Origin of the sequence: Sphingobium agri (assembly GCF_023051225.1) — a bacterium.
Lineage (GTDB): Bacteria > Pseudomonadota > Alphaproteobacteria > Sphingomonadales > Sphingomonadaceae > Sphingobium > Sphingobium agri.
Genome location: NZ_JALKHS010000006.1, coordinates 113341 through 169988, shown reverse-complemented (window position 1 = coordinate 169988; position 56648 = coordinate 113341). Strand labels below are relative to the sequence as shown.

Genomic DNA, 56648 nt, shown 5'->3' with positions numbered 1-56648 from the left:
GGTCTACTCCCCCCGCGTCGAGGGCATTCACCTGCGCGCGGGGCCGATCGCCCGTGGCGGCCTGCGCTGGTCTGACCGACGCGACGATTTCCGTACGGAAATTCTTGGTCTCATGAAGGCGCAGCGGGTGAAGAATGCCGTCATCGTGCCCACCGGCGCAAAGGGCGGCTTCTATCCCAAGCAGCTTCCCAATCCGCAAGTCGATCGCGACGCCTGGATGGCGGAAGGCACCGAAAGCTACCGCATCTTCATCCGCGCGCTGCTGTCCGTCACCGACAATATTGTGAAGGGCAAGGTCCGCCATCCTGCCCGGGTCGTCATCCATGACGGCGACGATCCCTATTTCGTCGTCGCGGCGGACAAGGGCACGGCGACCTTCAGCGACGTCGCCAACGCCATCGCGCTCGACCATGATTTCTGGCTGGGCGATGCTTTCGCCAGCGGCGGATCGCACGGCTATGATCACAAGGCCATGGGCATCACCGCGCGCGGCGCCTGGATCAGCGTCCGGCGGCACTTTGCCGAAATGGGCATCGATGTGCAAAGCGAGCCCGTCACCGTCGTCGGCTGTGGCGACATGTCGGGTGACGTGTTCGGCAACGGCATGCTGCTGTCGAAGTCGATCCGGCTGCTCGCCGCTTTCGACCATCGCCACATCTTCCTCGATCCTGATCCCGACCCGGCGAAAAGCTGGGAGGAACGCAACCGCCTGTTCCAGCTGCCCCGGTCGAGTTGGGACGATTATGACAAGTCGCTGATCTCAAAGGGCGGCGGCGTCTTCCCGCGCACCCTGAAAAGCATCACTCTGACGCCTCAGGTTCAGGCGATCCTCGGCGTCACGGATATGGAGATGGAGCCAACCGCCCTCATTGGCGCGATCCTCAAAAGCCCTGCGGACCTTCTATGGTTTGGCGGCATCGGCACCTATGTGAAGGCGGCGGCGCAGAGCCATGGCGAAGTCGGCGATCCTGCCAATGATCGCCTGCGCGTCAATGCAGAGGAATTGCGCGTCAAGGTCGTCGGTGAAGGGGCCAATCTCGGCGTCACCCAGGCGGCCCGCATCGCCTTCTCGCTGCGTGCCGGGCGCATCAACACAGACTTCATCGACAATTCGGCGGGCGTCGATTGCTCGGACAATGAAGTGAACATCAAGATCGCGCTGAACAAGGAGATGGCCGAAGGCCGCCTGACGTTCGACGCGCGCAACAAGCTGCTAGAAAGCATGACCGACGCCGTGGCCGACATCGTGCTGGAAGATAACCGGCTCCAGGTGCTTGGCCTTTCCATCGCCGAAAGCGGGGGCGCGGCCGACCTTGCCAGCTATGTCCGGCTGATCGAAACATTCGAGGAAAGCGGCCGCCTCGACCGGCAGGTCGAAGGGCTCGCCGCGAACGATGTGCTGCTCCGGCGTGGACAGGACGGCCTTGGCCTTACCCGCCCCGAACTCGCCGTGCTCCTGTCCACCGCCAAGCTCGCGCTTCAGGATTCGATCGAACAGGGACAACTCGCCCTTGATCCCAGCATGGGGCCCGAACTTGCCGCCGCCTTCCCCCCTGCCATGCAGAAGAAGGAAGGGGATGCGATCGCGGCGCATACGCTCGCCAGGGAGATTGTCGCGACAAAGGTCGCGAACCGCATCGTCAACCGGCTCGGCCTCATCCACCCTTTTGAACTGGCCGAAGAGGAAGGCTGCTCGCTGGCCGACCTCGCCAGCGCCTTCCTGATGGCAGAGCGGCTCTATGACATCGGCACCCTCTGGGCCGACATCGACGCTACAGCCATGTCGGAGAGCGCCCGCCTCGCGCTGTTCGCCGACGTCGCCATCGGCGTGCGCACCCAGATCGCCGACATATTGCGCAGCCTGCCCGCAGGAACACTGCCCGGCGCAGGTCACGCGTTGCTTGCCAAGGGCGTCGAAAAGCTCGCGCGGGAGGTTGACGGCCTCCTCACCAGCGAAGCCTTGCGCCGCACCAACGCCGTTGTCGATCGCTTGGCCACCCTCGGCGCGCCGGAGGATCTCGTGCGCCGCACCGCCGGTCTCTTCAAGCTCGATGGCGCGGTCGGCATCGCCGCCCTTGCCGGGCAGTTGAAGGTCGACGAAGTCGCGCTCACCCGCGCCTTCACCCATTTGGGCGAAGCGGTCGGCATCGACTGGGTCCAATCGACCGCCGCCCGCATGTCGCCCAGCGACCCGTGGGAAAGGCTGCTCATTTCCGGCGTCGCCCGCGACATGCAGCAGGTCCGGCTCGACTTCCTCGAACAGGGCGGCAAGAAGAACGGCAAGGACATCATCGCCCATGTCGATGCATGGCTCGCCGAAAAACAGCCCCGCATCACCCAATTCCGCGCCCTCGTCCAACGCGCCAAGGCCGCAGCCGCCCCCAACGTCGCCATGCTCGCCGAAATAGCGGGCCAGGCACGGGGGCTGCTGGGCCGCTAAACCTCGTTCACCATCTTCGCCCTCTCTCCCGCCTTACCTCGTCATCCCAGCGAAAGCTGGGATCTCGTGCCTCAATGCGCTTTCCAGCAAACGCACACAAAACACGCGCCAATCCATACACTTTAATACAATTTACCCTCTCTCCCCGTTTGCAATTGCGAGTCGTTCGCGTTATCCGGTCCACCTCATCATCAGGACCGATCCATCCCATGCATGCCCCCGTTCATCTTCAGCAGCAGAAGAAAAAGAAGAAGACCTTCTGGCTGAAGCAGCTGCACAGCTGGCATTGGATCAGTTCCGCGATCAGCCTCATCGGCCTCCTGCTCTTCGCCTTCACCGGCATCACCCTCAACCACGCCGCCGACGTCGAAGGATCGCCGCAGACCGTGGAAAAGTCCGCGACCCTGCCCGCCCCGCTCCTGAAGCAGGTGGCTCCCGACGATCAGGCCGACAGCAAAAAGGCCCTCCCCGCGCCTGTCGCCGCCTGGGTCGAAAAGGAAATCGGCGCTCGCGCTGCGGGCGATGCGGAATGGTCCGCCGACGAGATCTACCTCGCCCTCCCCCGCCCCGGCGGCGACGGCTGGGTCTCGATCGACCGGCAAAGCGGCGCTGTGACCAGCGAAAGCACCAGCCGCGGCTGGATCAGCTATCTCAATGACCTCCACAAGGGCCGCAACACCGGCACTGCCTGGAAATGGTTCATCGACATCTTCGCCGTCGCTTGTTTCGTCTTCGCAATGACCGGCCTTCTCCTCCTCCAGCTCCACGCTGCCAAGCGCCCGAGCACCTGGCCTCTGGTAGGAGCAGGCCTCATTATCCCAACGCTTTTAATTCTTCTCTTCCTTCATTAATTCAGGGGACCAGCAGCCAATGCAAAGCCGCTACAAACTCATTCTCGGCAGCAGCGCCGCCTTCGGCGCAGCCGCCATCCCCGCCACCGCCCAGACGCTGAATGTCAACGTCGCCATCCCGCGCCTCTCTGTCGCCGAATATCACCGCCCCTACGTCGCCATCTGGCTGGAAAAGGAAGGCGCCACCCCGCGCACCCTGTCGGTCTGGTATGACGTCGACAAGGCGAAGGGCGAAGGCACCAAATGGCTCCGCGACATCCGCCAATGGTGGCGCGTCTCCGGACGGTCGCTCAAAGTTCCCGCCGACGGCATCACCGGCGCCACACGCGCTCCGGGTGACCAAAAGGTCGCCTTCACCGCGGGGAAAGGCCCGCTCGGCCAACTCACACCCGGCAACTACACGCTCGTCGTAGAGGCCGCCCGCGAAGTCGGCGGCCGCGAACTGCTCCGCTTGCCATTCAGCTGGCCGGCAAAGCCCGGCACTGTGGTCCGCGCAAAGGGCAATAACGAATTGGGGCAGGTCAGCCTCAGCGTCAGCAAATAAGGGGATTCCGATGAAAGCCAAATATCTGATCGCAGCGACCCTCACTGCGTTGATGGCCACAAGCGCCCACGCGCACCGCCAGTGGATGTTGCCGTCCTCGACCACCTTGTCCGGCACGGACAGCTGGGTCACTGTCGACGCTGCGGTATCGAACGACCTCTTTTACTTCGAACATATGCCGATGCGCACCGATGCCGTCGCAGTGACGCAGCCCGATGGATCGGCTGGCAAGATCGAAAACGCCGCGACTGGCAAATATCGCTCCACCTTCGATGTTCACCTGACGCAGCCCGGCACGTATCGCGTCGCCAGCGTCTCGACGGGCATCATGGGCAGCTACACCTTGAACGGTGAGGTGAAGCGCCTGCCCCGCGGCACAACCAAGGACAAGCTGTCGGCGGCCATCCCGGCGGGAGCCACCAATGTCCAGACAGTCGAGGCTTCCAACCGCAACGAGATTTTCCTCACGCTGGGAGCGCCTACCACTACGATATTCAAGCCGACCGGCGTTGGCATAGAATTGGTGCCCGTCACCCATCCGAACGATTTGGTCGCAGGCGAGGCGGCGACCTTCCAGTTCCTCGTCGACGGGAAGCCCGCTGCAGACCTTAAGGTAACAGTGATCCCCGGCGGCATCCGTTACCGTGACACGTTGGGCCAGCAGGATCTGGTCACCGGCAAGGACGGAAAAGTTTCGATCAACTGGCCACAGCCTGGCATGTACTGGTTGAATGCCTCAGTAGGCGGAAATCGCGAAGGTGGCGAAGGCGCACAGGCGGCATCGCCCGCCACTCCGGCACCGCGCCGCGCCTCCTATGTCACCACCTTGGAAGTGCTGGCCCCCTGACCGGCATTCGCGTCGCCATCCCTGACATTCCGCCTCCTCCGCCTCGTTCGGCTCAGCGGGATGGAACGGGGTACATTACAGAGCTTTCCGGGCCGACCATGGGCACAAGCTGGTCGGCCCGGATTGTCGATGCTCCGCCGGGCTGCGGAGACGCAATCGAAGATGTACTCGCGCGCATCATAGCGCAGATGAGCAACTGGGAAGCAGATTCCGACATCAGCCGCTTCAACGCATTGCCGATCGGGGCTTGGACGACGCTGCCGTCAGACATGATGACGGTTCTCACGGCCGGATTGGCCATGGCGCGATTGTCCGGCGGTGCGTTCGACCCGGCCCTCGGACAGATGGTTGAACGGTGGGGTTTCGGCCCCACAGGCATCACAGGCCCTGAGATAGTGCCTGCTCATCTCGCACCATGGACCATGATCGAGATCGCCGATCAGAGCGCTCGCCGCCTCGCTGACGTGAAGCTGGACTTCTCTGGAATAGCCAAGGGTTTTGCAGTTGACGCGGCGTCAGAAGCCCTCCGCGATCTAGGCGCCCGGCATTTTCTGGTCGAAATCGGGGGGGAACTGCGCGGCGAAGGATTTAAGCCCGATCACCAGCCCTGGTGGGTCGATGTCGAGGTGCCGCCGCGTCTCTCAGTGCCCATCCTGCGCATCGCCTTGTGCGGCCTTTCTGTAGCTACGTCAGGCGACTATGTTCGTTTCCGCACAGAGAACGGGACGCATTTGGCCCACAGTATCGACCCGTCAACTGGTAGGCCGATCGGCAATAATGTCGCGTCTGTCACGGTCTTGCACGAAAGCGCTATGCTGGCTGACGCTTGGGCAACTGCGATCACCATTTTGGGGCATGAGCGTGGCATGGCATTGGCGACGCGTCATGATGTCGCCGCCCGCCTCATTCTCCGCGCGGGCGATGGCGCCATGGAGTATATGACGCCTGCCCTGGCTTCGATGCTTGATTAGCCGAGCCGCTTCATGCGTCTGCCCATCGCCGCAGCAGATTGTGATAGACGCCAGTCAACCGGATCACCTGTGCATTGTCATGGCCAAGATCGACGGCCAGAGCCTGTATGCTGCTGTCCAAGTCAAACATCATCTGACGCGCAGCGTCGTCCCGGACCATCGACTGGATCCAGAAGAAGCTGGCGGTTCGCCGCCCGCGCGTAACCGGCTCCACGCGATGAAGCGACGACGAAGGGTACAAAACCGCATGCCCTGCGGGGAGCTTCACCTGCTGCACGCCGAAATTCGTCTCGATAGTCAATTCGCCGCCATCATAGCTCTGCGGGTCTTCCAGGAAGACCGTAATCGATAGGTCCGACCTGACCCTGAAGCCGGTGACCGCCTGCACCCGCACGGCGTTATCCACATGAACGCCAAATGCCTGCCCGCCTTCATAGCTGTTGAACAGCGGGGGGAATATCTTGAGTGGCAATGCAGCAGCGATAAAAAGCGGCGAACGCCCCAATGCCTCCAAGACGATCTGCCCCGCCTGCTGAGCTTCAGGCGCGTCTTCGGGCAATTGCATGTTGCGCTTGGCGAGCGCCGATTGATGGCCGGACGTCACATTGCCGTCGACCCACTGCCCCCCCACCATAAGCACGCGGATGCGCTCCACATGTGCAGCATCGAGCAGGTCGGGAATGACGGTGAGCATATCGAAAACTCTGTTGAACAGCTCTGGGGTCAGGCGCCTTCAGTGCGCAGGACGAAGGGAATTTCCACCACCCCCTTCACTTTGACGGGCTGCCCATCGCGGATTGTCGGTTTCCAGCGCCATGTCCGAACTGCGTCACGCGCAGCCGCATCCAGGCGTGAAAAGCCGCTGCTCTGGGCTATGGTCAGGCTCTCGACCGCGCCATCGATCCCCAAGGTCAAGGCCAACAACACCGTCCCCTGCTCGCGCTTGCGGCGGCTCTCGATCGGATAGCGAGGTGGCTTGCCAGACACCATCTGCGTCGCGAGATCCCCACCTTGCACGGTGCTGGGCGCAGCCGGAGCAGAGGAGACGACGGTAGCCGTAGCGGGGCCGATAACAGGGGCCACGGGAGCCCGGACGGGTGTCGGCTCAGGTGTCGTGGCGATCGGCACCGGCGGCGTCGGGACGTGCACCAGAGGGGGCGGCGCTACCACTTGCGGTGCTGAAGGTGGTGGTGGTGGAGTGTCATCGGCGGGCGGGGGCGGAGGCGGCATCAGGTTAACGACGGAAAGGCGGGTCTCCCGCACGCGCTGAGCATGTTGCCGCGCCTGCATCAGGACGAAAATCAGAATGCCATGCACAAGAATGATGAGCAAAACAGCAGGAAGATTGATCGACCGCCGCTCGCCATAGCGAGGTCCCGCAGTCGCCGTAACCTCATCTAGCCTGGTACGTGGGAGAAGATGGGGAGCATCCGACGGGAAAGTAGCGGGTGCGATATCATCTGCAATGAACCGTTCGGCCGCACCAAGCATGCCCATTCCCCTTTTATGGCTACTGCCTGCGGACGAAGCACATAGCGCGGGTTCTAATGCGAATCAATCGCACCCCTCTCTTTTCTTAAGGTCAGGCGGGTGGCGACCCGAGGAGAGGAGTGCATCGCCACCCGCCCTTTCCCCCGGCAAGGGACAAGCGCCGGGGGATTTTCGCAGGGTTATAGCTTGTAGCCGAGCGTCAAGACCCAAGACCGCCCCTCACCCGGGTTGGCCCAGCCATTGTTGCGGATGCTGGTGAAATATTTCTCATTGGTGAAGTTCTGTACGTTAAGTTGTGCACTGAACTTCTCAGTGATGGGGTAGGACAGCATCGCACGATGAACCAGGTAATCGTCCGACTTGTAGAGCACGGTTGTCGGCGTGGTCCGGGCATTGTTCAGATAGAAGCTCCCCTGATAGGTGAGGCCATAACCAAGCTGAAGACCGAAAGGCAGTGTGTAGGTTGTGAACAGGCTGCCCGAATGTTTCGGCGTGTTGGTCATAGGATTGCCAGCTTGCGGATCAAGCACACCCAAGTTCTTCTGGTAATCTGAAATGCTCTGAATTACCTCGCTGTCCAGATAGGTGTAGTTGGCGAAGATTGTCCAAGCGTCAGTGATGTTTCCGGTCGCGCCTAACGTGATGCCATTTACCCGATTGCGGCCGTCATTGACCGGTAGCGTGCCGATGAACGGATCGTTGCTGGCAACCCGGAAATTGGTGCGCTCGTTGCGGAAAATTGCAGCGGTCAACTGTAATTGCGCATCGAAAAGGTCAATCTTGCCGCCGATCTCGTAATTGACAGCCTGTTCCGGCTTCGCATCACACGGGTCGTTTGCGCCGCCAGTCCCGGTAATCAGAAGGCCGCAGCCAGAACGGACGCTAGTCGACGTGGGATTTTTCGAATTGGCATAAGCGACATAAAGGCTCGCATTTTCTACGGGCTTGAAGACAATGCCTACGCGATAAGAAAAGAGGTTGTCTGTCGCGTTCTGACGAGCGCCAGTGAGGTAGCGCGTAGCCTGCCCGGCCGGAATAGGTACACCTGAGGGCGTAACCGTATCCGAGCGAAAGCGGGCGCGGTTGTGTTCGTAGCGGACACCACCGTTAATTTCGAGCTGATCGAAAATCTTGACGGCGGCAAAGCCATATGCCGCTATGTTGAAGGTGTCCCCATTCTGGTAGCCGGTCTGCGTGTAGTTCACCGGGCCGGTGAAGACATTGCTACCATAGGTCGCCCCGGCGAGTGCCGGTCCCGGTATCACTTCGTTTGGATTTGCGATGTTGATGTAGGGCAAGTGGGCAGTCGCCAGTGGCGCAGACGGATCGAAGGCGTAGGGGCTAACGCCAGTTGGGGTGCGCAGCGCGTTGCCCGACACCAGATTATAATCCTCCTGCTGAGCGGAAGTCCCGATGACCAGCGTGTGACCACCGGGAATGTTGAAGGTCAAATCGAGTTGATTGTACAGCGATTGATTGACAGAATTGCGAAAGTTGCCGCGTGGGCCACTAGGCGCATAATAGCCCGCCGGAATCGTGATGTTGAAGACTTGCCCAGAACCTGTGCGGGTATCCAAATCAACAGTGCAAGCGCCGCCGGTGGGCGTCAGTCCCGTTGAGGCCAGACAGAAGGTGCCCTGGGGAGGGGCGACCGTCAAATTCTGCTCGACGCGCTGCCAGCGTGATAGGTTCCGAATGGAGAGCAGGTCGCTGAACTGATGATCGAAGATCGCGGTGACATGGTCGACCTTCTGGTTTTGGCGGTCCAGGTTCCTATAGCCATAATAGCCACCATAGGCGACACCCGGCAGGGGTCCGTCATAGAGGCCATTGTTGTAATAGGGCACGCCATAGAGCGGCGTGTTCTTGTCTTGCTGGTGCGTGTAGAGCAGCGTTAGCGAAGTCGGGCCGTCCACGCCGAGTTTGATTGACGGTGCAATGCCCCACCGCTTGTAGCGGTCAATTTGCCGCGCCGGCACATCATTCTCATGATACATGGCGTTGAGGCGAACCGCGATACGATCGGAGACGCGAACATTGCTGTCGATCGTGGCGCGATAATAGTCGGATGTGCCGATACCAGCCTGAACCAGCGTCTCATCACGCCCGGTCGGACGCTTGGTCACGATGTTGATGTTCCCGCCAATCGCGCCAGAGCCGCCAAAGACAGAGTTTGCACCGTTCGTCACTTCGATTTGCTCAATGTTGAACGGGTCGGTGCGGCTATATTGCGCGCTGTCGCGGACACCGTCGATACTGATGTCGGTGTTCGCGCTTTGACCGCGAAGGTTGATGCTGTCGCCATATCCGCCGCCCCCTTCGCCAGCGCCGAAGGTAATGCCCGGAATGGTCGAGAGTACGTCGCGAAGGGTAAGGAGATTCTGTTCCTTAATCGTTTGATTGCCGATCACCGTGATCGTCTGCGGCGTGTCCAGCAAGGGGCGAACATATTTGGGGGACTCCGCTCGTTCTACCTTGACCTCCGACGCGTCGATGGCTGTGTCCGTTACCGTCATCCCACCTAGCTTCGGGCCCGGGGCACCATCCTGCGCATGCGCGGTAGACGCAAAGGCGATCGCGCTCACGCAACCAAGTGCCAAAAATGACGGGATCGACTTGGAACTGCTGGACATCGAACAGAAACCCCCTTCTTCGTTAATTGCTGAGGAGGCAGCTATTGCGAACTGTTCGCAGAGTCAACGCTATTGCGAATAATTATTATTCTTCAGCGCTGCAAAGAGCCAGCATCTGATAGCACTCGCCAAATTGGGAGGGTCGGAAACTGCCAGCCTTGCTATGTCGATCTGCGCAATCAGCGCGTTAAGCGGCAGCCCCTCGCGGGCAGCGCGCGCACGAAGTGCTCGCCAGAATATGGGCTCCAGGCTGATCGCGGTCTGATGTCCGGCGATCGTCACACTGCGCTTTACAGGAGGGGCGAACGGCGTTTCCGCTGAGCCCGGCTCCCCCTCGATCCCGTCGTCTTGGACCATCAGTACATATGCTGGCCACCGTTGATGGACATGGTGCTGCCCGTGACAAAACCTGCCTCTTCGCTGCACAGAAATGCCACACCGCGTGCGATCTCTTCAGCCTGACCGAGGCGACCGACAGGGATCTTCGCGACAATCTTCTCCAGGACCTGGGCAGGCACTGCAGCCACCATGTCGGTGTCGATATAGCCGGGCGCGATGGCATTTACGGTGACGCCGAACTTGGCCCCCTCCTGCGCAAGAGCCTTGGTAAAGCCATGAATGCCGGACTTGGCGGCGGCATAGTTCACCTGACCATATTGTCCGGCTTGACCATTGATCGATCCGATATTGACGATCCGGCCCCAGTTCCTCTCTCGCATGCCGCCAAAGGTAGCCTTGGCCATATTGAAGCAACCGCCAAGGTTGATACGCATGACCTCGTTCCAATCGTCGAAGTTCATCTTCGCGAGTACGCCATCGCGTGTGATGCCCGCATTGTTCACCACGATATCGACCGGTCCCAGTTTTTCGGCAACCGCAGCGCAACCGTCCAGACAAGCCTGATGATCGCCGACGTCCCAGCGGAAAGCGTCGATGCCTGTCCTGTCTGTAAATGCGCGCGCCTTCTCGTCGTTTCCAGCGTAGTTGGCGGCAACTTTGCAGCCCAATTCCTTGAGCGCCAGGCTGATCGCCTCTCCAATACCCCGCGTTCCGCCCGTTACGATAGCTACCCTGTCCATGTCAGTTCCCCTCTCGAATTGGACGAAACTCATCTTGAACCCACCCCGCCAGTTCACGGCCGATCAGATTCCGGTAAAGGATCATAGCTTCCGGCGAGGCGTTCAGACAGGGCAAATGAGCGAATGCCTCGCCACCGGCCGCCAGAAAATCTTCCCGGCCACGCATCGCGATTTCTTCAAGCGTTTCCAGGCAATCCGCCGAAAATCCGGGGGTGAGAACGGCGACGGATCGAACAGCCTGAGCCGGTAGCTCTCGCAGGGTTTCATCCGTTGCTGGTCCCAGCCATTTCGCACGCCCGAACCGCGACTGGAACGACAGCCTCACTTCTCTTCCGAGCGCATCCTGAAGAAGCTTAACGCTGGCGCGGCACTGGTCATAATAGGGGTCGCCCAGGGTTCGCGTACGCTCAGGCATACCGTGGAAGCTGGCAAGCAGCATGTCCGGCTTGAAATCCAGCGCAGCCAACTGCCGCTCGGTGGAGGTGCGCAACGCTTCAATATAGGAAGGGTCAGCGTAATAGGGCGGCAAGGTGCGGATTGCAGGCTGGACACGCAGGCGCGCGAGGGCGGCATAACAGGCATCGAGCGCTGTTGCAGTCGTCGCCGCGCAATATTGCGGATAGAGCGGCGCCAGCAATATCCTGCTGCATCCCTCTGCAATCATCGCGTTCAGCCGGTCGGCGATGGACGGCTTCCCATAGCGCATGGCCCAATCGACCCTGATCTCAGGCCCCGTGAGTTCCTGCAGCCTTGCGGCGGTCTCACATGTGTAGACCGCGAGCGGAGAGCCTTCATCGAGCCAGACTTCCCGATAAGCCTTCGCGGATTTGGCTGGACGGGTAAGAAGGATTGGTCCGCGCAATATGGGTTGCCACAATAGCTTTGGGATCTCCACGACCCTTTGGTCAGACAGAAACTCACCCAAATAGCGCCTCACAGATGCAGTATCCGGTGCATCGGGCGTGCCCAGATTGATCAGAAGAACGCCGATATTTGCCATGTTTGATGTCATGTCCGTGACAGGATGGGGAGTTGACGGAAACGCTGACCCGTGACGGTGAAGAGGGCATTGGCGATAGCTGGAGCAACCGGGGGCGCCCCAATATCGGTAAGACCAGCAGGAGGTGCCGTGCTACGGATCATCTCCACGGTAATCTCGCCAATATCCTGCAAGCGGGGCAGCCCCATGCGGGAGAGAACCGAACGCGTCGGCATTCCCTTTGCATAAGGCACTGATGCACCCATGGCCATTGCCAGGCCGAACAGGAGGCCGCTTTCGACCTGTTGACGTGCGATGTCGGGATTGACCTGTTCACCGCCATCAACCGCCGCGATGATCCGGCCGACGTTCAGCTTGTTTCCATCGATGGCGGCTTCGACCATGACAGCGATATAGGCGCCATTGATCGCTTGCACTGCTAGGCCCTGACCGCTTCCTTCAATGCCCCCCTGCCATCCGCCCATGGCTCCGACCGTGGTCAAGCAATGCGCCAGTCTCGGATTGCCACCCAGCATCTGGATACGAAAGGAGAGCGCTTCCATCCCCGCCAAGTGAGCAAGTTCGTCAATGAAGCTTTCGGTGAAGAAGGCGCCGTAAAGATGCGCATTGCCCCGGGTGAAGCCTAGCGGCAGGCCGACATCGGCGGGAAAATGATCTACCGCCCAATTCGGCATGGCATAAGGCAGCTCCATGCCTGCCACAGCGAGCCGCGTTGAAGCATCAACTGCGGCACGGCTTGCTTCATGAGGGGATTTGCCGTCCGCGATCCGCTTCCATGTCTGTGTCATCGCGCAAGGCGCCGCCACTTTCGCCAGCCATCCTTCGATCGCGCCATTGCGGCCGAGCTTTGCCGCCATCCTAGCATGTGCCGGAGCGCCGGGACGGTCCTGGATTACATCTTCCAGCCTGGACCAGAGCAATTGGACAGGGCGTCCAACTTCCCTGGCAATCAAGGCGGCCTGAACGCCAACCTCGAAATCCATCTTGCGGCCGAACGACCCGCCAGCGTGGAGGGGGTAAAGCACCACCTGCTCCTCCGGCATGTCGAGGGCATCCGCTATCGCCGTACGCGCCAGCGCGGGAGCTTGGGCGGGCATCCATATCTCCGCGACGCCCTCGCCGACCCGAGCAGTTGCGCAGGGGGGTTCCAGCGTCAGATGCAGGCCCGGCGCAACGCTGAACTCGCTGGCAAGGATGGTCGCATTGTCGAACAGCGGCTTTAGATCACCGCGCGAATAAAGCCGTTGACCCGAGGAGCCTGAGAAAGCCTGTTCAAGAGCCGCATCGATGCCCGCGCTGCTCACAGGAGACCCCGATAGCTCGAAGACTGGGTCACTCAGGTCGAGCGCCTTGTTGGCTGCCCACCAGTTTGTCGCGACGGCTGCGACCCAACGATCAGTGCGCACCAGCTTGCTAAAGCCGGTGACAGATTTTGCCGCCTGCTCGTTCACGCGCGTAAGCAGGGCGTCGCCTATCGGTCCCTGGCGAATGGAAGCGAAAAGCATGTCGGGCAATCGGACGTCGGCGGCAAAGTTGTGGCTGCCGTCGATCTTCGACGGCGTGTCGAGGCGCGGCAGATCCTGTCCGAACAGCCGGTCAGCCTGACCTTGCCGGAAGGGCAAAATGTCCGGCAAGTCCAATTCTGCCGCCTCGGCTGCGACCTCACCGATCTTTAGGGTGCGCCGCCCCCCATCAGTGATGATGCCATTTTGAATATCACAGCTTTCCCAAGGCACATCCCAGCGTGCCGCAGCGGCTTTGCACAGGAGCACGCGGGCGGCGGCGCCTGCCTCTTGGTAAGCTGTATGGAACATCGGGACAGATGTGCCAGCACCGGTCAACATCAAGGCACGCCGCGTCGCATATTGTCCGATCGCCCACTCGCCCGCGCCACCGGCCAGCCTCGACCAATCATCAGCCAGCCACTCTCTGGCCAGCAACGTATTGGCGTAGAGCGGACTGACAGGCGCGCTTTGGACGCCAACGGTTCGCCAGTCGGCACCCAGTTCGTCCGCTAAAATCTGTGGCAGCAGGGTCGTCACGCCCTGCCCGGTCTCTGCTTGCGGCACGATCACAAGGATCCTGCCCGCCTTGTCGATCTTGAGGAAGGCATTGAAGACCGTTTCGCCCGCAGCTGCGTTCAGATTGGGGCGATAGGTGCGTGGCCATGCGCCCCAAGCCAGCAACAGGCTTCCTGCCGCGCCGGCGCCGACGAGCAGCGTCCGCCGATCGAGCCCCCTTCCCATGCCGTTACGATTTGCCTGCCTCCGCAGTGCGCGCGTCATGATGATTGTGATAAAGAGGCTTGGTGCTGCTGGAAAGCGCTAATCCGCGCTAATCCGTGGGATATTGAATCGCGGAATGTCGATGGCCGGGCAGCGGTCCATCACGACCTTCAATCCAGCAGCTTCCGCGCGCTCCGCCGCCTCTTGGTTGATCACGCCCAGTTGCATCCAAACCGCCTTGGCACCCGCCGCGATCGCATCATCAACGGCCTCGCCAGCGGCTTCACTGCGCCGGAAAATATCGACCAGATCAATCGGAACGCCAATGTCGGCCAGGCGCGCCCAGACAAACTCCCCATGCACATGCTCCCCGGCGATCTGGGGATTGACCGGCAATACGCGATAGCCATGGTCCTGCAGGAATTTCATCACGCCATAGCTCGGTCTCCCGGGCCGGTCGGAGATGCCGACCAAGGCAATCGTACGCGTCTCATCAAGCAGATCGGCGATATCCTGCGGCTGCGTCAGCGGCATGACTCTTTTTCCTTCCTTGCCATGGGGTGAAAGACGCCGGACCCCGCAGAACCGTTCCCACGGCTCTTGCTCACCTTCGTAGCCAGTCGGCGACTTGCTTTGCCACGGCGTGGAATGCCTCGCCGGAAGCGTCATCGCCCGCGGCAGGAGGATCACCCGCATCCGACCGGCGTCGAATGTCTATCGCCAGCGGGATGCGCCCCAAAAAGGCCATGCCCATGGCTGCGCCCGCAGCTTCCGCGCCACCTGCGCCGAACGGATCGGAGATTTCCCCGCAATGGGGACAGCTATAGCCCGCCATATTCTCGACAAGCCCGATCAGCGGCACGTTCGTTTGCTCAAAAAGACTGACCGCACGGGTGGCGTCGATGAGCGCCAAATCCTGCGGCGTAGACACGATAACAGCCCCGGCGGGCTTATGCTTTTGCACCATGGAGAGTTGAACGTCCCCGGTCCCGGGGGGCATGTCCACGATCAGCAACTCAACGTCGCCCCAATCGGCATCGATGAGTTGCGAAAGGGCGTTGCCCGCCATCGGCCCCCGCCAAGCCAGTGCTTTGCCGGGTTCGACCAGATGTGCCATCGACAGCATTGGAATGCCGAACGGGCTCTCCACTGGGATAAGATGCTTGTCCCGCGCCTGCGGCTTCTGATCTTCGCTCGCCATCAACCTGGCTTGCGACGGGCCATAAATGTCGGCATCGACCAATCCCACCGCGAAGCCCAGTCGCTTGAGCGCCACGGCGAGATTTGCCGAAAGGGTGGACTTGCCCACCCCTCCCTTGCCGGAAGCAACGGCAATGATCCGGAGCGCTTTTCTTTCGGCCGTCATGGCGATGCGCACATCCTGCACGCCCGGCACCAGCAAGCCGCCTTCCTTGATCGCGGCAGCAACGGCATCCCGCCGCTCGGGAGAAAGGCCGCCCACATCCAAGGCCAGGCTCATGACACCATCCTTGATCCGGGGCGCGCTGGCGCGGCCATCGGTCAGTGTCTTCAGGCGGGCGGCAAAACTCTCAAGATCGGTCATGACAGCGCCTCCTAGGCAATAATCGTTGCGAAGGGCACTGTTTTTCGTGGCCCTCCCTTCCTATAGAGACGGGATGAAGAGATTTTTCGGGTGGATGCCAGGCATCGCCAGCGCCATGGTCCAAGGCCCCTGGGGCGGCAAGAGCGACGGCCCTGAGGGCAATGACGGTTCGGGCAAGGGGGGCGACGGCGGCCCACGCAATCCATGGACGCAACCGGGCCGCGCTCCCGGCGGCAAAGGACCTTCCGCTATAGAGGAACTGCTGCGCCGCAGCCGCGAAAGCTTCGGCCAAGGTGGCGGCGGTGGTGGCTTCGGCAACCTGCCGCCGCGCCCTGCCGGAAAAACGCTTTGGCCCGCTGCGGTCGGCATTCTCATCCTGCTGTGGCTGGTGCTCACCTGCTTCCACCGCGTGGGGCCACAGGAACGCGGCGTCGTGACGTTGCTGGGCAAATATAGCCGCACACTCTCGCCTGGGATCAGCCTGACTTTGCCTGCGCCGCTGGAAAATGTGACGACCGTCGACGTGGAGGAAATCCGCGCAATCGACATCGGCTCACCCAGTGCGCAAAGCGAAAATCTGGTGCTGACCGGCGACCAGAATATCATCGACCTTGCCTATTCGGTCCGTTGGAACATTCGCAGCCCTGAGCTTTACCTGTTCCAACTGTCCGATCCCGACGCAACTGTCAGGGAAGTCGCGGAAAGCGCCATGCGGTCGGTCGTCGCCAGCGTCAGCCTGGACGATGCGCTGGGCGCGGGGCGTACGGAAATCGAACAGCAGGTCGAGCAGCGGATGCAGGAGATATTGGATGGGTACAGGTCCGGTATCCGGGTGCAGGGCGTTGCCATCAAGCAAGCCGACCCGCCGACTGCGGTCAACGATGCGTTCAAGGCTGTTTCGGCCGCTCAGCAGACCGCCCAGACTTATCTGAACGAGGCAAGGGCGGCCGCGCAGCAGGTGACGGCCAAGGCTCAGGGTGAAGCCGCTGCGTTCGACAAGGTTTATGAACAATATAAGCTGTCGCCGGACGTGACGCGCCGCCGCATGTATTATGAAACCATGGAGGGCGTCCTGTCCAACGTCGATAAGACGCTCATCGAAAGTGGCAATGTCACACCCTTCCTGCCGCTGCCGGAGTTGAAGCGGCGCGCGCAGGGAGCGGCTGCATCGTCCGGTGCGGCTGCTGCGGAAGGAGGTCAATAATGCCGACGCTCGTCCGCCATCCGGTTGCGCTTGCACTTTCCGTCATTGCCCTCCTGCTGCTTCTCGGCAGCACGATCGCGATCGTGCCGGAAACCAAGCAAGGCGTGATCGTGCGCTTCGGAGACCCGAAGAAGATCGTCAATCGCTACCGTCCCAATGAGGATTTCGGCAAAACCGGCGCAGGCGTGATCCTGCGCTGGCCGTTCATCGATCAGATCGTCTGGATCGACAAGCGCGTCTTGTCCGTAGAGATGGAGAGGCAGCAGGTGCTGTCGACCGATCAGCTTCGGTTGCAGGTCGATGCGTTTGCGCGCTACCGCATCGTCGATCCGCTGCGCATGTACATCGCAGCAGGCAATGAGGAACGTGTGTCCGATGCCCTGCGGCCCATCCTGGGTTCGGCCCTTCGCAACGAGCTTGGCAAGCGCCCATTCGCCGCCCTGCTCTCGCCTGAGCGCGGCCAAGTGATGGACAATATCGAAGCCGGGCTTAACCGGGTGGCGCGGCAATATGGCGCCGAGATCGTAGACGTCAGGATCAAGCGCGCCGACTTGCCGGATGGCGCGCCGCTGGAAAGCGCCTTCACCCGGATGCGCACTGCGCGCGAACAGGAAGCGCTGACTATCAGGGCGCAAGGCGCGAAGCAGGCGCAGATCATCCGGGCGGAAGCCGATGCGAATGCGGCACGGATTTATGCGGAAAGCTTCGGAAAGGACGCGCAATTCTACGACTTCTATCGGGCGATGCAGGCCTACCGCTTCACGTTCGCACCCGATCGGACAGGTTCCACCACCATGGTGCTGTCGCGTGACAATGAATTCCTGAAGCAATTCCAGGGAAGGGACCGATAAGCCGTAAGATGCAGAAGAGGTTCAGGGATCATTTCGGAACCAGCTTCATTCAATGAGGGTTAAGGCTGGGCGGCGCATCCGACTCTCTTCCGAGTCCCGCCCTTCCTTCGCCAAGATCACGAGAGGACCGTCACGAGTGCGTTACGCTTATGCCCTTACCGGTGCCCTGCTTCTCGGTGGCACCGCCATCGCGGTAACATCCAGCCCGAACGTCGGCGCGCAGGTCGCGCAAAATGAAGGCATGCAGGCCGCAGCACCTGCCGGCGCGCCTGCCAGCTTGGCCGACATGGTGGAAAAGCTTCAGCCTGCGGTGGTCAATATTTCCACCAAGCAGCGCGTGCAGGTTCAAAATCCTTTCGCGGGCACGCCCTTCGGCGACCTGTTCGGCCAGGGTCCTGGTGCTAAGCCGCAGACGCGGCAGGCGCAGTCTCTTGGCTCAGGGTTCATCATCTCGGCTGACGGCTATATCGTCACCAACAACCATGTCGTGTCCGCCGGCGCCGAAGGGGCGTCGGTCGATGCCATCACGGTGACCCTCACTAACCGAGAGGAATATTCGGCAAAGCTGATCGGGCGTGACCCCGCCACTGATATCGCAGTGTTGAAGATCGAGCCGAAGAAGGCGCTGCCGTTCGTCAAGTTCGGTGACAGCACGAAGGCGCGCGTCGGCGATTGGGTGATCGCCATCGGCAACCCCTTCGCCCTGTCGGGCACCGTCACCGCGGGCATCATCTCGGCCGTCCATCGTGGCACGGGCGGAACCTATGACAAGTTCATCCAGACCGATGCGTCGATCAATCAGGGCAACAGCGGTGGCCCGATGTTCGACATGCGCGGCAATGTGATCGGCATCAACAGCCAGATCCTTTCGCCATCGGGCGGCAATGTGGGCATTGGATTTGCGATCCCGTCCGAACAGGCGGCGCCGATCGTCGCCACGCTCCGCAAGGGACAGAGCGTGAAGCGCGGCTATCTGGGTATCCAGATCAGCCCGCTTGGCGAAGACCTTGCAGATTCCCTTGGTCTTGCAAAGAACCGCGGCGAATTCGTCCAGGGCGTCGAACCTGGCAAGGGCGCGGACCGCGCAGGCATCAAGGCGGGCGACGTCATCGTCAGCGTGGCCGGTCAGGAAGTGACGCCCGACCAGAACCTGTCGTCGATCGTTGCATCGCAGCCGATCGGATCGCGGGTGCCGATCGTCCTCTTGCGCAATGGACAGCGCCAGACGGTAACCGCCATTGTCGGCCAGCGTCCATCAGAGGATGAGCTCAACAGCTTCGCCCAGCAACAGGACGATGATTTCAACCAGCAGCAGCCGGACGACCAATCCGGTGGTGCGCAAGCGACGCAGCAGTCGCTTGGCATTTCGGCCATCCCGCTGACGCCTAACATCGTCCGCCAGCTGGGCATCGCCGCCGACACGCGCGGCGTCGTCATCACCGCTGTCGATACTTCCACCGACGCAGGAGCGAAGGGCCTGCGTCGCGGCGATGTGATCATCACTGCCAACAACCGTCCGGTCGCCAGCCAGGCAGATTTGGACGCGGCCGTGCGGCAGGTGTCGTCACAAGGACGAAGCGCCATTCTCTTGCAGGTACTGCGTCGCGGGCAACCTGCGGTATTCTTGCCGGTGCGTCTGCGGGACAAGTAAGTTTCCGGAAACAACGCGGTTAAGATCGCATCGGGCCGCGCTTGCCGGACTGCCTGTCTCACCACTAAGATGGTGAGCAGGGTCCGGCAGGCGCGGCCCGATGCTTATGGGGAGCATGACGCATGAGCGACGGCATTTTCATCGGCCTTGGCGCAGCTGACACGGGCGGCGGCATTCCTCAAACGCTTAACTTGCGCCGGGCCAACCGTCATGGGCTGATCGCAGGCGCTACGGGAACCGGCAAGACGGTGACGCTGCAAGGGATCGCGGAGAGCTTCTCCGCCCGTGGTGTTCCGGTTTTCCTCGCCGACGTGAAAGGCGATTTATCAGGCATTGCAATGGCGGGATCGCCCACGGCAAAAAATGCCGACAAGCTTGTCGCCCGCGCCAAGGAGATCGGCGTAGAAGATTACAGCTACGCCGATAATCCGGCGATCTTCTGGGACCTTTACGGGGAGCAGGGTCATCCGATCCGCACTACGGTCAGCGAAATGGGGCCGCTGCTCCTCGCCCGCTTGATGGGCCTCAATGAGACGCAGGAAGGCGTGCTCTCCATCGCGTTCCGATATGCCGATGAGGAAGGGCTGCTGCTGCTCGACCTTGGTGACCTGCAATCGATGCTCGCCTACTGCGCCGAGAATGCGGAAGAACTTTCCAGCCGCTATGGCAACGTCACCAAAGCAAGCGTGGGAGCGATCCAGCGCCAGTTGCTGCAACTTGATAGCCAGGGCGGCGGGCATTTCTTCGGTGAGCCCGCGCTTGATATCCACGACTTCCTGAAGGTTGACGATCAGGGACGCGGCTATGTCAACATCCTGGCCGCAGACAAGCTGATGCAGAGCCCGAAGCTGTACGCGACCTTCCTCCTTTGGCTACTCAGCGAACTGTTCGAAACGCTTCCTGAGGTCGGCGACCCGGACAAGCCGGTTTTGGTGTTCTTCTTCGACGAGGCGCATCTGCTATTTGATGACGCTCCCAAGGCGCTGACGGACAAGATCGAGCAGGTCGTCCGGCTGATCCGTTCCAAGGGCGTGGGCATCTATTTCGTCACACAGAACCCGATAGACATTCCCGAAGAGGTGGCGGGCCAGCTTGGCAACCGCGTTCAGCACGCCTTGCGCGCCTTCACGCCCCGTGACCAGAAGGCCATCAAGGCGGCCGCCGAGACATTCCGCGTGAATCCCGATCTGGACGTGGAAACCGCGATTACCGAACTGAAGGTAGGCGAAGCCCTGGTCTCGCTGCTTCAGGAAGATGGCTCTCCCGGGATCGTTCAACGTACCCTGATTGCCCCGCCCCGTTCCCGCCTGGGTCCGGTCGACGCCAAGGAACGGGCGATCATCCAATCCATCTCTCCGTGTGAAGGTAAATATGACGCGCTTGTCGATCGCGAGTCCGCTGAGGAGATATTAGCGGCGCGGGGCCAAGCTGCTGCTGCGGCGTCTCAGGCCGCAAAAGCAAAGGTTGAAGCCGACAAGGCGGCCGCCATTCAGGCCAAGTTGGAAGCAAAGCAGCGCGAGGCCGAGCTCAAGGAGCAGGCGAAGCGGGACGCGGCCGCTGCGCGAGAGGCCGCCAAACCGTCTGCCCTCGACCGGGCGGTCCAGTCCGCTACCCGCTCCGCCGCATCATCGGTAGGACGGCAAGTCGCCAATGAACTCGGCCGCGCGGTGTTCGGAGGATCGAGCCGCCGTTCTTCCAGCGGAGGGTTGGCGGGGCAACTTGTGCGCGGCATATTGGGCAGCCTGTTCAAATAGGGCATCGCCTCAAAGGGAGAAGCAGGATGCGTATCGGAAGCACTGCCATTTGCGCTCTGGCCTTAATCGTTGCCCTGCCTGTTGAGGCGCAGGACTATCGCGATCTGCACCGCGCAGCCGACGCTGCGATCGTCAGCGACGTCGTTCGCGACCGCCAAGCCGAACGTGACGCGAAGCGGCAGCCCTATGTCTCTCCCGTCTACGGCTCCATCCGCAGCGCCACTGCTGCACGCAACGCCTGCGCGGCAAAGGCACGTGACGAGGCAGGTGCGGGCGCGCGCATAGTGGGGCGCGTGAACACAAGGTCGATGGCGACAGGATGGGAAGTCGAAGGCGAGGTGGGCCCAGCCGGTGGCCAGCGGTCACTTCCCTTCATATGCTCCGTCCGCAACGGGTCGGTCAGCGGCATTCTGCTTGACCCCGACCGCTAGGTTCAGGGAGTGGCCAAGCAGGAGTTTTGCCGTTGCAAAAACTGCTGTTGCCATTCTCTACCCACGCAATTGCATATCATGGCGCAGGCAGTAAGAAAATCTCATGAAGGCGCCAATCGACTCCCGCCATCCGCTGCACTTCGGCGATTTCCGTGGCTATCTGCTGGGGCGGCTTGCGGGAGTGCTCGCTCAATATGGCATGATGACTGTCTTGGGCTGGCAAGCTTACAATGTCGCCCGGGAGAGCATGAGCACGTCGGGCGCCGCGGCTCAGCTGGGCCTCATCGGTTTGGCGCAGTTCGTGCCCCTGTTCTTTCTCACTCCCTTGACGGGTTGGGTCGCCGATCATTTCGACCGGCGCAATATCGCTCGGCTGACCTTGGCCATGCTGATGGTGGCATCCGCGCTGCTGGCGTTTGCGACCTATGAAGGATGGGTAAGCCTGCCGCTGATCTTCGGGATCGCCGCCATCGTGGGTATCGCGCGGGCGTTCAATGGGCCGGCCTACAGCGCGCTGGCGCCCAATCTGGTGCCGCGCGACGTGCTGCCAAACGCGATCGCCTTGTCCAGCGTCGCCTGGCAGGCAGGCATGATCATTGGACCGGCATTGGGGGGCTATGTCTATGCGATGACGGCGTGGGGCGCTTATGCTCTGGCGTCCGGCCTGTTCGCGGTCGCACTAGGCGGCATGTTGCTGATCGGTCCGGTCAAGCAGCCGCCGCGCGACACAAGCCGGCATCCTGTCCGGCAGATGCTGGACGGACTGACCTATGTGCGTTCGAACCGGCTCGTCCTTGCTACCATCACGCTCGATCTTTTCGCGGTCCTTCTGGCAGGAGCAACGGCTCTGCTGCCAATCTACGCCCGCGACATCCTGAAAGTCGGATCGGCGGGGCTCGGGCATCTGGCCGCATCGCCAGCCATTGGCGCGGGCATCGTCGCGCTCTTCTTTTCCTTCCGTCCGATGCGATCGGACGTTGGGCTGAAGATGCTGGCGGCCGTCATCATATTCGGGCTCTCAACCATCCTGTTCGGTGCTACCGCCTTCATCCCACGTAACATCGCGATGGAGATCGGCATCGGCGCATTGGTGCTGCTGGGCGCTGCGGACATGGTGTCCGTCTATGTCCGCCAGTCGCTGATCCAGCTTCACACGCCCGATGCCATGCGCGGCCGGGTGTCCAGCCTTTCCCAACTTACCATTTCAGCATCCAATGAATTGGGTGAAGCAGAGTCCGGTTTCCTCGCCGCGCTGGTGGGGCCTGTCGCCGCGGTGATCGGCGGCGGCATCGGCGCGATCGTGATCACCCTCGTCTGGGCGCGGCTTTTTCCCGAGTTGCGCCTTGCACGTACCTTTGACCCACCCGACTTACGGGAGGCCGACATCAGCCAGGAGAAGGCCAAATGAAAGCTGCCAATATTCTCGAAACTATCGGCAACACGCCGCATATCCGGGTAAGCCGCCTGTTCGCCGACGCGCCTGAAAGGGTAGAGGTCTGGATCAAGTCGGAACGTGCGAATCCGGGCGGGTCGATCAAGGACCGTATCGCGCTCGCCATGATCGAGGCTGCCGAAGCGTCAGGCGACCTGAAGCCCGGCGGCACCATTATCGAGCCGACGTCCGGCAACACCGGCGTGGGCCTGGCCATGGTCGCGGCCGTTAAGGGCTACAAACTGATCCTCGTCATGCCGGAAAGCATGTCGGTGGAGCGGCGCCGGCTGATGCTGGCTTATGGCGCCTCCTTCGACCTCACGCCGCGCGAAAAGGGCATGAAGGGCGCGATCGAGCGCGCCCTCGAGTTGATCGAGCAGACACCCGGATCGTGGATGCCGCAGCAATTTGAGAACAGCGCCAATATCGACGTGCATGTTCGTACGACGGCCCAGGAAATTGCGGCCGACTTTGCAGACAGCCCGCTTGACATATTGATCACCGGCGTCGGCACAGGCGGTCATATCACCGGCGTCGCCGAGGTGCTTAAGAAGCTTTGGCCCAGTCTGAAGGTGTATGCGGTCGAACCGACCCTATCCCCCGTCATCAGCGGTGGACAGCCCGGCCCCCATCCGATCCAGGGCATCGGCGCTGGCTTTATCCCCGCGAACCTGCACACGCAATTGCTGGACGGCGTGATTCAGGTCGATCCGGCCGATGCCAAGGAATATGCCCGCCGTGCCGCGCGTGAGGAAGGCATGCTTGTAGGCATTTCGTCCGGCGCGACCCTCGCCGCCATCGCGCAGAAGCTGAAGGAACTTGCCCCCGGCAGCCGCGTTCTGGGCTTCAATTATGACACCGGCGAGCGCTATCTGTCGGTGCCTGACTTCCTGCCCGAATAGGTCAGCGCTGGACACAGGATGATTGACGCTACCACCGGCAGCCAGCCGCATCGGGCGATGTGGCTGATCTGGCTTCTGCTGTTCGCTGGCCTCCCCGCGCTGGTGGCGCGGTGGGAGGCGCGCGCGCCTGCGGCCGAAGCCGCGCGGGTGGCGCTGGTGCAGCGAGCGAGGCTGAAGCAACCAGCGACGGCCGCTCCGGTGGTGCAGCCTGTGGAGCTTTACCAACTGGATCGTGATCAGGCGCAGGCATTCAACGCGGCCGTGCCATTTTCCCATTTGCCAAATCCGGCTGCGCGGCCTTTCCTGTTCAATGGATCGGAAAGCGATCTGGCGCGGGCGATCGACTGTCTGGCGGCCGCGCAGCTTTACGAGGCTGGAGATGATGCCGTGGGTGAGCGCGCGGTGGCGCAGGTGGTGCTGAACCGCGTGCGCCATCCCGCTTTTCCGAAAACCGTCTGCGGCGTCGTTTTTCAGGGGCAGGAGCGATCCACCGGCTGTCAGTTCACCTTCACTTGCGACGGCGCTCTGGCGCGCACGCCGAGCCCTGCCGCTTGGGAGCGGGCGCGGGAAATTGCCAGGGCGGCGCTCGCTGGCAAGGTGTTCAAGCCGGTCGGCTATGCAACCCATTATCATACCGATTGGGTTGTGCCCTATTGGAGCAGCAGCCTGGACAAGATCACGGCGGTGGGAACGCACCTCTTTTTCCGCTGGCGGGGCTGGTGGGGGACGCCGCCAGCTTTCCGGTTGGGGCGGGATAGCGTGGAGCCGGTGATCGGGCGGATCGCTCGCCTGTCGATCGCGCATCGGGAGGGAGGCAGCGAACTGCCCGGCATTCTGGTGCCGGGTGGATCCGAGCTGGCGGCTTTGACGGCCAAACCGCAGGAGGCGATTGGCGCGGGTTCGGTCGGTCAGATCATGGGCGGAGTGAGGCTGATCGCCATCGCTCCGGGAGCGAGAGCCTTTCTGGTGGAATTGGGCAAGGCGACGGCAGCCGATAGCTGGCCGGTGATGGCGCAGACTTTTTGCGCGGGGCGGCTGGAATGCCGGATCATGGCGTGGCGGGCGGGGATTGCGCCGCCGGGCTTTCCGCTGTCGGGCGATCAGCTGGAGAATATGAGCTTTGCCTATATTCACAACGCCGCGACTGGATTGCAGCGGGCTTTGTGGAATTGCGGGCAAACGCCGCGGGAGAACCGGGGAGAATGCATGCGGCAGCGGGTGCCGGTGGAGCAGGTGAAAGTCCCGCCGCCGCCGCTGGAGGGCGTGCGGAAGAAGGAGCGGTTTGAGACGGTGACGATTGCGCCGCCGAATAAAGTCATGAATGAAATGGCGAATTAAAAGAGATTCCGGCCGCGATTTCCAATTTTTCCTATTTTTCCTATTTTTGCTGCCCGGGTGACCCTCCCCCCATCCCCCCTCTCCTTTCGGATAGCCCCTCAATTGACGGGCTATCCCCTGAGGGGCCGCACAGGAGAAGCGCGTAGTTTGATATAGCGCGCTTATCCATCTGGACCTTGAGGGGCGCGCCATGAAACAGGAAGTCCAGCCGTTGCTGCGTTGCCCCCGGACGGGGCAGCCGCTGGAGCCGCAGGGGGACGGATGGCTCGCCTCGCGCGATGGGGCTTGCCGCTATCCGACGATCGAGGGCACCCCTTTCCTGATCGACATCGAACGATCGGTGATCGATCACTACCCCCCAAACAGCAGGACGAGCAGCCCGGTCAAACGCTCCGCCCATCAGGGGCTCACGGCTTTCGCGAAACGGCTGGTGTCGCCGGAAAAGAAATCCACGCGCGAGAATATCAAAAAGCTGGTGGCGCTGCTGGCGGACCGGAAGCGGCCCAAGGTGCTGGTGATCGGCGGAGGCACGCGCGGACAGGGGACGGAGGCGCTGTACGCGGCGCCCGATGTGGAGATCATCGCGTTCGACATCTACCTGTCCGACCGGGTCGATTTCGTCGCGGACGCGCATAGTATCCCGCTGCCCGACGGATCGGTCGACGCGGTGCTGGTGCAGGCGGTGCTGGAGCATGTGCTGCAGCCCGAACAGGTGGTCCGAGAGATCTGGCGCGTGCTGGCCGATGACGGCATCGTCTATGCCGAAACCCCCTTCCTGCAACAGGTGCATGAGGGGCCCTATGATTTCACCCGCTTCACCGACAGCGGCCATCGCTACCTGTTCAGGCGGTTTGCGATGATCGACGCGGGCACATCAGGCGGGCCCGGCACCCAGCTGCTATGGTCGATCGACTATTTCGTGCGCGCGCTGTTCCGGTCCCGCACGGCGGGCAAGATCGCCAAGCTCGCCTTTTTCTGGCTGCACTATGCCGACCGGCTGATCGGCGACCGGGATTCGCTGGACACGGCTTCGGGCACCTATTTTCTGGGGCGCAAGAGCCAGGAAAGTTTGGGGCCGAGGGATATTGTGCGCTTTTACCGGGGGGCACAGTAGCGCGAGCGCGGGGCCGGCGACGGGCCGATCCGGCAGGGATGCCCGCCCCTTCCCGAATTCGTGCGACAGAATGACGGGGCTGTGCTAGAAGGCGGCATCGAGCGAAAACAGCCCGCAAGCCTTCGCCTCGACCGAGAGTCCCTTGTGCTCCCGCTTGCCAGCCGGAGCATGCTCTATGGAAGACCTCAATTATCTGCTGAAATGCGAACAGATGGAGCTCCTCAAGGAGCAACATTCGATATGCGCCACATCACGGGCCGCGCACCGCGCGCGGGCGCGGGGCTATGGCCGCCGCATCCGCGAGCATCACCATCCCTACAGGTCGGGCGCGGTCAGGAGCGGGGCCGCCTTTGCCCCCTATCCCTTCGGCGGCGAAGGGCGGCATTCATGAGCCGGGTCGTCAACCTGACGGCATCGGTCGCCGAGGTCGAGCGGCTGTGCCGGACCCATGATTTCCGCATATCGACGATAGAGCCGCTGCTGTCGGGCGGCTCCAGAGTTGTGCTGCTCGACGGCCGGGAAGCGGATCAGGTCCGCGTCCTGATGAAGAAGCAGATGATCTCCGGCGACGTCAAACGCTCCCCCGCCCATGTATCCCGGCAGCCGCCGCCTTCCTACCGGACGCGATGAGGAAGCGGGTCGATCATCTGCGGAGCCAGCAACTGCTGGCTCAGCAAAGCGCCGCCGTTGCGACGTGCAGGGAAGCGCGGCTGAAGCATGATGATCTGGCCCGTGCTTATGGGAAGATCATCGGCGTGCTTGAGCGGGAGCGGTTGCCTTAGGGTCACAAGTGAAAGCTGCTGTTCGCTCGGCGCCGCCTCCCGATGCAAGTCTAACTGCCCCGCCGCCCTTTTTATACCTGAAATGGCTCGAACACGTTGAGCAGAAGTATTTCAATATGATTTGCTACCGCGTTCTGGCCGACCTTCAGGCTATTCGGGTGGCCGCAGCCATTCCGTAGCTTGAGGCCCTTGAGCAACTCATCCTTTTGATTCTTGCCTAAAACACCGATCGCAGCACATCGTTCAAGGAACTTCTCCTCGGCCATGCGGCCAACACCATCCTCATTGACGGCGTCTTTCCATTTCGCGTCTACGGACTTCGCTGAGGCGTTGAAGACCGCGAGGTGATTGCGAACGACAACTCTATGTAGAACATCGACAGCAGCGAGCCACGACATGACAATGGCCGAGCGATATAAGGCATTCTCGTGGCATTTGATTGCTTCTTCGACAAACACGCGCGTATTTGGGTTAATTATCTTTTCTAGGTGGCTTCGAAGGTCTGTCGCGACTTGCATCGCGGCTGGGCTAAGCGACGTGACGCCTACATTACGGAGATATGCCTTGCCGGACTCCGTGAGCTCCCATCCTTCTGGCACACAAATAGCGAGCCCCCTACTCTTGCTCAGTGAGGCAGAGGGGTTCCAAGTCTTGCCGATCTTCAAGCCAGCTTTCGCCGCGCGCTCCCGTATACTAGCGAGCTTCGCAGGAGCGTCAAACGTGGCGAGGATCAATAGCAGCTTATCAAGCTGCTTGAGTTCCTTATGAAGCCACTGCTTAAGATCAGCTTCGCTCAGCAACTTGAGATCTCAATGCCGCAAGTTCATGTGACTTGAGCGCGTATGTGCCATTGTTGAGCTGGTTCAGCTTGCTCGTGCTAAGCGACTTCAGGGCCGCGCCCAAATTAGACCCGATGTTTTGATTGTAGTGGCTGGTTGCTGACTTCATAGTCTCGAGTAGCTCTTTACGAGTGAAGCTTTGCCTACCCTCTACTATTTGCAAATAGGCGGCTGCCGCTATCACCAGTTCAGGACCACTCTTAACGGACAGGCGGTCAGCAACACTGTTAACGTGAAGTTGAAGATTTGTGTGTTCCAGCAGAAGAGGCGCGGTAGTGCTGCTGCTGGCCGTACCATTCGCCCCATTAGATGGCGCGAGCGGCGCAGTGTCGTCAGGCTCAGGCACTAGTGATTGGGCAAGCCCCTGAACCTGTGAAATGAATTCTTTGATATCGGAAACCGCGAGCGGACTTTCCGTCTCGAGCGAAAGCTCAACTTCACCAGCGCGCAGATGTATTTTTGTTCCCATCGATACCCCCTGAGGTAGCACGTTAGCGAGTAGCAATTCGGTGAGTCAATTGCCGCCGCATGCTGTCGTTCTGAACGTTTGCTTCGGGAGCAGTAGCGCAACGCAGCCTTCACTAAAGCCCCCAACAAAAAAGGGGCCGCCGGGCAGGCGACCCCTTTCTATCCTCTCCGCTGATGCGGGCAGGGCCTTTTATCAGTCGCCCTTGGGCTGAAGATTGACAGCTGCGTGCTTGCCGCGGCGGTCTACTTCGAGTTCGAAGTCCAGGCGGTCGCCTTCGTTGAGGGCGGACATGCCTGCGCGTTCGACGGCGCTGATGTGCACGAATGCGTCGGGCTGGCCGTCGTCGCGCTGGATGAAGCCAAAGCCCTTCATGGCGTTGAAGAACTTGACCGTGCCGCTGGCGCGTTCGCCGGTCAGCTGGCGCTGCGGGCCACGATCGCCGCCGCCGAAGCCGCCACGATCACCGCCGAAGCCGCCTGCGCGGGGTTCGCGGGGGGCACGTTCCTGAACGGGGAGCGGTTCGCCTTCGATCTTGAGATCGGTCGCCGACACCTTGCCGCCGCGATCGACCAGGGTGAAGCCCAGCTGCTGACCTTCGGCAAGGCCCGTGAGGCCTGCCTGCTCAACGGCGCTGATGTGGACGAACACGTCTTCGCCGCCGTCATCACGGACGATGAAGCCGAAGCCCTTTTGACCGTTGAAGAATTTGACTACGCCGGTGCCTTCGCCAACGACCTGCGCGGGCATGCCGCCGCCACGGCCGCCGCCGAAGCCGCCACCACCGCCGCCGCCGCCAAAGCCGCCGCCGCCGCTGCGGAAACCACCGCCGCCACCGCCGCCGCCGAAGCGGTCACCGCCGCCGAAACCACCGCGATCGCCACCGAAACCACCGCGATCAAAACCACCGCCGAAACCGCCACGATCATTACCGCCGCCGTAAAAATTGTCGTCGCCGAAACCGTCGCGCTTATCCTTGCCGCGCCCGCCGCGGCGACCTCTATCAAAACTCATGCCCTGTTGGTCACTTTCGCTTCGCCCAGACTATACCGGATAAACATGCCGGGCGAATGACATGAAGAATCCACCGCAGATATGCGGGTTTGAGAATCACTATATCAACTTTTCAGCCATGCGCGAATGATTTTAGCCCGATTGCCGCCACAATTCGGGATTGCCCCGTAATGAGGCTTTTCGTTCACGGCCAAAAGGGTCGATTGAGTTGCCGCCGCTTTCGCCATAGAGGGGTCGAATGACCGTTCACTTTCATGAAGAGGACCTGCCCGCAGACGTCCTCGCCCCCGGCCCTGTCGCCGTCGATACCGAAACCATGGGCCTCATCACGCCGCGCGACCGCTTATGCGTCGTTCAGATCAGCGACGGCGGGGGCGACGAGCATCTGGTGCGCTTCATGCCCGGCAGCGATTATGCCGCGCCCAACCTGCGCGCGGTGCTGGCGGACCCGGCGCGGTTGAAGCTCTATCATTTCGGGCGTTTCGACATAGCGGCGATCCGCCACTATCTGGGCGTGGTGGCAGCGCCGGTCTATTGCACCAAGATCGCGTCGCGCCTGATCCGCACCTATACCGACCGGCATGGTTTGAAGGAGCTGGTGCGCGAAATGCTGGGGCAGGAAATCAGCAAGCAGCAGCAGTCGAGCGACTGGGGCGCGCCCACCCTGTCCGACGCGCAAAAGGATTATGCGGCGTCGGACGTGCGCTACCTGCACGCGCTGAAGGCCGAGCTCGACAAGCGGCTGATCCGCGAAGGGCGGATGGAACTGGCGCAGGCCTGTTTCGATTTCCTTCCTCACCGGGCGGAGCTCGACCTGGCGGGATGGCCGGAGATCGACATCTTCGCGCATATGTGAGGGACGTAGCGCTTTTCCATGTCCATACAGGCCGATCAGCAACGTCATGCCAGGCGGGATTGGGCGCGGCCGGGCGGCAGCCATGACAGGCTGGTCGCGCGGCTGAAGAACTGGTTGCCGGTGTTCGTCGGCGTGCTGGCGGCCTTGCTGGTGATGGCGCCCTTTACCGGCGGCGACAAGGTGAGCTTCGTGCTCGACAAGAACAAGGTCGAGGTGGCGAAGGAGCGCATGCGGGTGAGCGAGGCGCTGTATCGTGGCGAGGACAGCAAGGGGCAGCCCTTTTCCCTGCGGGCGGGCAGCGCGGTGCAGAAAAGCTCGCGCGAGCCGATCGTGGACCTCAATGACATGTCGGCGCGCGTGCTGCTGTCCGAAGGGCCCGCCGTGCTGAACGCGCGCAAGGGGCGCTATGACATGGAAAAGGAGCGCGTGGCGGTGGATGGGCCGGTGCAGTTCGAGGCGGCGGGCGGATACAGGCTGACGACGCGGGACGTGGGCATCGACCTCAAGACCCGGCGCATGCGCAGCGCGGGGCGCGTCGACGGGCGGATACCGATCGGCACGTTCAGCGGCGACCATCTGGAAGCGGACCTCGCCGCTCGCACGGTGACGCTGAATGGCAGGGCGAGCTTGCGCATCGAACAAAATGGCATCAAAGGGCGGTAGTGATGAAGAGATCGCTGATCCTGCTGTCGAGCGCTGGCGCCTTTTGCGCGGCGATGGTCTTTGCTGGCGCCGGGGCGCAGGTGCTGAAGAATCATGACAGCAACGCGCCGGTCAACTTTACCGCGGACAGGATCGAAGTGCAGGACCGCGCCGACCGGGTGGTCGTGTCCGGCAATGTCGAAGTGACGCAGGCGGGCATGAAGCTGAACGCCGCGCGGATGACGGTGGCCTATCGCAACGGCGCGGGCAGCGGCGTGGAGGTCGACCGGATCGATGCTTCGGGCAATGTCGTCGTGACCAAGGGCAATGAGACGGCGCGCGGCAATGTGGCGATCTATGACCTCAACAGCCGCCTGATCACGATGCTGGGCAATGTGACGCTGACGCAGGGCAGCAACCGCTTGTCGGGCGGGCGGCTGGTGATCGACCTGACGAGCGGGCGCTCGACGGTGGACGGTCGGTCCTCTGGCGGCGCTCCGGGTGTGTCGGGCGGATCGGGAGGCCGTGTGTCGGGCACCTTTACCGTGCCGCAGCGGAACAACTGAGCCTTTTTCGAAAAGCTTTGCGAAGGGTTGGAGGCGTGGGTTTCCGCGCGGAAGCTGCACGGTTGCATCAATAAATATGGCATTTTGAAGGCAAAATGTTACAATGAATCTAGCGGGGTCGTTTCTCGATTCTGCGAGGTCCATCATGTCACGCTTGCTGATGGCGGCGACAGCTGCCTGTTGTTTTGTTGCGCTTTCTTCCGGTCAGGTAGCCGCCTCCGGTCCAAATCAGTGCTGGCAACCTTATGAAATAGAAGCGGCGAAAGTCCGGGATCTCCACGTGATGCTGATGCTGGGGACTTTGCGATGCAAGGCGGTGAACAAGGAGATCGAGGCGAAATATTCCGCCTTAATCGACAAGAAGATCGAGCTGCTGAGCAGTTACAATAATGTGCTCAAGACCAGGTTCATGCGGGTCAATGGCATCGCCGAAGGGCAGCGGGTGTATGAACAGTTCAACACGAAGCTGGGCAACGGCCATTCTGGAATGGCGCAGGCGGGGAGCTATTGCCAGACGATCGAGACGCTGCTGACGCTGGCGACCGAGGCGCAGGATAAGGAACTGCCGCAACTGGCGACGACCTTTTCCGAAAGCGCGATGGGCATCGACGCGGTGTGCGAGGCGCCGCCGGTGGTGACGGCGGCTGCTCCGGCGGCGTCGGCTCCGGTGGTGGCGTCGGCTCCAGCAACCGGGACCGGCGAGGTGGCGCAGGTCAATGCGCCGCATGAGGCAGTCACGGCTCCCGGCGTGGCCGTCACGGCAGAGGCGACGGTCGGCCAGTCCAGGTCCGCAGCGGCGGCGCTGGAGGCGGCGGCAGTGGCGTTGCAGAATGCCGCGGCGAGCCTGAAGGCACAGGCTGGGGCTCCGGAGGCGGTGCCGGACAAGCCTGCCGCGGCGCCCGAGGCGAAGCCGGCCGTGCTGCAACCCATAACAGCGAGCGCGGCACCGGTGGGATGAGGAGCAATCGGGGGTCCCCTCCCCTGAAGCAAGGCGCTTTCAGCTAGAGCGCGCTGCGTTTAATCGGACGCAGGTCGCGCGCTCTAGCTTTTTGTTATCGCCTCGTTTTAGGCGCAAAACCGGTTCCCACTTTTGCGCACGATGCTCTAGCCCTCAGGGCCGTTGATCCCAATGTCGGAGCATGACCTTGCCGTCCGCAGCGATGGTGAGTTCGCCAAAGGCGCCCGTGCGCAGCTTGAGCGACGCGGGTGAGAGGCCGAGCGCGATCAGGGCGAAGCGGGCCGCGCCGTTGCTGGTGACGAGAAGGTCCGTGCCCTCCCCACCTTGCGCGAAATAGCTTTGCCAGGCGGCGATGCGGGAGGGCGCGTTGACGATCCAGCCGGGGGGCGGAAGGGCCTGCTCGTCCCATGCGCCAAGCGCCTGCGCGCCGATGCGGGCAAGGACTTCGGCTTCGGCGCGGCCTTCGTCCGGGCCATGGTCGATCTCGTCGAGCCAGGGGAGCGTGCCGGTTACGGGCTGGCCGAGAGCGGCGGCGATGCGGCTTGCGGTCTCGCGGGCGCGGCTCAGCGGGCCGCTCTGGATGCGGGACGAGGCGAGGCCTTGCGCGGCGAACCATTGGCCGAGGCGGTCGGCCTGGGCGCGGCCGCTTTCGACGAGCGGCACGTCGGTGCGCGCGCCGATGCGGCAAGCGGCGGCGCTGCTTTCGAAGGTGTTGCCATGGCGAATGATGAAGATGCGGCGCATGGAATCAGGTGGGTGTAGGATCGCCGTGCGTAGCGATGAGGGCCTCTACGCGCTGGATGTCGGCTTCGGTGTCGATGCCGGAACTGTCGAAGATCGGCGGATCGATAGCGACGGTGGTGACCGGGATGCCGAGTTCGAGGAGGCGAAGCTGCTCCAGCCCCTCCAGCTGCTCAAGCGCGGTGGGGGACGCAGCCTCGAAACGGGTGAGCGCGTCCAATGTGTAGCCATAGAGGCCGACATGGCGCCAGACGGGGGAGAGCGGCTGGGTGGCGCGGAGGGCCTGCTCGTCGCGGATGGCGGGGATGATGGTCTTCGAGAACCAAAGCGCGCGGCCATCGGGAGCGCGGGCGCAGGTGGTGCCGCTGAAAGGCGAGCGCAGCTTGTGATCGCGGAGCGCGTCGAGCGCGCTCCAGTCGAGGGCGATGACGGGGGTCGCGACTTCAGCGCCCGAATGAAGCGCGGCGATGACGGCGCGCAACGCCCCTTGAGGCTGGAATGGGGAATCGCCCTGCAGATTGACGATAAAGCGCGGGGATTCCGGACGCTGGAGCGCGGCGGCGAGCGCTCGGCCGGAGCCGGTCGCGATGGCACTCTCCGTCATGGCTGCGGCACAGCCAACAGCATTGGCGTGATCGGCGATTTCGCTGTCGTCGGTCGCCACGACCAGCTCAGCGTCCGCAATGCCCGCGATGGCGGCGCGGGCCATCGCGATGGTCCGGTGCAGCAGCGTGCGCCCGGCGATCAGGCGCAGGGGCTTGCGCGGTAAACGGGACGATCCCGCCCGCGCCGGAATGACGATGAGGCTGTTCAGGCGACCCCGGCGTGCAACAGGTCGTGCATATGGACCGCACCCATCAACCGCCCGCCTTCGCAGACGAAGAGCAGGGTGATGTTATGCATGTGCATGAGCCGCAGCGCTTCGGATGCCAGTTCGTCGGGACCGACCGACAGCGGCGGCACGGTCATGAACTGGCCGACCGCTTCGGTCAGTTGCCGCGTGCCGGTGAGCGTGCGCCGCAGGTCACCATCGGTGAAAGCGCCGATCAGTTCGCCGCTGCTGTTGACGATCGCCGTGCCGCCAAGACGCGCGCGGGTCATTTCGATGGTGGCGTCGAGCAGCGAGGCGTCTTCGGGCACACGGGGCACATTGTCGCCCGAGGCCATGAGGTCCCGCACCTTCAGCAGTTGCGCGCCAAGACGGCCATTGGGATGGAATTTGTGGAAGTCGTCGGCGGAGAAGCCGCGCATTTCCATGAGCGCGATGGCCAGCGCATCACCGAACGCCATCTGGACCGTCGTGGAGGTCGTGGGCGCCAGTTCGTTGGGGCAAGCTTCGCGCACGGCAGGCAGAAGTACGCACACGTCCGAGGCCGTCGCGACGGTGCTTTGCGCACGTGCGGTGAGGCCGAGCAGAGGTATGCCGAAGCGCTTGCAGTACTGGATGATGGGACCGAGTTCGCTTGATTCGCCCGAGTGCGACAGCATGAGCACGATGTCGTCAGGCGTCACCATGCCAAGGTCGCCATGGCCCGCGTCGGCCGGGTGCATGAACAGCGCGGGCGTGCCTGTCGAGGTCAAAGTCGCGGTCATCTTGCGCGCGACTATCCCGCTCTTGCCCATTCCGGTGACGATCAAGCGGCCCCGCACGCTCATGATCATGCTGACGACGCGGAGGAATATCGCGGAAAAATCCCGGTCGGCGAACTTCGCTTCCAGCGCGTTCAAGCCATGGGACGCGACAGACAAGGTCCTGCAGGCTGTTTCCACAATCCGGCTGCCAGAACCAAAAGGCACAATTTTCGTTACTGTCGACACAAGTTCGCCCTTTTTTCCATGACGTCCAGCCAGGTTTTCCTGATCCGTGCAGCATGGCAGCAGCCGCCCTATCAGCGTACTGCCCTCCAATTCATTAGCGACCCATCCGGCTGCAAGCCGACCCGGCGAAGCAGATAGGATAGTTGACAGCTGAATGGCAATTCAATTTGCCAAGAGGTGCGAAAATTTGCGCGCCTTTATTGCCACATGCGGCACAAATCGATGCTGCTTTGTAGGTAGCTGGAACTTTCCGCACGGTTAGGCGTATTGCGGCGAATTTTCGTCCGCATCAGCTTGCGTGATAGTCGCGATACCAGGACACGAAGCGCGGCACGCCCACCTCTATGCCGGTCGTCGGCGCAAAGCCGATATCCTCCGCGATCGCGCTGATGTCGGCAAAGGTCGCGGGAACATCGCCGGGTTGCATGGGCTGGAAATCGATCTCCGCCTTGCGCCCGATCGCCTGTTCCAGCACCGAGATGAGGTGCATCAATTCTTCGGGCCGGTTGTTGCCGATATTGTAGAGCCGATGGGGCGAACGGCTGCCCCCCGCCTTGGGCGCGCCATCGTCGGCCGGGGCATGGTCGAGGCAGCCGATCACGCCGCTGACGATATCGTCGATATAGGTGAAGTCGCGCTGCATGCGGCCGTGGTTGAAGACCGGGATGGGATCGCCCGCGAGGATCTTCTTCGTGAAGATCCACATCGCCATGTCAGGCCGTCCCCAGGGGCCATAGACGGTGAAGAAGCGCAGGCCGGTCATCGGTATGCGGAAGAGATGGGCGTAGGTCTCGCTCATCAATTCGTCGGCGCGCTTGGTGGCGGCATAGAGCGATACGGGATGATCGGCGCGGTCCTCGACGCGGAAGGGCAGGCTGTCATTGCCGCCATAGACGGACGAGGAGGACGCATAGACGAGGTGCCGCACCCGCCTTTCGCGCGCCAGTTCCAGCATGTTCACATGACCCGCGAGGTTGGAGCGCACATAGGCATGCGGGTTGATGAGCGAATAGCGAACCCCCGCCTGCGCCCCCAAGTGGATGATCGCTTCCACCGTCTGATCGGCAAGCGCCCGGTTCAGCGCGTCCAGATCGGCAAAGTCGAGTTCGGCGAAGGTGAACAGCTTGCCATGCCGCTGTTGCAGCGCGGCGATCCGGTCGCGCTTCAACGAGACCTGATAATAGTCGTTCATATTGTCGATGCCGATCACCGCCCGTCCGGCGGCGAGAAGCTGATCAGCGACGGCCATGCCGATGAAGCCCGCGGCCCCCGTGACGAGGATGGTCATGCGGCCACCATGGAGCGTGACTGGATGGAGGAGGTCGCCATGGTATTATCTTTCAGCCGTCGAAGGTTAGCCGCCTGTAAACAGACAATCCGGCGGGCGATGTAAAGGGCTTTCCCCCAAAGAGGTGGTCTGCTGCCCCAAATGAGGCAGTTTAGTCTTTCCCTAATCATTGAAGATTATGCGCTTGTGTCATGGACATGGCATCGCATCCCCTGCCCAGCGGCACCCGTGCCTATGGCCCAGCCCAGCGCGCGCGCTGGACCGCATTGGCGGCGGAGGCGGCGGAGGCCAACGCCTTTTACGCTCCGGACATGCTGTGCGCCGCGCTGGACCATCTGGCGGGGACGCCGGGCGTGCGCATCATCGAGGCGCAGGCGGGAGGGGAACTGATCGGATTGTTGCCGGTGACGGTGGCTGCCCGCCACGGTCGCCTGCCGCTTTCCTGCGTCACCAACTGGATGCACGAGCATTGTTTCTTTGGCGCGCCGCTGATCCGGCGGGGTGCGGAGATGGCGGCTTGGCGCGGGTTGCTCGCGCAGTTGGATAACGCACATTGGGCGGCGGGATTCCTGTACCTTCGGGGGCTGGACGCAGCGGGGGCCAACGCCGCCGCGCTGGAGGCTCTGTGCGTCGAGCAGCGGCGTGGGCGGCGCGAAGTGCATCGCTATGATCGCGCCATGCTGCGGTCCGATCTGGATGCAGACGCCTATTGGGAAACTCACGTGCGCGCGAAGAAGCGCAAGGAGATCAGGCGCCTGCAGAAACGGCTGGCCGAGCTTGGCGCGGTGGAGCAGCGTTTGTTGGTGGACAGGGCCGAACTGCCGCACTGGTGCGCCGATTTCCTGGCGCTGGAGGCTTCGGGATGGAAGGGGCGCGAAGGGTCGGCGCTTGCATGCTCACCACGCGACGCAGCCTTTTTCCGGGCGGCCTGCGCGGCAGCGTTCGACTCGGGGCTGCTGCATTTCCTGCGCATCGACCTTGATGGACGGCCGATCGCGATGCTGGCGAATTTCCGTCACGGCGACGGCGCCTTTTCCTTCAAGATCGCCTTTGACGAGGAAATGGGCCGCTTTTCGCCCGGCGTGCTGATCGAGCTGGCGAACCTGCATGCGGTGCAGGGCGATCCGGCGATCGGGTGGATGGACAGCTGCGCCGCGCCCGACCATCCGATGATCGACAGCCTGTGGGCCGAGCGGCGGACGATCGTGCAATATCGCGTGGCGCTGCATGGCCGTGGCGTCGGCCGGATCGGACGCGCGGCGGCCTTCGCGATCGCCAATGGCATAGAGGCGATCGCGACCCATATGAAAGGACAGGGATGACCGCTCACTCAGCCATCAGCGCGCAGATTTTCGATGAGGACGCGCAGCGGATATTCGCGGGAGCCTATCCCGACGTGCCGGTGAAGCTGCATCATGGGCTTGCCGGGCATCCGCTGCTGGCGATCGAGGCGCTGGCGGGGCTTGCCGACCGGATGCCGGCGGCGTCGGTCGAATATAATCTGGGCAAGCTGCCGCTGGGCGTCCGGCCGGAGGATACGCCTGCCAATGGGCTCAGCCTGGGCGAGACGATCCGGACGATCGAAAGCAATGGCAGCTGGGCGGTCTTGAAGAATGTCGAGCGGGACGCGGCCTATGGCGCTCTGCTGGACGCGGCGCTCGCGGAGCTCGCGCCGATCGTGGATGCGCGGACGGGGGCGATGCTGAACCGTGAAGCCTTCATATTCCTGTCATCGCCGGACAGCGTGACGCCGTTCCACATGGACCCGGAGCATAATATCCTGCTCCAGATCATGGGCGAGAAGGTCATGACCGTCTTTCCAGCGGGGGACGAGGAGTTGGTGCCTGCGGTGCAGAGCGAGGCTTTTCATGCGGGCGGGCATCGCAACCTCCATTGGCAGGAGCATTTTCGCGAGCGGGGGACGGCGGTGAGGCTGCTACCCGGCGACGCGATCCATGTGCCGGTGAAGGCGCCCCATTTCGTGGAAAATGGCGCGGGCGTCTCGGTCAGCCTGTCGGTGACCTGGCGATCGGAACGCAGCGTTGCCGAAAGCGAGTTGCATGGGCTGAACGCGCTGCTGCGGCGGCGGGGACTGCCGATCGGGCGGATTGGAGCGCAGCCCGAGCGGCAGGGCGCGCGGCGGATCGCCTATCGGATCATGCGGAAGCTGGGCGTTTAAGCAACCGGCGGAGCAGCCCTTCGGCTTCAAGGGCAGGTGAGAAGCGTTCCAATATCCACCATTCCAGCGCCTCTTCGCAGGTGGCGAGGCTTTGCTTGTAACGGTCCTTGCCTGCGAGGAGCGAATAGAGGCTGAGGCCCTTGCCCGCATAATGGGCGACGGCGGCGGAGTGGCAGAGCAGGCCAGGCTTGTCCTTGGCCGTGCGCGGGGCGGCAAAGCCGGACTGATAATTCATCGCCTGGCCGCGATGGATGAAATTGACGAGCAGGCCGACGGTGCCGCCTTCGTCCCTGAAGCGGAGCAGTTCGACCTCGCCGGTTAAAATGCCCTTTTGCGTGAGGGTCAGGAGGAAGCGGCAGAAGGCTGGGTCGGCCCAGGCATTGTCCGCGTGGCGGCCTTCGTTCAAGGCGCGCATGTCATCCAGCCATGTGGCGGCTTCGTCCGGGGTGGCGGCGGCTACGATGGGCAAGCCGCCATGATCCTTCATCGCGCGGCGAATCTGGCTGCGGGTGTTGGCGCTGAGGAGCGAGAGATAGTCGCTATTCGCGGCGCGGACGGCGGCGAGATCAATCTGGTAGACGGGCGAACTGTCGACGCGGGTGGCGCGGCGAATGGGCAGGCCGAGCAAGGGTGAGCCGGGGGCAATGCCGCTGAGGCGAAGGGCGCGCCAGTCGGTGCGGCGCTGGAGAGCGGCGTGGAAGGCTTGGGCGGACTGCGTCTCCGCACCGCGCCGAGCGAGCAGGCCATTATATTCGACATAGGGCCGATCGGCGGCCGGATCGCCCGACTGGTTAAGAGAGAGGGTGGCGCAGCGGCCGAGCAGGCGCGGCTGCAGTGCATGGCCGGAGAGTGCGAGCGCGATGTCCCTGCCCCCCTCATCGGTGACGCACAGCAGGTCGGGGCGGACGTCATAGCTTTCGAGCCAGCTGCCGGTCCAGGTCCAGCCGAGGAAGAAGGAGGCGTCCGATGCCGCCTCAAGCGCCTGCCAGCGGGGAGCGAGCGCGGCGAGATCGGGCAAGGGGGAGAAGTGGGCGGAAAGAGCCATCGCCGCCCTTGTGACAGAGCTGCAAGGGCGGTCAAGTCAATGGCGCGGAGAGACGCCTAGAAGGGTGAGGCGCTTGGCCGGGTCGATCGATCCATCCGGGCGCACGCCTGCATGGGCGAGATCACGGCGCATGCGTCCTGTGAGAAAGCGGAACCACATGCGGAAATCGGCGCGCAGGGACCAGAGCGGATGGCGAAAGGTGGCGGGCCGGTTGCGCTCGATCAGGGCATGCGCCGCCCAGGCGAAGCCGTAGCCCGCAACAGGCAGTGCTGGAAACAGCCACCAGCGGCCGGTCAGCGGCATGGCGGCCAGCAGCAGGATGACGGCGCTTGTCCCCGCATAATGCAAGGCTCGCGTCCCAGGACGCGCATGTTCCTGAAGATAATATGGCCAGAACTCGCTGAACAGTGCGATGTTGCTCATGCCAGGTCCCTTTCAGGGCTGCACAGCTAAAGACAGGCTTGCTCCAAGTTAAGCGGGATGCGTCAGGCCGTGTACGATTCAGGGGCAAAGAGGAAATAGTCGTAAGCGGCACGGGCCACTTCAGCCATGATGCGGTCGCGTACGGCATGGCCGCGATGATCCTTCATGACGAAGACGGAGATGGCGATCGGGCGGCCATCGGGCAGGGTGATGATGCCCGTGTCATTGCCCAGGCCATTGAGCGTGCCCGTCTTGTGCGCGACCGGCGTGCCGGGCGGGAGCATGCCGACGAGGCGCGCCTTGCCCGTCTTGCAACGCGCCATGATGCCGAGCAGCATGGCCGTGCTGTCCCTCTTCAACGCCTTCCCATGCTGGATGGTCGAGAGGAGGTCATTCATTGCGCGGGGCGTCGACGTATCGCGCGGATCGGCGGCGAAGGCGATGTTGGGCATGTCCATCGCGTCGCGCGCCCGCGCCGAAATGGGAGTTTCGGCCTCATCCCCTGCCCCGCCTGCTCCCACCTTCGCGCGGGCGAGAAGTTGGGCGGTGTTGCTGTCCACGCGCTGGCCACGAATGCCGAGCGACTGGAGCCAGCCATTCACCGCCTGCGGCCCGCCCGCGCGGGCGACGAGCGCATCGGTCGCTTCATTGTCGCTGCGGGTGAGCATCAGGTCGAGCAAGGCCGTGACCGGCATCGCCGTGCCGAACCGTGGCAGCTTCTCATCGAAGCGCAGCATGCCCGCATCGGCGAGCGACAAGATCTTCCCCGCCACCGCGACCTTGTAGGTGCTGGCCATCGGGAAAAGCGTGTCGCCGTTCAGTTCCAGCGTCTCTCCGCTACGCAGATCGCGCACGGCTATGCCGACGGTGCCGTCGCTGAGGCTTGCGAAACGGGAGAACTCGCCGAGCAGGCGCGATTGCGCCGTTTGATGCACCACATTGGGCTGAGGACCGAAGGCGTCCGCCGTTGGCAGGGGCGCGAGAAACAGGCCCAGGCCCGCCATGATGGCGGTGGTAAAGGAAAGGCGCGGCATGATTGCCCTTTCCCTCATTTGCGGACGCGGAGCAAGACTGCCGTGCGGTTGACAGGCTGTCGCCGGGCAGGTCATCAGTCGGGCATGACCACAACGATCAAGCTCGACGAAAGCTGGCGCGCGCCGCTGCGCGAGGAGTTCGACCGCCCCTATATGCAGGCGCTGAAAACATTCCTGGAAGAGGAGAAGCGGCAGGGGAAGCGCATCTTTCCCAAAGGCAGCGAATATTTCCGTGCGCTCGACCTGACGCCGCTCGGCAATGTGAAGGCGGTCATATTGGGGCAGGACCCCTATCATGGCGAAGGACAGGCGCATGGGCTATGCTTCAGCGTGCAGCCCGGGGTGCGGACACCGCCGTCGCTGGTCAATATCTACAAGGAGCTTAAGAGCGACCTTGGCATCGATCCGCCGCGCCATGGGTTCCTGGAGCATTGGGCGCGGCAGGGCGTGCTGCTGCTGAACAGCGTGTTGTCGGTCGAAATGGGCCGCGCCGCGTCACATCAGAAGCGCGGTTGGGAGGAATTTACCGATGCCATCATCCGGCTGGTCAATGGCCAGGAGGAACCGGTCGTGTTCCTGCTGTGGGGCGCCTATGCGCAGCGCAAGGCGGCCTTTGTGGATCAGACGCGGCATCTGGTTTTGAAGGCGGCGCATCCTTCGCCGCTGTCGGCGCATAATGGGTTTTTGGGGTGCCGCCATTTTTCGCAGGCTAACGCGTTCCTGGAAGCGAAGGGGCGTGGGGGGATTGATTGGGCTTTGCCGGAATGTGGGGTTTGATCGGGCGCGATTTGTTGTCATGCCAGCGAAGGCTGGCATCTGTGGCGATGGCGTTCGGTCTAGCGGCCTGAGATCCCAGCTTTCGCTGGGATGACGGGATGAGATGGGCACTTTTAGCCCTTGCCCGTTTACGGGAGAGGGAGGGGCCCGCCGCGACAGCGGTGGGAGGGTCAATGTTGGGTGGCCGCCCTCATCCAATTTCGCCTAGCCAGCGAGCTGGCAAGGCTGCGCCTCCTTCTCACGCCAGCGGGAGAAGGAGGCTGGCATTCATTACCGCTTCTGGGCGAACCAGATGACGTGGCGGGGGCCTTTGCCGTTGTCGCGGGCTTTGACCGCTACCTCATCGACCAGAAAGCCCGCGTCACGCAGGCGGCGGGTGAAGGCCGCGTCGGGGGCGGCGGACCAGATGGCAAGGATTCCGCCCGGCTTCAGCGCGGCCTTGGCGGTGGCAAGGCCAGCGGAGGAATAGAGCCGGTCGTTGGCGGGAGCGGTAAGGCCGTCGGGGCCGTTGTCCACGTCAAGGAGGATCGCGTCATAGGCTTGTCGGCTCACTGCGATCTCTGCCGCGACATCGCCCTCGATCAGGGTAACGCGCGGGTCATCGAGGCAACCGGCCGCCAGTTCGGCCATCGGACCTCGCGCCCAGGCGATGATCTTGGGCACCAGTTCGACGACCGTGGCGCGCCCGTCCTGCCCCATACCCGCCAGCGCTGCGCGCAGGGTGAAGCCCATGCCGTAGCCGCCGATCAGCAGATGCGGCGCCTTTCGCCCCCTCAGCCGCTCAAGCGACATGACGGCAAGCGCTTTTTCCGAACCGCTCATGCGGCTGCTCATCAGCTCGTTCCGGTCGAGCACGATCATGTGATCGCTGCCCCGCCGATAGAGCTTCAATTCCTGTCCGCCCGGCACGGCGGCGGTGTCGATGAGTATGCGAGGGGTCACTGGCAGGTCCTTATATGGGCGCCCCGCATGGCAGCTTGCTCTACGCGACGCAAATCTTCAAGGCTGGCGCAAGTGACGCCCTGCCCCTATGTCGCGGGCAGCCCCCTCCCCTCCTCTTCCAGCAGGCAGTCCGTTCGTCCATGCGCTATTTCCTCGATACTGAGTTCAACGGATTTGCAGGCGCGCTGATCAGCGTGGCGCTGGTGCCGGAATTTGGCGACGATGAATTTTACGTCTCGCTGCCCTTGGATGAGGAGCCGCATGGCTGGGTCCAGCGCAACGTCATCCCCTATCTGCGCCACGTTCCTCCGGGTATCGACATGGAATTGAGCCGCGTCGAGGCGGCGCATCATCTGGCGGATTATCTGGCGGGCGATTCCGACCCGGTGATCGTCGCCGACTGGCCGGAGGACCTGGCCCATTTCTGCGCGCTGCTGGTGACTGGGCCGGGGCAGATGGTCGACATGAACGGGTTGCAGTTGCAACTGGTCAACGCAGCGGGATTCAGCGCGGCGGCAAATAGCAGGATTCCGCATAATGCGCTGCATGATGCGCGGGCTTTGCGGGATTTCTGTTTGGGGAATTGAGGGAGTGAGATGTTCCCTCTCGCCTTCAGAGGAGAGGGGAGCAAGGGTTGCCTGTTTACGGTCCCCTCTCCCGCCGTCGCTTCGCTCGGCACCCTCTCCCCTGAAGGAGAGAGGGGATGGCATTCTCGCCTTTGCTTCGCTTGGCACCTCCGCCAGAGTCACATGCCTCTGGCCGACCCCTGAAGGGAAAAGGGGATAAACAATTCTCGTCATCCCAGCGGAAGCTGGGATCTCGTGAGGTTGGGCCACGCATATGGCATGAGATGCCAGCTTTCGCTGGCACGACGCCCCCCAAAACGGATCGAGGCCCGGTCCTGCTTGCGCAGGCCGAGCCTCATTCCCTCTCCAAACCGATGGACGGATCAGCCGTCGTAGTCGCCGCCGACATTCTGGTTGCGCGGCGGGGCTGCGGCCGTGAGGCGCAGGGCCTCTGCCGACTGAGCGATCGATCCGATTTCGTCCGGTGTGTCGTCGTCGTCGATCTGCACCTTCTGCAGCGAACCGACGAGCGAGTCATGCAGATCCGCCGGGAGAACGGTTTCTTCAGCGATCTCGCGCAGGGCGACGACCGGGTTTTTATCGCGGTCGCGGTCAAGCGTCAGTTCGGCGCCACCGGAAATTTCACGGGCGCGCTGCGCCGCAAGCAGGACAAGGTCAAAACGGTTGGTAACCTTGTCGACGCAATCTTCGACGGTAACGCGGGCCAAACGGGCGCTCCTGGCAAAAGGATGGAAATTATGAGGTCCGCGCCTATCAGCGGGCGGGGGAGGAGTCAATGAAAAGCCCATAAATCCATGGCGCGTCACGGCAATTGGGGGCATGAACGGGATATGGCGACGAACCGGCAGCCCCCAGAAAAGAGCGGCGAAGCCGGAATCAACCTTTCGATCCGGGGCCATCGGCTGGGCGTGATAGAGAATGGGCCCGCCTTGCGCGAGGCCCTGATCACCCTGATCGATGGCGCGCGGGAAAGCCTGAAGCTCTATTATTATATCTTCGCCGACGACCAGAGCGGGCGGATGGTGCTGGACCGGCTGATCGCTGCTCGAGGACGGGGCGTCGCGGTGACGCTGATGATCGACGCGTTCGGATCGGCCGACACGCCCGCCGCCTTCTTTGACCCCCTGATCAGCGCAGGAGGTCGGTTTGGCCGATTCGGGGCGCGCCGTTCGACCCGCTATCTGATCCGCAACCATCAGAAGATGACCATCGCGGACGACCGGCGGCTGCTGCTGGGTGGCTTCAACGTGGAGGATGCCTATTTCGGATTGCCGGAGGATGATGCCTGGGTGGACCTGGGCCTTCTGATCGACGGACCTCAGGTCGCGGCGATGACCAACTGGTATGGGCAATTGTGGCGTTGGGTATCGACCAGGCATCAGCGTTTCCGGACATTGCGGCGAATGGTGCGCCATTGGCACCCGCCGCTTCACCATGGCGCCGATGAGCCGATGCGATGGCTGATCGGCGGGCCGACGCGGCGGCTGAGCCCCTGGGCGCAGGTGGTGAAGCATGACCTGGAACATGCCCGGCGGGTGGACATGGTGGCCGCCTACTTCTCGCCCGGACGGGGCATGCTGAAGCGCATCGCGCGCGCGGCGCGGCAAGAGGGCGCGCGGCTGATCCTGCCGTCCCGGTCCGACAATGGGGCGACGGTGGCGGCGGCGCGGCTGCTGTACGGACCGCTGCTGCGACGCGGCGTTGAGATATGGGAATATCAGAAGTGCAAGCTGCACATGAAGCTGATCGTCATCGATGACGCCGTCTTCATCGGTTCAGCCAATTTCGACATGCGCAGCCTGTTCCTGAACCTGGAGATCATGCTGCGGATAGAGGACAAGGCGCTGGCTGATGAAGCAAGGGCGTTCATCAGCCGCCGGGCCGAGGAAAGTCGGCAGATCACGCTGGAGCGATACAAGGCCCAGCGCGGCCTGCTGACACTGGTGAAGCAATGGATCAGCTATTTCCTGGTCGGGGTGCTGGATTACACCGTGACCCGGCGGCTGAACTTCCGCAATCCCGATGCGGACTGACCGGCGAGCCATCCGTCCGCCCCAGTCCCGATCACATGTGGATGGCATTGCGGAACATGATCAAGGCGATGATGACCAGATAGACGCCGAAGACGCGCTTCAATAGATGCGCGGGCAGGCTGTGCGCGGCCGCCACGCCCAGTGGCGCGGTGAGGATCGACATCGAAGCGATCGCCAGCGTCGCGGGCATGTTGACGAAGCCCAGCGATCCCCAGGGCAGGCCTGTTTCCTTAAGGCCGATCAGGGCGAAACCGATGGCGCTGGGAATGGCGATCAGCGTGCCGACGCCCGACGCCGTGGCGATCGCCCGGTGAATCGATCGGCCGCACAAGGTCATTACCATGATCGCGATCGTACCACCGCCAATGCCGAGCAAAGCCGAAAAAGTGCCAAGCCCGCCCGCTATCCCGACACGCGCGATGCCGGACGGCATGTCCTCGCTGATCACCTTGCCCCCGACCTTGGGCAGCAGGAAATTGAGCGACATGAGGAACACGCCCGACGCGAAGATCATCGTCAGCACCCGGCCGTCCACATGGCCCGCGAGCAACACTCCTACCCCATCGCCCAGGATGATCCACGGCGCCCAGGCGCGAAGCACTTCAAATTCCACCGCGCCGCGCTTGGCATGGGCCAGGAGAGAGCGGATCGAGGTCACGATGATTGTCGCGGCCGATGTGCCGATGGCAACATGGGCGATCGCCTCATGCGTGCCACCCAGCAACGGCAGCACAACGAATAGCGCTGGCACGACCACGAAGCCCCCGCCGATGCCGAAAATGCCCGCTGCGAAACCGGCGAACAGCCCCGCTCCCAGCATGGCGATCAAGGGCACGAGCCAGGTCATGAGATCGCCATGCATCACAGCGCCTCCCTGCTGCTGGAATGAAGCGCACGCGGCAGCAAGGCGGCAAAGCGGATAGGATGGACCATGACGTGAACCTGGGCCTCTCTTCGACGGATGTGTTTGTCTGGGGGCAGGCAACCAACTGCCCCCGACAAACAAGACGAACGAGACCGGGGAACCCGCAGGGGGTCCGGACAAGATTACAGGATGCGAGCCGACGTCAGCCCAGCGCTTCTTCCGCTGGGCTGAAGGGCAGGCCCAGCGCCTGGGCGACGGCCTGATAGGTCACCTTGCCGTCCCAGACATTGAGCCCCGCCAGAAGATGCGGATCGGACTGCAGCGCCTTCTTCCACCCAAGATCGGCGATCCGCAGGGCGTGCGGCAGGGTGACGTTATTGAGCGCATAGGTGCTGGTGCGCGCGACGGCGCCCGGCATGTTTGCGACGCAATAATGGACGACGCCATCGACCACATAGGTGGGCTCCGCATGCGTGGTGGGGTGGCTGGTTTCGAAACAGCCGCCCTGATCGATCGCAACGTCCACCAGTACGGAGCCCTTCTTCATGCTCTTGAGCATGTCGGCGCTGACCAGCTTGGGCGCGGCGGCTCCGGGGATCAGCACGGCGCCGATGACAAGGTCAGCCTCCGCCACGCATTCGGCGAGATTGGCCCGGTTGGAAAAGCGCGTCTTCGCTCGCGCTTCGAAGTAGATGCCCAGCCGTTCGAGCACTTCGGGGCTGCGGTCCAGGATGGTGACGTCCGCGCCAAGGCCCGCCGCCATCTGTGCTGCATTGAAGCCGACGACCCCGCCGCCGATGACGCAGACCTTGGCCGGAAGCACGCCTGGGACGCCGCCCAGCAGCACGCCCCGTCCGCCATTCGCCTTTTCCAGCGCTGTCGCGCCTGCCTGAATGGACATGCGTCCGGCAACCTGGCTCATGGGCTTGAGCAACGGCAGGCCGCCGCTTGCGTCGGTGACGGTTTCATAGGCGATGCAGACCGCGCCCGACGCCATGAGGTCGCGCGTCTGGTCCGGGTCGGGCGCGAGGTGGAGATAGGTATAGAGTATCTGGCCGGGGCGCAGCATGGCGCGTTCCTCAGGCTGCGGCTCCTTCACTTTCACGATCATTTCGGCGGCTTCGAACACCTCGGCTGCGCTTGACACGATCTCGCCGCCTGCGCCGGCGTACAGCGCATCATGCGCGCCGATCCCCTCCCCCGCACCGCTTTCCACCAGCACGCGATGACCATGGGCTGCCAGTTCATGCACGCTCTCTGGCGTCAGGCCGACGCGATATTCGTGATTCTTGATTTCCTTTACCGTGCCTACGATCATGTTCAGCCTTTCCGCCCCAAGCAATCACGCCGAGGACATGGCATCGCCCGACATGCGGCGATTGTTCCGAAAATGCGCTGCCGACCCTGACAATCTATCCGCGAAAGCCCGTTGGAAGGCAACCATCGCGGGGCGTCTTGGCAGGGCGGACGATATTGCAAAGGAAAGTCCCACCACCCCTTGCCACCCGCCGCGCGCCGCGATAGGGAGCCGCCTTCCAGTGCATGCGGAGCGGTGGCCGAGTGGTCGAAGGCGCTCGCCTGGAAAGTGAGTATACGTCAAAAGCGTATCGAGGGTTCGAATCCCTCCCGCTCCGCCACCTAGTCTCAACTTATTGCAAACGTTAGGGAATTTGCCGGAGAGCGGCGCAAATTCGCGCGCGTTCAGTCTAGTTCGGTACTGCAGAGAGGCAGATGCGAACCGAAGATACGGAAATCGGCCCTACTTTCTCTGCTGCTATCCCGGGCACTACCGAATGCATGCACCGTATATCGCTGCTAGCTGAAAAAAATACCGCGCCTCCGCGAGAGTGATTTTCCCCGGACTTCCTGCGTATATTGATGAAATCATGTGACAATTTCAGCTACACGGCAGAAAGAACGCTTTGACATTAACAGGTCATAACAGGTGCAGATTTGTGTCCAAATCAACGAAAATGGTCGGTGGAACAGGCAGATATCACCTGTTCCACCGACGACTGAAATTCTGCGTTATCCCACGTAAGAAACCCCGCAGATCCGGGGCTTTCAGTCGATATTGATGCAGTTGGACTCTTCAGGGGACATTCCTACCGCCATCATCACCAGGTCAATGAAATCCTGGCACATTAGCCTCCGTCGGCATTGGGGAGACGCTAGCTCAATAAGTCGCGCTCTGAAGAGACTGACCGTTCTGCGCTTCCCGTCCGGACAAACCATCCTCACCGGCGTGCTGGCGAGTTCGAGAATGGCGCTACGGACATCCTTCTGTCCGCCAGGATTCGATTTGCCGACCTGCGGCACCTTCATTGCCGACCGTGCTCATCGAAGTAAGAGTTGTCCTGACCCTGCTCCGCCAGATATTGACGCTGCCGCTTCAGACGCTCTGACCTCGCCCAGACTGCCTGGCGCGTGAGGCTGATTGTATAAACCGCCGCGAGCCTGTTCTCGGCCTTACCTGTTGCCAGACGAAGCACTGCCGCCCGCAACAGTGTCACCACCTCTTCGCCGGCGGATGTACGGATAGTCGTGGTCATGTTCATGACGTCCAAAACCTCCTCCTCCAGATCCTCTGGTGTTTCTATCCGTCTGATCACGGTCTTGGGCCGGCCACGCCGATTGCCCGAGCTGCCCTTGGCGAACCGCCCGCCATGCGCCCGCTCAGTCATCAGCTGCACTCACAGCAAGGGCGGCGTCCGCCGCATCTTCCATCGTAGCGATGCGACGGGCAGAGACCTCGGTGAAGCTCTCGCCGGTAGCCTCAAGGACAGCAGGCTTCCTCGTCAGCGTCTGCCAACGGCGGATGGTCACCTCGCAATAGCCGGGCTCATATTCGATGAGCCTTCCATGACGCTTGGTCTTCTCTGCGGCAATGAGAGTGGAGCCGGACCCGCCGAACGGATCGAGCACGATCTCGCCCGGCTTTGACGTGTCCCTGATGGCATCCATGATCATGGGCACGGGCTTGACCGTCGGGTGCATCGCAAGCTCGGCATCTGGGCCGGACTTCGTGGGCCCGCGATAGTTCCAGATGTTGGTGCGATAGCGGCCGTTCTTGCCAAGCTCGACCGTATTGAGATGAGGGGCCGATCCCACCTTCCAGACGAACACCAGCTCATGCTGCGAGCGGTAGAAGCTGCCCATTCCGGCATTGTCCTTCGACCAGATGCAGATGTTCTTGAGTTCGGAATAGACCGCTGACCCCGCCTTCATCATCTCTTCGACGTGCCGCCAGTCCATGCACTGGTAATGGATGGCGCCGTCCATGCTGACATCCGCAGCATTCCGGAATGCCGTTTCGAGAAAGCCGGTGAACTCAGGCTTACTCATTTCCCCTGTGGCCATCGCGAACTCGGCATGCTTGGTCTTTCCAAGACCCCCTACATGGCCGTTGATCTTCACGTTGAACGGGGGATCGGAGAAAACGAGACGCGCCCGGGCGTCACCCATCAGCGTTGCAAAACTCTCCGGGCTGCGGCTGTCGCCGCAAAGCAGGCGGTGATTGCCGAGGATCCACACATCCCCCCGCTCCACTCCGCAGGTCTGCTTCTTATCCACCTCAGGCAGCTTCTCCAGCTTCTCCTCTTCCGGCGTGATCACCAGCAACTGGTCCATTTCGGTCGTGGAGAAGCCGGTGATCTCCAGATCGAAGCTGAGCTCGAGGGCATTGAGTTCCTCAAACTCGATTCGCAGCACCTCTGCATCCCAGCCGGCATTCTGGGCGATCCGGTTGTCCGCAAGAGCGTAGGTCCGCAGCTCGGCAGGATCGAGGTCGTGGATCGGAATGACGGGCACGTCCACCAAGCCCAGCAGCTTCGCGGCAGCATGGCGCCCATGGCCAGCGACGATCATGCCCTCGTCATTGACGATGATCGGGTTGGTGAAGCCGAACTGGCGAATCGATGAAGCGATCTGCTCGATCTGCTTTTCACTGTGTGTACGGGCGTTGCGTTTCGCGGGCCGGATCGCGGCGAGCGGACGCAGTTCCACCTTGAGGGAACGGATCAGTCCGTCCCCCCGGATATCAGCATTGTCATTCATGGGTATGTTCCTGGGTAAGGGTTATCCCTGCATCAGGTCTGACGCAGTCATTTGCGGCTTTTCATGTTCAGCAGTGCTTCGATAAGGGCAGCCTGCTCGGGCATCTTCTCGCGGGCAAGCTCGGTCACCTGCCGCAGGGCCGCTTCCCGGCTGAGGATCATCAGGCCTTCTGGCAATGCCCTGCAGTAGACCGTCTCGCCTGCGGCAAGGCCGTAGCGCTGCATCACTTCGTCCGGCAGCTCGATGCCACCGCCCGGTCCCACCTGAGCAACGATGACTTCAGCATCGGCGCCCGACGTTGGGGATTCCGCACCCGAAGGCGCTGCCTTCTCGATCAGGCCGGCGCGCAGCAGGACGTTGTAGACATGCTGATAGCGGATCCCGATGTAGCGACCTATGTCACCGGTGCTCACCCCTGCCGAGTACAGCGCGCGCACTTTCGCCGCCTTGCTGTCCAGGTCTCGGGTGAGATCATCCATTTCGTCGCTGGTCACGGTCACTGCTCCAGGTTGCTGTGAAGCGTATATCTCCGAGCGCAACCTCTTCGTCAACCTGATTTTGTTATCAGGTACTTACCAGTTCATATTACCATCATCAAGACGCTGAAAATACAAACATTTTTTCTTCTGAAGCGATAGCTTTAGCAATGCCACCACCGCGTCAAACCCGTTAATCGCCCGTCGGTATAGCACATTCCTTGAGCGACGTCCGGAGTGATTCGTCCAGTGGGACGGGTCGCAGACCCTCATTGGTAAACTGGCCTACGCGGTACATGCCCGTGCCCGGGAGACCCGTCTCGGGTGCAGCAGCCTTCGCACGAAACAGCAGACCTTGTCCGGCCAGCAGTTCAGCGAGCATCTCCTTCGCCCGGTCACCCTGGGCGAAGGTGCTCGTGGCAGTAGCGCTCATGATCATTCTGTTGGTGAGCGCCATGGCGTCAGCCATCGCCTTTGCCGCGACAGGATCCTGCGGGGTTCCTGCTGGCGCGGTTACCGCCGTGTCGACGGTGACCGGACCATCTTCAGGCCTCAGCTCACGAAATGGCCTGTCGTCCACCCGCCACAGGATCGTTCCGGTCGGCAGACGGAAGCGGCCGCCACTGCTGACGCCGACGAGCAGCCCATGGTCGGGATGCTCTTCGATCACCGGATAGAGAAAGCCGGTCCGCGAATAGCGGGACTTGCCGAAATAATCGAGTGCAGTGACGACGCAGCGGGTGGCGCCGGTCACCGGGTCGGTGGTGTGGGTCGCCTGCCAGGCCTGGGGCGCTCTGCCCTTCGCTACGGCCGGGCAAGCCATGGTGAGGGCGACAAGAGCAAGGGCACTGATACGGATCTTCATGACGCAAGGGCCTCCCGGAGCTGGCGGACAAGGGTATCGAGCAGCGCGCGTTGCGCGGCGTCAGGTTCATGCGGACTGGCAAGCCGCCAGCGGCGGTGCTCGAGGAACAGGGCTATCCAGAGGTCGCGCGGGCCTCCGGGCCAGCTGCCGGTCTGGATGGCAACGGACAGAACTTCGTCTGCAAAGATGGCTGGATCGCAGCCGCGCGCCTGTTCGAGCAGCGCGTAGCCGTCAATCAGGTGCGCAAGCTCGCCCGAGCTTTCCCAGTCGCTATTTTGTGGAATGGCGCCGATGCGCCCCTCACGCACCATGTGCAGCCAGGGCTCGCCGTCCGGCTCTGGCCGTTGCGCCATATGGGTCAGAAGGCTGGCGATCTCATGGTCCTCCCGGCCAAAGAGCCGGTCGACCAGCTCTTCAACGCTGCCCACCTTCTCGAAATCGCGGGCCTTGATAATCCGCTGATCGGGACGAAAGCCCCTGTCGCCGCGGCTGTGTTTTCCGATCCGGGCGCCGAGCGGCTTTATTCTCTCCCCCGGATCACTGCCGAAGAAACGCCAGGACACCGGTCGCAGGGTCAGCGGATCATAGGTCATCCAGATGATGCAGCCGGAAGGTTTTATCGCCAGCTCCACATGGGCGCCAATCTCGCGGGACCTGCCGCCCATGACCTGCGATTTGAGCTGAATGTGGCGCTGGACGCCATTTGCGTCGATTACGATGTCGTAGCCATTAAGGTCGCGGTCGCTTCGGAGCAGCTCGAACTTCCACCCCCGCAACAGCAGTTCGGAAGTGACCGCCGCGCAGAGATGATATTCCAGCGCGGTCTCGATCAGCGTTGAACGGCGAGAGAGCTGCGCATTTGTGGCAGCGTTGGAATTTGTGGCGGGCGTCAGCGGTCTTGCTCCTCATCATCGGGAGCGGCGCTGAAGCCCTGGCCTCGCTCGTCGCTCCTATGTCCTCTCGGGGCGACGGCCAGAAGCCGGATGTTGGAAACCTGTTCAGAGAGCAGGCGCATGCGCCTTTACCGTTGCCGGCTGGACATGCGCGCATGCCACCCGGCCCCGGAAAATCCGTGACCGAGTTCTCTGAAAGGGGTTTCCACGCCCCGCTTCCCGGCTTTCACGGGAAGCAGCGCCACATTGCTCGACCTGCGCGCACAGGCAAGTGGAATGTGCAAAAAGGAGGAGATGCGCGCCCGCCTGGCGCCGCCGTGCTGCGATCGGGGACAACACCGACGGCGTGGGGCGGCCAGTTGGCGCTTTTCTGCATCAGTATCCGGCTGATGTAGGCGCCCGCGATCAGCGCGCTCAGAGCATCGAATACGGTTGCGTCAGAATATGGAAGAGGCAACGATCATGCCGCTGGGGTGGAAGCATGATCAGGCTCTCCTCCTGGATGCAACTGAGCGTCCATTAACGGAAAGTGGTGGGACTTTCCGGAGCGTCCGCTTGAGAGAGGAGGACTGGAGAAAGGCGACATTCGCTGTTAGGGATCACTGGATTACAGGAGCGACCGAAATCGGGGCGAAGCTGTCGCTCGCAGCTTCAATAACGAAGGTCAGCTTTCAGCCGTAGCAAACACTTAGCCTACTCAATCTGTCTCGAGGAAGTCGATCAGCATTCCAGAGGTGTCGATAGCGTCCTTCGCAATCGGATTAGTCGGCCCGCGAGGTGCGTTTACAGAAACGGTAGCAGAGGCGCGTTGAAATCCGGCTTTCAGCAAGTCAGCCTCCAATTCCTTGGTAGCGGCTTCCGGGACCGCAAGAACGAGTAAATCACGGGCGCGCGTTGCCGCGACGTATCCAATTCGTCCCAGCTCCTCCTTCGTGCCGTCTAATAGCGCCCTGACATGCTTCTTGTCGGCAGCATACAAGACCGCTCCAATGCTCTCCCCTTTCACTTTGTGGACGGTGGTGACGCGAAAGCGTGGGACATGGACTGCAGCGAGATCGGGGGCAATGACGAGCGGACTATCCTTCAACGCCTTCTTTGCGAGGCGTTGCCCGACGGTGGGGCAAAATGTTAGTCCGAAATCCTGAGATAGCGCCTGCAAGAGCTGCTTGCATCGATCCAGCAGGAGCGGATGCCATTCGCTCAGCGCTTTCAATGACCCAGAGGGCAGCCCTGTGTCACTGTCCCGGACGAAATCCCAGATCAGGCGACGTATTCCTCGGTAATGTTCGTCCAACGGGCGCTTCATGTGCACGAGGCAATCGTGCTGGTCGTCCGTCAACAGGCCTGCAATAGCTACACAGCAGCTGTTATAGGCATCGCCCATCCGGCGCTGGCGCTCGCGCTGCAGCACCGCATTCGCGAAGGTCCGCACGACGCCTTGCCCCTGATCGCTATCCGCGCCGCTCCAGGTTTCCGACCAGTCTACCGATCGGCAGACGATGGCCGCATCCTTGGGATCAATTTTGGCACGGTCACACAAGCTGGCGAACGCAGCGATTGCCTTGTCCTCTTCACCTTTTTTGAACGTGATGAAATGAGGGCCGGAAAAGCCATCGGGTGCCTCGCGATGCGCGACGTCGTTCGTGCCAGCGAGAGCGTTGGCGACTTTGACAATTGCAGGAATAGACCGGTAGTTCACCGTCAAACGGCGCGCGGTGACCCCAGCCGTGCCGTGATAATCGTTCAGGAACTTTCCGTCGGCACCGCTGAAATCATAAATCCCCTGATTTACGTCACCGATCAGTGAGAGCTGACACCCCTTAGATGCCAGCAGCTCTAGGATCGCCTGATGCTCGGCGGAAATGTCCTGCGCTTCGTCAACCAAGATATGGGGGTAGCGCCTCGTAAAAGCGCGGAGGATATCGGGTTGCTCTCGGAGAGTCCGCAGCACCCAGTAACGACCGAGGTCGTGGGTGTAAGCGCCAGACTTGCCAAGCTTTTCGATCGACGCTTTGGCATTGGCAGGCGGCACGAATTTGCTGCCGCGTCCCACCTCAAACCGGAAGTCAGGCCCGTTCACCCGCGCTCGCAAATCCCGGATCGGATGGCTGATAGAGCCATCGTAGACCTTGAAGGAGCTGAGAAAGGCTTCCCCGCCCTCGACGAGGAAGGGCGTACGCGATGCATTCATCGTTCGGTGTCCGTGCGGTCTCAGCACATTGCATGTGATGAAGGCATCAACGGTATCGATTTCGACAGCCATCGATCTCCGATGCCCACCCACGGCGCGCATCAGATCGTGATAGCCCGCGCGGAACGTCTCGACGGCGACATTGGAGAAGGAAAGTAGCGCAATCAGGCCGTGCTCGTCGTCGAATGCTGACCGCATGGCTGCGAGGCGATGGATGGCCGTTAACGTCTTCCCGCTGCCAGCACACGCCGTAACCGCTAACGGTGCCAGTGGCAGTTCGACGACCTCGCGTTGCTCAGGCGAGAGGCCGTCAATCACGCGCACACGTGCTCCACTGCAAGGCGGATGTAGTCAGGCACGTCGAAGTCCGTCTCGTCATCTGCACACAGTTCAGCCAGCGCCTGCGCGAACCGCCCCTTCTGTACATTGCCAGAATCACGTTCGAACATCCCCTGAAATAGGCGCTTTGCCTTTGCTGCGTCACCGATTTCGACCGCTACCTCGGTTTCTAGATCAGCCCCGATTTGTGGATGAAGCTCCTTCAAGGCGTTGAGCATGACGGCGCGGTTTTTCGTGATGAGCCCAAGATCATATTCGAGCGTCTTCTGACCATGGAATATGCCCACATGGGCGTCCGCACTCTTCAGCATGAGCGTGGTATTGTCGGACACCGTGATCGCCTCGCCAGCTGCGGGGTAGTGGGCGACCAGCTTTCCGGCTGCATTAGCAATCTTGGGATCGGCATCCGTCAGGACGGCTACCGGTATCCGGATCGCGTTCGAGCCGAACAGCGGCAGGAAGGAATCGAAGTTTAGTCCCTCGACGCTTATTAGACTGACGCCATAGTCGCGCAGATCATATCCCAGCCGCTTGGCGAGAATGCTGACCATGAGAAGTTCGGCTGCCCCTTCGACAAATATGATCCGGCGCGCAAAGAAGAACTCCGCCCGGGTCACATCCAAATAACGTTTCAACTTCTCCCGCTTGCCCTTGAGAAATTTCACATCGCGGGGGTGGAAGCTCTCGATACCTTTTTCTGTTTCGACCATGCACACCACTGATCCCAGATCAGCGATGCTTGCGAAGTTTGGAGAGTGGCTCGTCACAAAGACCTGCACCGGCTTCTCGCCGGCGGCGCTCTCGATGCCCGAAAGATATTTGAGCAGGACCGCCTGCAGTTGCGGATGAAGGTGAGCCTCCGGCTCTTCGACTATCAGGCTTCGGAACGCAGCATCGGCATTCCGCGCAAGTTCGCTGAGTACGACCGCCATGAAGATGAGGTTATTGTAGCCAAGACCGTTCCGCTCGATCTCGAATGAGTTGACGAGCACGGAGAGCCGCGCAGCGAGCTTTGCGAAATCATTCCCCGACAGGTCGATGCTGAGTGCCTGATGCAGTTGATCCCCAAGCATAAGCTTGTGGCGGCCGGCAATCGCAGTCTGAGTCGCCATAATCGGCTTAAGCTCCTTAAGCTCCTTATCCACCTTGGAGAGATGCTCGCGAATATCCTCCTTCTCCTCTTCCTCTGTGAGTAGATGAAGGAGCCTGGCTAGTTGGCTGTTGCGACTGGGCCGAAGTCCGAACTCCGCGTCGCGCAGTGGTTGCAGGTAAACGCTGCGCAGATTGTCCAGCATCCCAGAACTGACGCTGAGGTCTTGGTGCTCCCCACACCATTTGCGCGATCGTAGCCGCCCGGACTTGTCTTGGTCGCCATAGCTTACACCCAACACAGCTTCGAACTTGCCAGCGGCATCGGGCAGCAGCGCATGAAGGAAATCTGCCTCCTCGTCACCGCTCAGATCGCGGAAGGTGAAGGTAAACGTGATTTCGCCGGAGGGTTCTGCGCCTTCCGGCACATGAATGTCATCACGGGTAAATCGGGGATAGGGATCGTCAGCCCCAGCCAGAAGCGATCGAAGCCCATCAACGACAGCAGACTTTCCGATGTTGTTTGGCCCGACGATGATGTTGAGCCCCGGCTGGAATTCGA

Annotated in this window: 57 protein-coding genes and 1 tRNA gene (2 of these 58 only partly in view); 28 read left to right on the top strand and 30 right to left on the bottom strand. The window is 62.1% G+C overall.

Annotated features, from left to right (window positions below; all coding sequences use genetic code 11):
• From MU848_RS04105 to MU848_RS04085, 5 genes are all read left to right on the top strand, one after another.
• Positions 1–2440, top strand: the 3' portion of a protein-coding gene (locus tag MU848_RS04105; protein ID WP_247230374.1) for an NAD-glutamate dehydrogenase. 2231 nt of this gene lie to the left of the window's left edge; only the last 2440 of its 4671 coding nucleotides appear in the window; its start codon lies off the left edge, out of view; it ends in the stop codon at positions 2438–2440.
• A 209-nt stretch (positions 2441–2649) separates the two neighbouring features.
• On the top strand, positions 2650–3291 hold the full coding sequence (locus MU848_RS04100; protein WP_247230372.1) for a PepSY-associated TM helix domain-containing protein: 642 nt from the start codon (positions 2650–2652) through the stop codon (positions 3289–3291).
• A gap of 19 nt (positions 3292–3310) precedes the next feature.
• Positions 3311–3835: a DUF2271 domain-containing protein gene (locus MU848_RS04095; protein WP_247230370.1), complete on the top strand. Its 525-nt coding sequence runs from the start codon at positions 3311–3313 to the stop codon at positions 3833–3835.
• Between the two features lie 10 nt (positions 3836–3845).
• Positions 3846–4682 carry a DUF4198 domain-containing protein gene (locus MU848_RS04090; RefSeq protein ID WP_247230369.1) on the top strand — a complete coding sequence of 279 codons (837 nt, stop codon included), beginning with the start codon at positions 3846–3848 and terminating at the stop codon, positions 4680–4682.
• A gap of 98 nt (positions 4683–4780) precedes the next feature.
• A complete protein-coding gene (locus MU848_RS04085; protein ID WP_247230366.1) occupies positions 4781–5653 on the top strand; it encodes an FAD:protein FMN transferase in 873 nt (290 codons plus the stop codon).
• Between the two features lie 10 nt (positions 5654–5663).
• Here the strand turns inward: MU848_RS04085 and MU848_RS04080 are convergent, their stop codons facing one another.
• The 9 genes from MU848_RS04080 to MU848_RS04040 form a co-directional block, all read right to left on the bottom strand.
• Positions 5664–6347, bottom strand: a complete 684-nt coding sequence (locus tag MU848_RS04080) for a Fe2+-dependent dioxygenase (RefSeq protein WP_247230365.1) — start codon at positions 6345–6347, stop codon at positions 5664–5666.
• Between the two features lie 29 nt (positions 6348–6376).
• Positions 6377–7144 (bottom strand): energy transducer TonB, encoded by a 768-nt coding sequence (locus MU848_RS04075; protein ID WP_247230363.1) that lies wholly within the window; start codon positions 7142–7144, stop codon positions 6377–6379.
• Positions 7145–7323: 179 nt separating this feature from the next.
• Complete coding sequence (locus MU848_RS04070) at positions 7324–9777, bottom strand: TonB-dependent receptor (RefSeq protein ID WP_247230361.1); 2454 nt, start codon at positions 9775–9777, stop codon at positions 7324–7326.
• Positions 9778–9846: 69 nt separating this feature from the next.
• Complete coding sequence (locus tag MU848_RS04065) at positions 9847–10134, bottom strand: ribbon-helix-helix domain-containing protein (protein WP_247230359.1); 288 nt, start codon at positions 10132–10134, stop codon at positions 9847–9849.
• Positions 10134–10856, bottom strand: a complete 723-nt coding sequence (gene phbB, locus MU848_RS04060) for an acetoacetyl-CoA reductase (RefSeq protein ID WP_201515549.1) — start codon at positions 10854–10856, stop codon at positions 10134–10136. Before phbB ends, MU848_RS04065 begins: the two co-directional genes overlap by 1 nt.
• A gap of 1 nt (position 10857) precedes the next feature.
• Entirely contained in the window at positions 10858–11856 is a 999-nt protein-coding gene (gene hemH, locus MU848_RS04055; protein ID WP_247230357.1) for a ferrochelatase, read from the bottom strand.
• Between the two features lie 8 nt (positions 11857–11864).
• Complete coding sequence (locus MU848_RS04050; RefSeq protein WP_247230355.1) at positions 11865–14141, bottom strand: xanthine dehydrogenase family protein molybdopterin-binding subunit; 2277 nt, start codon at positions 14139–14141, stop codon at positions 11865–11867.
• Between the two features lie 39 nt (positions 14142–14180).
• Positions 14181–14615 carry a CoA-binding protein gene (locus MU848_RS04045; protein ID WP_201515552.1) on the bottom strand — a complete coding sequence of 145 codons (435 nt, stop codon included), beginning with the start codon at positions 14613–14615 and terminating at the stop codon, positions 14181–14183.
• A 70-nt stretch (positions 14616–14685) separates the two neighbouring features.
• A complete protein-coding gene (locus MU848_RS04040) occupies positions 14686–15645 on the bottom strand; it encodes an Mrp/NBP35 family ATP-binding protein (RefSeq protein WP_097092280.1) in 960 nt (319 codons plus the stop codon).
• A gap of 73 nt (positions 15646–15718) precedes the next feature.
• On the opposite strand from MU848_RS04040, the gene hflK reads away from it, so the two are divergent.
• The 12 genes from hflK (at position 15719) to MU848_RS03980 (ending at position 27104) form a co-directional block, all read left to right on the top strand.
• Positions 15719–16849 (top strand): FtsH protease activity modulator HflK, encoded by a 1131-nt coding sequence (gene hflK / locus MU848_RS04035; RefSeq protein ID WP_247230353.1) that lies wholly within the window; start codon positions 15719–15721, stop codon positions 16847–16849.
• Positions 16849–17700: a protease modulator HflC gene (gene hflC, locus MU848_RS04030; RefSeq protein WP_097092281.1), complete on the top strand. Its 852-nt coding sequence runs from the start codon at positions 16849–16851 to the stop codon at positions 17698–17700. The genes hflK and hflC overlap by 1 nt, the downstream gene beginning before the upstream one ends.
• A gap of 136 nt (positions 17701–17836) precedes the next feature.
• Positions 17837–19351: a Do family serine endopeptidase gene (locus MU848_RS04025; protein ID WP_097092282.1), complete on the top strand. Its 1515-nt coding sequence runs from the start codon at positions 17837–17839 to the stop codon at positions 19349–19351.
• 122 nt (positions 19352–19473) lie between these two features.
• On the top strand, positions 19474–21105 hold the full coding sequence (locus tag MU848_RS04020) for a helicase HerA-like domain-containing protein (protein ID WP_247230351.1): 1632 nt from the start codon (positions 19474–19476) through the stop codon (positions 21103–21105).
• Positions 21106–21131: 26 nt separating this feature from the next.
• Positions 21132–21536, top strand: a complete 405-nt coding sequence (locus MU848_RS04015; RefSeq protein ID WP_236575095.1) for a hypothetical protein — start codon at positions 21132–21134, stop codon at positions 21534–21536.
• Between the two features lie 103 nt (positions 21537–21639).
• Positions 21640–22944, top strand: a complete 1305-nt coding sequence (locus tag MU848_RS04010; RefSeq protein ID WP_247230349.1) for an MFS transporter — start codon at positions 21640–21642, stop codon at positions 22942–22944.
• Complete coding sequence (gene cysK / locus MU848_RS04005; RefSeq protein ID WP_201515556.1) at positions 22941–23870, top strand: cysteine synthase A; 930 nt, start codon at positions 22941–22943, stop codon at positions 23868–23870. Before MU848_RS04010 ends, cysK begins: the two co-directional genes overlap by 4 nt.
• A gap of 18 nt (positions 23871–23888) precedes the next feature.
• The gene (locus tag MU848_RS04000; protein ID WP_247230347.1) at positions 23889–25208 is read left to right on the top strand and encodes a cell wall hydrolase; all 1320 of its coding nucleotides are present in this window, start codon (positions 23889–23891) and stop codon (positions 25206–25208) included.
• A gap of 190 nt (positions 25209–25398) precedes the next feature.
• Positions 25399–26322, top strand: coding sequence for a class I SAM-dependent methyltransferase (locus tag MU848_RS03995; RefSeq protein ID WP_247230345.1), 924 nt, complete (start codon positions 25399–25401; stop codon positions 26320–26322).
• Positions 26323–26497: 175 nt separating this feature from the next.
• Positions 26498–26713, top strand: a complete 216-nt coding sequence (locus MU848_RS03990; RefSeq protein WP_201515559.1) for a hypothetical protein — start codon at positions 26498–26500, stop codon at positions 26711–26713.
• Positions 26710–26952: a hypothetical protein gene (locus tag MU848_RS03985; RefSeq protein ID WP_097092289.1), complete on the top strand. Its 243-nt coding sequence runs from the start codon at positions 26710–26712 to the stop codon at positions 26950–26952. The genes MU848_RS03990 and MU848_RS03985 overlap by 4 nt, the downstream gene beginning before the upstream one ends.
• Positions 26949–27104 carry a hypothetical protein gene (locus MU848_RS03980; RefSeq protein ID WP_247230343.1) on the top strand — a complete coding sequence of 52 codons (156 nt, stop codon included), beginning with the start codon at positions 26949–26951 and terminating at the stop codon, positions 27102–27104. Before MU848_RS03985 ends, MU848_RS03980 begins: the two co-directional genes overlap by 4 nt.
• 71 nt (positions 27105–27175) lie before the next feature.
• Here the strand turns inward: MU848_RS03980 and MU848_RS03975 are convergent, their stop codons facing one another.
• The 3 genes from MU848_RS03975 to MU848_RS18965 form a co-directional block, all read right to left on the bottom strand.
• Positions 27176–27904, bottom strand: a complete 729-nt coding sequence (locus MU848_RS03975; protein ID WP_247230341.1) for a hypothetical protein — start codon at positions 27902–27904, stop codon at positions 27176–27178.
• The gene (locus MU848_RS03970; protein WP_247230338.1) at positions 27888–28412 is read right to left on the bottom strand and encodes a hypothetical protein; all 525 of its coding nucleotides are present in this window, start codon (positions 28410–28412) and stop codon (positions 27888–27890) included. Before MU848_RS03970 ends, MU848_RS03975 begins: the two co-directional genes overlap by 17 nt.
• A 192-nt stretch (positions 28413–28604) precedes the next feature.
• On the bottom strand, positions 28605–29423 hold the full coding sequence (locus MU848_RS18965; RefSeq protein ID WP_281494296.1) for a cold-shock protein: 819 nt from the start codon (positions 29421–29423) through the stop codon (positions 28605–28607).
• Between the two features lie 238 nt (positions 29424–29661).
• On the opposite strand from MU848_RS18965, the gene MU848_RS03955 reads away from it, so the two are divergent.
• From MU848_RS03955 to MU848_RS03940, 4 genes are all read left to right on the top strand, one after another.
• Positions 29662–30279, top strand: a complete 618-nt coding sequence (locus tag MU848_RS03955; protein WP_247230336.1) for a ribonuclease D — start codon at positions 29662–29664, stop codon at positions 30277–30279.
• Between the two features lie 18 nt (positions 30280–30297).
• Positions 30298–30942, top strand: coding sequence for an LPS export ABC transporter periplasmic protein LptC (locus tag MU848_RS03950; protein ID WP_201515564.1), 645 nt, complete (start codon positions 30298–30300; stop codon positions 30940–30942).
• 2 nt (positions 30943–30944) lie between these two features.
• Positions 30945–31487 (top strand): LptA/OstA family protein, encoded by a 543-nt coding sequence (locus MU848_RS03945; protein WP_247231645.1) that lies wholly within the window; start codon positions 30945–30947, stop codon positions 31485–31487.
• A gap of 283 nt (positions 31488–31770) precedes the next feature.
• Positions 31771–32445 carry a hypothetical protein gene (locus tag MU848_RS03940; RefSeq protein ID WP_247231643.1) on the top strand — a complete coding sequence of 225 codons (675 nt, stop codon included), beginning with the start codon at positions 31771–31773 and terminating at the stop codon, positions 32443–32445.
• 153 nt (positions 32446–32598) lie between these two features.
• On the opposite strand, the gene MU848_RS03935 is transcribed toward MU848_RS03940, so the two are convergent.
• The 4 genes from MU848_RS03935 to MU848_RS03920 all read right to left on the bottom strand — a co-directional run bounded on the left by MU848_RS03935 (position 32599) and on the right by MU848_RS03920 (position 36292).
• Entirely contained in the window at positions 32599–33189 is a 591-nt protein-coding gene (locus MU848_RS03935; protein ID WP_247230334.1) for a histidine phosphatase family protein, read from the bottom strand.
• Positions 33190–33193: 4 nt separating this feature from the next.
• Entirely contained in the window at positions 33194–33988 is a 795-nt protein-coding gene (kdsB, locus tag MU848_RS03930; protein WP_380800639.1) for a 3-deoxy-manno-octulosonate cytidylyltransferase, read from the bottom strand.
• A gap of 8 nt (positions 33989–33996) precedes the next feature.
• Positions 33997–35004 (bottom strand): KpsF/GutQ family sugar-phosphate isomerase, encoded by a 1008-nt coding sequence (locus MU848_RS03925; protein ID WP_097092889.1) that lies wholly within the window; start codon positions 35002–35004, stop codon positions 33997–33999.
• Between the two features lie 289 nt (positions 35005–35293).
• On the bottom strand, positions 35294–36292 hold the full coding sequence (locus tag MU848_RS03920) for an NAD-dependent epimerase/dehydratase family protein (protein ID WP_247230332.1): 999 nt from the start codon (positions 36290–36292) through the stop codon (positions 35294–35296).
• 191 nt (positions 36293–36483) lie between these two features.
• On the opposite strand from MU848_RS03920, the gene MU848_RS03915 reads away from it, so the two are divergent.
• Positions 36484–37614, top strand: a complete 1131-nt coding sequence (locus tag MU848_RS03915; protein WP_247230330.1) for a GNAT family N-acetyltransferase — start codon at positions 36484–36486, stop codon at positions 37612–37614.
• Complete coding sequence (locus MU848_RS03910) at positions 37611–38471, top strand: cupin-like domain-containing protein (RefSeq protein WP_247230329.1); 861 nt, start codon at positions 37611–37613, stop codon at positions 38469–38471. Before MU848_RS03915 ends, MU848_RS03910 begins: the two co-directional genes overlap by 4 nt.
• On the opposite strand, the gene MU848_RS03905 is transcribed toward MU848_RS03910, so the two are convergent.
• The 3 genes from MU848_RS03905 to MU848_RS03895 all read right to left on the bottom strand — a co-directional run bounded on the left by MU848_RS03905 (position 38449) and on the right by MU848_RS03895 (position 40973).
• Positions 38449–39516, bottom strand: a complete 1068-nt coding sequence (locus MU848_RS03905; RefSeq protein WP_247230328.1) for a GNAT family N-acetyltransferase — start codon at positions 39514–39516, stop codon at positions 38449–38451. The two genes, MU848_RS03910 and MU848_RS03905, sit on opposite strands and share 23 nt — an antisense overlap.
• 36 nt (positions 39517–39552) lie before the next feature.
• Positions 39553–39939, bottom strand: a complete 387-nt coding sequence (locus MU848_RS03900; protein ID WP_247230326.1) for a DUF962 domain-containing protein — start codon at positions 39937–39939, stop codon at positions 39553–39555.
• Positions 39940–40001: 62 nt separating this feature from the next.
• On the bottom strand, positions 40002–40973 hold the full coding sequence (locus MU848_RS03895; protein WP_247230324.1) for a serine hydrolase: 972 nt from the start codon (positions 40971–40973) through the stop codon (positions 40002–40004).
• 84 nt (positions 40974–41057) lie between these two features.
• On the opposite strand from MU848_RS03895, the gene ung reads away from it, so the two are divergent.
• Positions 41058–41750, top strand: a complete 693-nt coding sequence (gene ung, locus MU848_RS03890) for a uracil-DNA glycosylase (RefSeq protein WP_247230322.1) — start codon at positions 41058–41060, stop codon at positions 41748–41750.
• A 270-nt stretch (positions 41751–42020) separates the two neighbouring features.
• Here the strand turns inward: ung and MU848_RS03885 are convergent, their stop codons facing one another.
• Positions 42021–42692: a spermidine synthase gene (locus MU848_RS03885; protein ID WP_247230320.1), complete on the bottom strand. Its 672-nt coding sequence runs from the start codon at positions 42690–42692 to the stop codon at positions 42021–42023.
• 140 nt (positions 42693–42832) lie between these two features.
• Here MU848_RS03885 and MU848_RS03880 point away from each other — a divergent pair, with 140 nt between their 5' ends.
• On the top strand, positions 42833–43279 hold the full coding sequence (locus tag MU848_RS03880; protein ID WP_097092304.1) for a hypothetical protein: 447 nt from the start codon (positions 42833–42835) through the stop codon (positions 43277–43279).
• Between the two features lie 362 nt (positions 43280–43641).
• Here MU848_RS03880 and rpoZ read toward each other — a convergent pair whose 3' ends face one another.
• Positions 43642–43986, bottom strand: coding sequence for a DNA-directed RNA polymerase subunit omega (gene rpoZ, locus MU848_RS03875; RefSeq protein WP_066526813.1), 345 nt, complete (start codon positions 43984–43986; stop codon positions 43642–43644).
• Positions 43987–44073: 87 nt separating this feature from the next.
• Between rpoZ and MU848_RS03870 the strand changes: the two genes are divergently transcribed.
• Complete coding sequence (locus tag MU848_RS03870; RefSeq protein ID WP_247230318.1) at positions 44074–45312, top strand: phospholipase D-like domain-containing protein; 1239 nt, start codon at positions 44074–44076, stop codon at positions 45310–45312.
• 31 nt (positions 45313–45343) lie between these two features.
• Here MU848_RS03870 and MU848_RS03865 read toward each other — a convergent pair whose 3' ends face one another.
• Positions 45344–46174, bottom strand: coding sequence for a sulfite exporter TauE/SafE family protein (locus MU848_RS03865; RefSeq protein WP_247230316.1), 831 nt, complete (start codon positions 46172–46174; stop codon positions 45344–45346).
• A gap of 205 nt (positions 46175–46379) precedes the next feature.
• Complete coding sequence (ald, locus tag MU848_RS03860; RefSeq protein ID WP_247230314.1) at positions 46380–47495, bottom strand: alanine dehydrogenase; 1116 nt, start codon at positions 47493–47495, stop codon at positions 46380–46382.
• A gap of 228 nt (positions 47496–47723) precedes the next feature.
• On the opposite strand from ald, the gene MU848_RS03855 reads away from it, so the two are divergent.
• A tRNA-Ser gene (locus tag MU848_RS03855) sits at positions 47724–47814 on the top strand.
• Positions 47815–48498: 684 nt separating this feature from the next.
• Here the strand turns inward: MU848_RS03855 and MU848_RS03850 are convergent.
• The 5 genes from MU848_RS03850 to MU848_RS03830 form a co-directional block, all read right to left on the bottom strand.
• Positions 48499–48861 carry a DUF5681 domain-containing protein gene (locus MU848_RS03850; protein WP_247230312.1) on the bottom strand — a complete coding sequence of 121 codons (363 nt, stop codon included), beginning with the start codon at positions 48859–48861 and terminating at the stop codon, positions 48499–48501.
• Entirely contained in the window at positions 48854–50233 is a 1380-nt protein-coding gene (locus MU848_RS03845) for a site-specific DNA-methyltransferase (protein WP_247230311.1), read from the bottom strand. Before MU848_RS03845 ends, MU848_RS03850 begins: the two co-directional genes overlap by 8 nt.
• Before the next feature lie 47 nt (positions 50234–50280).
• Positions 50281–50727, bottom strand: a complete 447-nt coding sequence (locus MU848_RS03840) for a hypothetical protein (RefSeq protein ID WP_247230309.1) — start codon at positions 50725–50727, stop codon at positions 50281–50283.
• A 175-nt stretch (positions 50728–50902) separates the two neighbouring features.
• The gene (locus MU848_RS03835; RefSeq protein ID WP_247230307.1) at positions 50903–51574 is read right to left on the bottom strand and encodes a hypothetical protein; all 672 of its coding nucleotides are present in this window, start codon (positions 51572–51574) and stop codon (positions 50903–50905) included.
• Complete coding sequence (locus MU848_RS03830) at positions 51571–52206, bottom strand: hypothetical protein (protein ID WP_247230305.1); 636 nt, start codon at positions 52204–52206, stop codon at positions 51571–51573. The genes MU848_RS03835 and MU848_RS03830 overlap by 4 nt, the downstream gene beginning before the upstream one ends.
• On the opposite strand from MU848_RS03830, the gene MU848_RS03825 reads away from it, so the two are divergent.
• A complete protein-coding gene (locus tag MU848_RS03825; protein ID WP_247230303.1) occupies positions 52207–52413 on the top strand; it encodes a hypothetical protein in 207 nt (68 codons plus the stop codon).
• A gap of 751 nt (positions 52414–53164) precedes the next feature.
• Here the strand turns inward: MU848_RS03825 and MU848_RS03820 are convergent.
• Both MU848_RS03820 and MU848_RS03815 read right to left on the bottom strand, forming a co-directional pair.
• Positions 53165–54976, bottom strand: coding sequence for a UvrD-helicase domain-containing protein (locus MU848_RS03820; protein ID WP_247230301.1), 1812 nt, complete (start codon positions 54974–54976; stop codon positions 53165–53167).
• Positions 54973–56648 carry the 3' portion of an ATP-dependent nuclease gene (locus MU848_RS03815; RefSeq protein ID WP_247230299.1) on the bottom strand. It continues 55 nt past the right edge of the window, so only the last 1676 of its 1731 coding nucleotides appear in the window; its start codon lies off the right edge, out of view; the stop codon is at positions 54973–54975. The genes MU848_RS03820 and MU848_RS03815 overlap by 4 nt, the downstream gene beginning before the upstream one ends.

Bases quoted from the DNA above. Each gene is read 5' to 3' on its own strand.
- MU848_RS04100 (WP_247230372.1), top strand. From the start codon at position 2,650: ATGCATGCCCCCGTTCATCTTCAGCAGCAGAAGAAAAAGAAGAAGACC.
- MU848_RS04095 (WP_247230370.1), top strand. From the start codon at position 3,311: ATGCAAAGCCGCTACAAACTCATTCTCGGCAGCAGCGCCGCCTTCGGC.
- MU848_RS04090 (WP_247230369.1), top strand. From the start codon at position 3,846: ATGAAAGCCAAATATCTGATCGCAGCGACCCTCACTGCGTTGATGGCC.
- MU848_RS04085 (WP_247230366.1), top strand. From the start codon at position 4,781: ATGGGCACAAGCTGGTCGGCCCGGATTGTCGATGCTCCGCCGGGCTGC.
- MU848_RS04080 (WP_247230365.1), bottom strand. From the start codon at position 6,347: ATGCTCACCGTCATTCCCGACCTGCTCGATGCTGCACATGTGGAGCGC.
- MU848_RS04075 (WP_247230363.1), bottom strand. From the start codon at position 7,144: ATGCTTGGTGCGGCCGAACGGTTCATTGCAGATGATATCGCACCCGCT.
- MU848_RS04070 (WP_247230361.1), bottom strand. From the start codon at position 9,777: ATGTCCAGCAGTTCCAAGTCGATCCCGTCATTTTTGGCACTTGGTTGC.
- MU848_RS04065 (WP_247230359.1), bottom strand. From the start codon at position 10,134: ATGGTCCAAGACGACGGGATCGAGGGGGAGCCGGGCTCAGCGGAAACG.
- phbB (WP_201515549.1), bottom strand. From the start codon at position 10,856: ATGGACAGGGTAGCTATCGTAACGGGCGGAACGCGGGGTATTGGAGAG.
- hemH (WP_247230357.1), bottom strand. From the start codon at position 11,856: ATGGCAAATATCGGCGTTCTTCTGATCAATCTGGGCACGCCCGATGCA.
- MU848_RS04050 (WP_247230355.1), bottom strand. From the start codon at position 14,141: ATGACGCGCGCACTGCGGAGGCAGGCAAATCGTAACGGCATGGGAAGG.
- MU848_RS04045 (WP_201515552.1), bottom strand. From the start codon at position 14,615: ATGCCGCTGACGCAGCCGCAGGATATCGCCGATCTGCTTGATGAGACG.
- MU848_RS04040 (WP_097092280.1), bottom strand. From the start codon at position 15,645: ATGACCGATCTTGAGAGTTTTGCCGCCCGCCTGAAGACACTGACCGAT.
- hflK (WP_247230353.1), top strand. From the start codon at position 15,719: ATGAAGAGATTTTTCGGGTGGATGCCAGGCATCGCCAGCGCCATGGTC.
- hflC (WP_097092281.1), top strand. From the start codon at position 16,849: ATGCCGACGCTCGTCCGCCATCCGGTTGCGCTTGCACTTTCCGTCATT.
- MU848_RS04020 (WP_247230351.1), top strand. From the start codon at position 19,474: ATGAGCGACGGCATTTTCATCGGCCTTGGCGCAGCTGACACGGGCGGC.
- MU848_RS04015 (WP_236575095.1), top strand. From the start codon at position 21,132: ATGCGTATCGGAAGCACTGCCATTTGCGCTCTGGCCTTAATCGTTGCC.
- MU848_RS04010 (WP_247230349.1), top strand. From the start codon at position 21,640: ATGAAGGCGCCAATCGACTCCCGCCATCCGCTGCACTTCGGCGATTTC.
- cysK (WP_201515556.1), top strand. From the start codon at position 22,941: ATGAAAGCTGCCAATATTCTCGAAACTATCGGCAACACGCCGCATATC.
- MU848_RS04000 (WP_247230347.1), top strand. From the start codon at position 23,889: ATGATTGACGCTACCACCGGCAGCCAGCCGCATCGGGCGATGTGGCTG.
- MU848_RS03995 (WP_247230345.1), top strand. From the start codon at position 25,399: ATGAAACAGGAAGTCCAGCCGTTGCTGCGTTGCCCCCGGACGGGGCAG.
- MU848_RS03990 (WP_201515559.1), top strand. From the start codon at position 26,498: ATGGAAGACCTCAATTATCTGCTGAAATGCGAACAGATGGAGCTCCTC.
- MU848_RS03985 (WP_097092289.1), top strand. From the start codon at position 26,710: ATGAGCCGGGTCGTCAACCTGACGGCATCGGTCGCCGAGGTCGAGCGG.
- MU848_RS03980 (WP_247230343.1), top strand. From the start codon at position 26,949: ATGAGGAAGCGGGTCGATCATCTGCGGAGCCAGCAACTGCTGGCTCAG.
- MU848_RS03970 (WP_247230338.1), bottom strand. From the start codon at position 28,412: ATGGGAACAAAAATACATCTGCGCGCTGGTGAAGTTGAGCTTTCGCTC.
- MU848_RS18965 (WP_281494296.1), bottom strand. From the start codon at position 29,423: ATGAGTTTTGATAGAGGTCGCCGCGGCGGGCGCGGCAAGGATAAGCGC.
- MU848_RS03955 (WP_247230336.1), top strand. From the start codon at position 29,662: ATGACCGTTCACTTTCATGAAGAGGACCTGCCCGCAGACGTCCTCGCC.
- MU848_RS03950 (WP_201515564.1), top strand. From the start codon at position 30,298: ATGTCCATACAGGCCGATCAGCAACGTCATGCCAGGCGGGATTGGGCG.
- MU848_RS03945 (WP_247231645.1), top strand. From the start codon at position 30,945: ATGAAGAGATCGCTGATCCTGCTGTCGAGCGCTGGCGCCTTTTGCGCG.
- MU848_RS03940 (WP_247231643.1), top strand. From the start codon at position 31,771: ATGCTGATGCTGGGGACTTTGCGATGCAAGGCGGTGAACAAGGAGATC.
- MU848_RS03935 (WP_247230334.1), bottom strand. From the start codon at position 33,189: ATGCGCCGCATCTTCATCATTCGCCATGGCAACACCTTCGAAAGCAGC.
- MU848_RS03920 (WP_247230332.1), bottom strand. From the start codon at position 36,292: ATGACCATCCTCGTCACGGGGGCCGCGGGCTTCATCGGCATGGCCGTC.
- MU848_RS03915 (WP_247230330.1), top strand. From the start codon at position 36,484: ATGGACATGGCATCGCATCCCCTGCCCAGCGGCACCCGTGCCTATGGC.
- MU848_RS03910 (WP_247230329.1), top strand. From the start codon at position 37,611: ATGACCGCTCACTCAGCCATCAGCGCGCAGATTTTCGATGAGGACGCG.
- MU848_RS03905 (WP_247230328.1), bottom strand. From the start codon at position 39,516: ATGGCTCTTTCCGCCCACTTCTCCCCCTTGCCCGATCTCGCCGCGCTC.
- MU848_RS03900 (WP_247230326.1), bottom strand. From the start codon at position 39,939: ATGAGCAACATCGCACTGTTCAGCGAGTTCTGGCCATATTATCTTCAG.
- MU848_RS03895 (WP_247230324.1), bottom strand. From the start codon at position 40,973: ATGCCGCGCCTTTCCTTTACCACCGCCATCATGGCGGGCCTGGGCCTG.
- ung (WP_247230322.1), top strand. From the start codon at position 41,058: ATGACCACAACGATCAAGCTCGACGAAAGCTGGCGCGCGCCGCTGCGC.
- MU848_RS03880 (WP_097092304.1), top strand. From the start codon at position 42,833: ATGCGCTATTTCCTCGATACTGAGTTCAACGGATTTGCAGGCGCGCTG.
- MU848_RS03870 (WP_247230318.1), top strand. From the start codon at position 44,074: ATGGCGCGTCACGGCAATTGGGGGCATGAACGGGATATGGCGACGAAC.
- MU848_RS03865 (WP_247230316.1), bottom strand. From the start codon at position 46,174: ATGCATGGCGATCTCATGACCTGGCTCGTGCCCTTGATCGCCATGCTG.
- ald (WP_247230314.1), bottom strand. From the start codon at position 47,495: ATGATCGTAGGCACGGTAAAGGAAATCAAGAATCACGAATATCGCGTC.
- MU848_RS03850 (WP_247230312.1), bottom strand. From the start codon at position 48,861: ATGACTGAGCGGGCGCATGGCGGGCGGTTCGCCAAGGGCAGCTCGGGC.
- MU848_RS03845 (WP_247230311.1), bottom strand. From the start codon at position 50,233: ATGAATGACAATGCTGATATCCGGGGGGACGGACTGATCCGTTCCCTC.
- MU848_RS03835 (WP_247230307.1), bottom strand. From the start codon at position 51,574: ATGAAGATCCGTATCAGTGCCCTTGCTCTTGTCGCCCTCACCATGGCT.
- MU848_RS03825 (WP_247230303.1), top strand. From the start codon at position 52,207: ATGGGCGCCAATCTCGCGGGACCTGCCGCCCATGACCTGCGATTTGAG.